Raw genomic sequence first — 57,292 nt, forward strand, 5'->3', positions numbered from 1 at the left:
CCAGCTCCCTCCTGCGGTTGACAACCTAGGCGTCAAAGACCGGGTCTGCTCTAGTCAGTCTCGCTAAGCGCCCCCGTTGCATGCTCTGAACTGGTTTGGCCGAACCGGTTCAGAGGCCACCCAGCCGCCGGAGTGATCTTCGAATAGGCCGTTCTGGTCTGGCTGCTGGTCGGCTAAACGCGCCGAGGGGTTGGTCACGGCCCGTCGACTTCCTTGAAACAGAGGGCGTTTAGGGGTTTTTCAGGGGTCTGCAGCAGGGTGCAGTTTTGGGTACGGATTCAGCCCCAAAACGGGCCAAATCGGCCACTCGAGGGGTAGACGCAGCTCAAACGCTCCGAGGCACCTGGCCCCATACGACAACAGGCCTCACCGTTGAGTATCCGGGACGGATGACCCCGGATACCTCGACTCTTATCGGTCATGGTGGAGGTGATGAGAATCGAACTCACGACCTCTACGTTGCGAACGTAGCGCTCTAGCCAACTGAGCTACACCCCCGCGACCGGGGGCGATGGTATCGGGATCAGTTGGCCCGGCGGCTCAGCACGGCCTCGTCGCGCATGGCCGACGTGCCGGTCAGCCCACCCATGAGCGGGCCGTCCATCCGGAAGGGGATGACCGTCTCGCGTCGCTCGGCTTCCAACTGGTGGCGTTGGGTGACCAGCATGGCGTAGCCGACGAGCAGCAGGTCGACGAGGAAGTGGACCATCCAGACCGCTCCGCCTACGGCCACGCCACCCAGGAACGTAAAGACGGCGACACCTCCGAGGGTCAGGAGCAGGTCGCGGCGGCGGCGGCGGGCCGAACCGACGTCATCGGGAACCGAGGTGGCGGCCGAACGGAATGCCCGCAGACGGCGCGACCTGACGCCGGACAGCGAGGCGCTTACCCTCGGCCGACCCGTTGATCGGGCGGCTGATCCGACAGTTACCCGGCTGGCTGATCGACCGACCGAGGCCACGGCCGCCAACGGGCGGGTCAGGACGTCACGATTGCGGATGACGGGCGGCAACAGGACCGCAGCCCAGAGAACCCCGAGTCCCAGAAGGATCAGCATTGACGATGCCTCATTTGGATCCACCCTTCGGTCCGCTCGTACCCCTGTGGATAACGAGGGAAGGTAGTAGGGCTTCCCTACTAAATGGTGGATGTCTACGCGCTCAGCGCGCGAATGTTCGCGCGCAGGGCGCGATAAAGCCCCCGGCGGAGTCACGCAGGGTGGTCGTCCCGTCGCCAGTCGCCAGAGCGGCCTCCCGATTTCTCGTGCAGGCCGAGCGACTCCACGCTCATCGAGCGGTCCACGGCCTTGCACATGTCATAGATGGCCAGGGCAGCCACCGAACAGGCGGTCAACGCCTCCATCTCAACGCCGGTCCGGTCCACGGTCTCAGTCGTCGCTTCGACGTCCACCCAAGCATGCCCGACCACCAGGTCCACGACCACTGAACTCAACATCAACGGATGGCACAGTGGGATGAGTTCCGACGTTCGCTTGGCGGCCTGAATCCCGGCCACCCGGGCCACGGCGAGCACATCGCCCTTGGACACCCTGCCGAGCCTCAGGGCCTCGGCGGTCTCGGCCTGCATGGTGATCCTGGCCCGGGCCACAGCCCGTCGCCGGGTCGCGTCCTTGCCTCCCACGTCGACCATGCGGGCCCGACCCTCGTCGTCGAGGTGGGTGAAGCCGTCTGTCCCCGCTGGTTCAGGCACCGGATCAGCCGCCGATCTGGGACATGGAACGGGCCGGACGGATGAACTCCACCCGACCGATCCCGTGACCGGCCCACTTGGCGGCCACTGCACGCTCCAGCAGGGCACTGACCTCGTCGTCGGTGGCCTCCGACCGCAGCAGCGACCGGACGTCGAACTCGTTCACGGCGAACAGACAGTTGCGGAACTGACCATCCGCGGTGAGGCGGATCCGGTCGCACGAATCGCAGAAGCTCCGGGTGACGCTGGCCACCACCCCGATCTCACCGCCACCGTCGAGGTAGCGGAACCGGCTGGCTGGGGCCGAGGTCCGGTCGATGGGCTCCAGCGGAAACACCTCTCCCACCCGGGCCACGATCTCGTCGATGCCCACCACCGATTCGTGGGTCCAGGCCTCGTCAGCGTCCAACGGCATGAACTCGATGAACCGGACCATCACACCCCGGTCCCGACCGAAACGGGCAAAGTCAACCAGTTCGTCGTCGTTGACGCCTCGCATAACCACCACGTTGACCTTCACCGGGTCCAGACCGGCGGCCAACGCCGCGTCGATTCCGTTCAGCACCCGACCAAGTTCGTCGCGCAGGGTCAACTCGGCGAACCGATCGGCCCGCAACGAGTCCAACGAGACGTTGATTCGCTTTAATCCTGCATCGGCCAGTCCGGACGCAGCCAGCTCCAGGGTGGAGCCGTTGGTAGTCAGGGCCAGGTCCGCCCCGAGGGCGGACAGCATCGCCACCAGACGGCGCAGGTCGGCCCGCACCGTCGGTTCTCCACCGGTGAGACGGATGCTGTCGATCCCATGGCGTTCGACCAGCAGCCGGGCTACCCGCTCAATCTCCTCGAAGGTGAGTAGTTCAGCTCGGGGCAACCACTGGAGGCCTTCGGCGGGCATGCAGTAGCCACACCGGAAGTTGCACCGGTCGGTCACCGAGATGCGGAGGTCACGGTGCACCCGGCCGAAGCCGTCGATCAGGGGGAGGACCACTGGGCCAGCGTACGGCTCGCCGTCACCCACCGCGTCCGGCGGACACCGATTCGACAACCCTTAACCCAGCAACAAGACGTCGACCTCGCCACCGTCGGGTATCCCGTCACCGTCGGGCAACACGGCCAGGCCGTCTGCGGCCGCCATGGCCGTCAGTTGGTGGGAACCCTGGCCGCCCGCCGACCGGACCCGGAACCGACCGTCAACCACCTCGACGCCCACCCGGGCGAAGTGGACCTTGCCGTCGGCATGACGAGGCAAGCCCCCGACGACGTCCGCCCGAATGCAGGTCCGGTCGGTCCCTGTATGGCCGGACATGGCCCGCAGGGCCGGGCGGGCGAACAACTCGAAGGAAACCATCGACGACACCGGATTGCCGGGAAGCCCGAACACCGGCACGCCACCGATCCGACCGAAGGCCAAGGGCTTGGCCGGCTTGATGGCCACCTGCATCCAACGCATGTCGCCAATCCGGTCCAGAACGACCTTGACGTAGTCGAAGTCGCCCATCGACACGCCGCCTGAGGTCAGCACGGCATCGCACCGGGAGGCCCCGTCGAGCAATGCCGCCTCGATGGCTCCCTCGTCATCGACCACCCGGCCCAGATCGACCGCATCGACGCCCAGTTCATCGAGCAGGCCAAGGAGAGACGGTCGATTTGCGTCCCGGATCTGGCCGGGAGCCAGCGCCCCGGGCCCGTCTCGCAACTCGTCCCCGGTGGACAGCACCCCAACCCGAAGTTGACGGTGAACGACCACCGAGAGGACACCGATGCTGGCCAGCACTCCGAGGTGCCCCGGGCTCAGGACCGCTCCGGCCTCAAACACCCGGTCGCCGGCCACCAAGTCCTCGCCGGCAGACCGTACGTGATTACCCACCGGCACCTCGATGGCCACCGAGACGGTCGCCCCGTCCGCCCCCATCTCGGTGCGTTCGACCATCACCACGGCATCGGCGCCCGGCGGCATCGGCGCCCCGGTCATGATCCGCGCTGCGGTGCCCGATCCGACCTCAATGCCTGCGACCACCGGATCCACGCCCGCGGCCACCGTGCCCACCACTTCGAGGACCACCGGCGCCCCCACGGTGTCGGCCGCCCGCACGGCAAAGCCGTCCATCGCCGTGTTGGCAAACGGGGGAACGCACTCGGGCGAGTCGACGGGCTCGGCGAGCACCAGGCCCCGAGCGTCGGACAACGCCACCTCAACAGGGTCCGGCCTCTCGCAGCGACCAAGCACGTGTTCACGGGCCTCGGCTAGGGAGATCATCGACCCCAACCCTGCTCCTCGCCTGACATGAGGCGACGGATGTTGGCCCGGTGTCGGACCAGCACTACCAGACAGATGCCGGTTGCCACCAGAAAGTCTGGCCAACCACGACTGGTCGCAGCGACGCCGACGGGTAAGGCGATGCAGATGGTGACCGAACCCAGCGATGACTTACCCGAGAATCGGGCCACCAGGGCGAACAGTGCCATGACCGCCAAGCCGACAACCGGGAACAGCACGATGGCACCACCGCCACCGGTGGCCACGCCCTTCCCACCGCGGAATCTGCGGGTCACCGGGAGGACATGCCCAAGCGTGGCCGCCGCCCAGCAGGCCAAGCCGAGCGGTCGCCCGCCCAAGGCCAGGCCCAGTCCTGCGGCGATCGCACCCTTGCCGGTATCAGCCACGAACACGGCCACCCCTGCCCGCCGACCGGCCGTGCGATAGACGTTGGTGGCACCGGGATTACCGGACCCCTCGGTCGTCGGATCCACGCCACGCCGACCGGCCACCAATTGGGCCGACGGCACCGTGCCAAGCAGGTACGCCACCACTACAAGGGCCCAGGCTCCGAGCCCGGCAGGAATGTCCACCCCGCCAGTGTGCCCGACAGGCACGGGTAGGCTGCACCGTTCGCCCGTCGACCACCTGCCGACATCCCCTCCTACTGCCACGACCCGACGAGCCGAGGCCTCTCCGCCATGCCGACCTACCAGTACCGCTGCCAGACCTGCGAGGGCGAGTTCGAACTACGCCAGTCGTTCACCGACGACGCTCTAACCACTTGCATCGACGTCGAGTGCCACGGTCCGGTCAACAAGGTGTTCAGCGGAGTGGGCATCTCATTCAAGGGCGACGGCTTCTACAAGAACGACCACGGGTCCTCGGCCGGCGGGCATTCTTCGGAGAAGGCCTTGTCGACCAGCAACTCGTCGGATTCCGCGTCGGAGGGTTCGGGGTCCTCGAACGGAACCTCCTCGGACGCCTCGTCGTCCGGTGGCGACTCGTCCGGAACGAAGGACACCTCCTCGGTCAGCTCGACCAGCGATGCCGCCTCGACTCCCTCAGCGAATAAGGCATCGTCGGGCAGTGCCTCAGGCAGCAAAACCCCCAGCGCTACCTGACCAGGAACGCTCTCTGACGTACCTAGTCCCCCCGGGGGCCGTGTCCTACCCCACCGCTCGACTTCGGGCATGGCCCGCCCGCCACCGCATGGCCTGGTCTCCCTGTGGGCCGTCGACTCGACCCTGGTGGAGCATCAGGAGAATCGCCGGGTATGCCCACGGCACGACGAATGGTCGAGTCGGACCGGTGCTGGACCTCGACGAGCACACCCTGATCGTTGTCGCACCCGCCGACCGGATGCCCTAGGTCGCCGGCGCCCTCAATCGGAGTGATCTGATACCAGCGTTGATGCCCGCGCTGGTCGCCGAACCGTCGCCAGTCGACTAGCGGACGCCGGTAGCCAACAGGGCCAGGACCCCGAGGCCCACTACCACGCGATAGGCGGCGAACCCTCCGAGTCCGATCCGGGCCAGCAGGCGCAGTAGGCCATGGACGGCAAACCAGCCACTTACCGCGGCGGCCGCCATCCCAGCGAGAAACGGGGGCCACCAACCGGCGGGCACCGTCACGTCAACGGCCGACAGCAGGCCCGCCCCGGCTATGACCGGCAGGCTCATCAGGAAGACCAGTCGGGCGGCCTCGGTGCGTTCCACCCGCAGCGACCGAGCAACGCTCAGGGTCACCCCCGAACGAGACACTCCAGGTTGGAAAGCTAAACCCTGAGCCACTCCCAGAACGATGGCGTTGCGGAAGGAGAGGTCAGCCATGCCCCGGCTCGTCGCCTCACCGGCGGTCGCCCCACGGCGGTCGGTGGCCCACAACACAAGTCCGAACACGATCAGGCAGGTGGCCACCAACCACATCCGGTCCCCGAGGTCGTCGATCATGAACGCCACCAGCACACCAAGGATCCCCGTGGGCACCGCAGTCACAGCCAGCAGGCAGGCCGTCCGGGCATCCCCGACGGGAACGGTGCCGACACCGGACCGAATCCAGGTCAGAGCGGCCCGCAGGTACCGGACCACGTCAGCCCGCAGGTAAAACACCGCTCCGGCAAGGGTGCCCACGTGGAGGGCAACCTCGAAGGCATCCTCCAAGCGACCATCGCCACCGAAGTCCTCCCAACCCAATAGCCATGGCACGAGTTCTAGGTGGCCGCTGGACGAGACGGGCAGGAACTCGGTCAGGCCCTGCACCAGGCCCAACAGGATGGCGTGCAGGATCGGCATGGTCTGCGGGCTGGGCCCTACACCCCCGAGACTGTCAGCTCGCCGAAAACCAGTGTGACTCCGGCCGCCCGCATGGGCAGCCACTGAACGTCGTCACCAATGGCCACCAGGTCGGTGAGCATCTTCTGGATGGTCGAGGCAATGGTGAACTCACGGATCGGTTCGGCCAGTTCGCCACCCCGGATCCGAAGGCCCTCGGCGCCCGTTGAGAAGTCGCCACTGACCGGGTTTACCCCTGAGTGCAGCCCGCTGACGCCCTGGACTAACACACCGTCATCGATCCCGGCCACCAACTCAGCCGGCGTTCGGTCCCCGCCCCGAATGGACACGGCCCGAACCCCGACGCCCGGCGTTGACGAGTAGCCCCGGACCGCCGAACCGGTGGACGTCGTACCAGCCCGACGGGCCGTCTCGCTGTTGTGCACGAATCGTTCGAGACGACCACCGGAAACCAGCACGTTTCGGCGCGTAGCCAAGCCTTCTCCGTCGGTCGCCGTAGCTGAGGTGGCCGCCGGGTCCGTGGGATCGTCGACCAGGGTGAGCAGCGGCGAGGCCACCTCATCCCCTAGGCGGTCAGCAAACAGGGACCGTCCCTTCTGAACCGACTCGCCGTTGAGGGTGCCGGCCACGATCCCCAGAAACTGGGCGCTCACCCATGGGTCGAGTACCACGGCGATCCGCCCTGATGCAGGCTTGACGGACCCCAACATGCGGGTCGAACGTTCGGCGGCCTCGGCCGCTGCGGTAGCGACATCCAGGTCCCCCGGTTCACGTCCCAGCGAAAAGCCAAAGCCGGTCTGGGTCTCGCCATCTTGCTCGGCCAGCGCATAGGCCGAAAGGAAACAGCCGGTCTCCTGGCTGGTGGCCCGGATACCGGTCGTAGTGGCCACCGCACTGACCGACGCCGAGTCGCCGTACTCAGCCGACTCCACACCACTGATGCGAGGGTCAGCGGACCGGGTGAGACGCTCCAACTCGAGGGCCATGGCCACCTTGGCCTCCGTCGGGTGGGCGACCAACGCCGGCCTGTACAGGTCGAGGTCGGCGACCGGGACACCATCAGGCTCGGCCACCGCACAGTGCTCGTCGGGGGTGGCGAACTCCACGTTGTCCCGGGCCTCGCCCAGCACCTCGATCAGGGCATCGGCATCCAACGTGCCCGCGTAGGCGAAGCCCTGACGTCCGTCGCGCACCACACGCACGCCGATGCCCCGGGACTCGGCCGAGGTAAGCGACTCGATCTCCCCCTCGTAGGCCCGAACCTCCGTTTCACGTTCATGGACCACGACGGCCTCGATGGCCTCGCCAGGGGCAGCCATGGCTACCACCCGTTCGGCAATGGCCAACAGACCCGCCTCGTCATCTCGTGTGCCCGTCACGTCAGGCCGCCGTTCCACCGACGGTGAGCCGAGAAACCCGCAGCGTCGGCGTGCCGTCACCCACCGGGACACCCTGACCGTCCTTTCCGCACGTCCCCGGTGACCCCATGGCGAAGTCACCGGCAATGGCGTCGATGGCCAACAAGGCCTCCGGGCCGTTGCCGATCAGGTTTCCCTCGCGGATCGGAGCGGTGAGGCGACCATCCTCGATCAGGTAAGCCTCGGTCATACCGAACACGAAGTCCCCGGTGGCCGTGTTGACCTGACCGCCGCCCAACTGGGCCACGTACACGCCATGGTCAGTTCCGGCCACGATCTGCTCGGGATCGTCGAGACCGCCCTCTAGATAGGTGTTGGTCATCCGCACCATGGGCAGGTGCCGGTAGCTCTGGCGACGACCGTTGCCCGATCCCTCGCGCCCCTCTTTGCGGGCCCGGAGGCGGTCCCACATGTAGTCGGTCAGCACCCCGTCCTCGATCAGCACGTTGCGCTGCGCCGGGCGGCCCTCGTCGTCAACGGCAAAGCAGCCCCACTCTCCGGCCATCGTGCCGTCGTCAATCAGACTGACCGTCGGTGTGGCCACCATCTCGCCGCGTCGACCAGCGAAGACCGACGCCGACTTGGCCACCAGGTCGGCTTCCAAGCCGTGGCCGCATGCCTCATGGAAGAGCACCCCGCCGCCGCCCGGGCCGACCACAACTGGCATCTCGCCGCTGGGTGCCGGCACCGCCTCGAGCTTGGTGATCGCCCGGCCGGCGGCCCGACGAGCCAGATCATCGACGTCCACAGAATCGAAGAGTTCAAACCCCACGGTGTGGCCGACTGATTCACGGCCGGTCTGCAGGCCGGTGTCGCCTGACGCCACGCACGAGACAGAAAAGAAGGTGCGGATCTGGCGATCACCGGTCAACAGCCCCTCACTGTTGGCCACCTGGATTCGCCGCTGTGAGTCCCCGTAGCGGGCCGAGACCTGACTTATGGCGCCATCGGCCGAACGGGCCGCAGCATCGGCCCGTTCCAGAAGCGCCACCTTGCGGGCCTTGGGTACATCGGCGGGCAGCATCCCGATCGCCGCCGAGGAGGGGCCCGAGGGGCCATCAAGGACCACCTCGCGCACACCACCGCCACCCGAACGGGCCGCTGCCGATGCTGCCTCCGCCGCGTTTCGCAGACCGACCGACGACAGGTCGGCCGTATGGGCAAACCCAGTGGTCTCCCCCACCACAACACGAATCCCCGCGCCACGATCCCGGCCACTGGACAGTTCCTCAATCCGACCGTCGTCGAGCACCGCCGAGGTGGACCGCCGATCCTCCACGAACACCTCGGCAAACTCGCCACCTGTTGCCATGGCGACCGAGAGCGTGTCGGCCAGCAGACCCGAATCCAGAAGGCCCGTTTCCAATCTCCCGGTATCCGGTATGCCGGAAGAACCGTTGCCGTCAGCCATCATCATGCTCCTGATCCTGTGCGCCCGGTCCGGGCCGGTGTCCCGGTCGGGCCCGGGCGGATGCGTAGGGTACCGCTGTGCCCCCGATGCCAGGGTTGCGCGGTCGCGCCTCCCACACCGTCACCGATGCCGACACGGCGATCGCCCTCCGCTCCGGCGAAGTGCCGGTCCTCGGCACCCCACGACTGGTGGCCCTAATGGAGGAAGCCTCGGTCGAGGCACTCGACGGCTCGCTGGCCGATGGCGAGACCAGCGTGGGTATGCGCATCCACGTCGACCACATGGCCCCCACCGCACCTGGCGTCGGCGTCACCGCCGAGGCGGTCCTCGAAGGCGTCGAAGGGCGCCGTCTTACCTTCGGGGCGACGGCCACGGTGGGCGACGCCGTGGTGGCCACAGCAAGCATCATCCGAGTGGTCGTCGAGACCCACCGGTTCCTCGACAGGGTCAACGGAGACCTCACCTGAACCGTGCAAATCGTTCCCGCGAGGGCCCAGCCCGCATCACAACATGACGAAACGGTGCCCGGCGCGGGTCTAGTTCGGTTTCCCCGGCGTGCAGCCGGGCCGGGCAGCGGACTCCACTGGTGGGTTGAGATCCTCCTCGTCTTCGGCTTCTACGCCGTCTACTCCACCATCCGGAACCTCTTCGGATCCGAGTCCGTGTCGGTGGCCGACGCGCTGGCCAATGCCGAACGGATTATCGACCTGGAACGATCGATCGGCCTCTACCGGGAACTGGAAATCCAACAGGCTTTCCTCGACCACCGGTGGTTCATCCAGTTCTGGAACCTCTTCTACGGGACGTTTCACTTCGCGGTGACGGTGTTCGCTCTGGTCTGGGTGTACCGGCGCTTCCCGCACCTGTATGCGCGGCACCGCTCGACCTTCCTGTGTACGACAGGGCTGGCCCTGATCGGTTTTGCCCTATTTCCGCTCATGCCACCACGGCTGCTTTCAGACTGCGGGACGTTTGGGGCCTGTCTGGCCCACATGCATCCCTACGTCGACACGGTGACCGACGTCGGCGGGCTCTGGTCGTTCGACTCGGGGACAATGCAACGCGTTAGCAACCAGTACGCGGCGATGCCCAGCCTTCACTTCGCCTGGGCCACGTGGTGTGCGCTGGTCATCTGGCCAACGGTCCGGACACGCGCCGTCAGGGCGCTGGCCGTCGCCTACCCGGTGGCCACACTGTTCGCCGTGATCGTCACCGGCAACCACTTCTGGTTGGACGCCGCTGGAGGGCTGGTGGCCCTGGGTGCCGGCACGCTGCTGGCCGGCGTGCTGGTCCGGGCCTGGATCCGACTCCACCACCGGTTGCGCGCTAACTGAACCGGCCCCGCTGAACCGGTTCGGCTGGGCCGCGATAGCGTTTTCCGTCGTGCGCCTCGATGCCCTTCGGTCCCCCGCCGACCTCCGCGACCTTGGCCCAGAGGAACTCGCCGCGCTGGCCACGGAATTGCGCCAACGCATCATCGACACCGTGGACCGCACCGGCGGCCACCTTGGTTCGAATCTGGGCGCGGTGGAGCTCACCTTGGCTCTCCACCGGGTTTTCGATAGTCCAAGGGACGCCATCCTCTTCGACACCGGCCACCAGACCTACGTCCACAAACTCCTGACCGGACGGGTCTCCGAGTTCGACGGACTACGCCAGGCCGGGCAGATGTCGGGCTATGCGTCCCGAGATGAATCGGCCCACGACTGGATCGAGAACTCCCACGCGTCGACCGTGCTGTCATACGCCCACGGCCTGGCCACGGCACGGGCCACCAACAGCGACCGCCGACGGGTCGTGGCGGTGATCGGCGATGGTTCGATGACCGGCGGCATGGCCTTCGAGGGTCTCAACAATCTCGGCCACAGCGGCCTGCCAGTAACCGTGGTGCTCAACGACAACGGGCGGTCCTACGCCCCCACGGTCGGTCGCCTGTCGGAGAGCCTCATCCGAATCCGTTCCAACCCGACCTACATGCGCCGACAGCGCCACCTTGAGGACCTGGCCGAACGCCTGCCGTGGGTGGGCGATCTAATCGAGCGGGGCATCAATGCCACCAAGGCCGCGCTGCGCGAGATGTTCGAGCCGACGGCGTTCTTCGAGGCGCTTGGCGTCCACTATCTGGGCCCGTTCGACGGCCACAACATCGCCGAGGTCGAAGACGCCCTGACCAACGCTGCCGAGTTCGACGGACCGGTCGTGGTCCACGTGCTGACCCAGAAGGGTCGAGGCCACGCCCCAGCCGAACAGGATCCGATCAAACACATGCACGACACGGGTGGCGTGAAGCCCGGCAGCTACACCGAAGCGTTTACCGAATCGCTCCTCAAGGCCGCCGAGTCCCACCCGGAGTTGGTCGCCATCACCGCGGCGATGCCTGATTCCACAGGCCTCCTTCCGTTCCGCGACCGTTTCCCCGACCGCTGTTTCGACGTGGGCATCGCAGAACAGCACGCGGTGACCGCGGCAGCCGGCATGGCCATGGGCGGCCTTCGCCCAGTGATCGCCCTGTACGCCACGTTCCTGAGCCGGGCCTTCGATCAGACCAACCTTGACGTCGGCCTCCACGGCCTCCCGGTCGTGTTCTGTCTGGACCGGGCGGGCATCACAGGCGACGACGGCCCCTCGCACCACGGGGTGCTGGACATGGTCTTGTTGTCCCGGGTGCCGGGGATGACGGTGCTGGCCCCGTCCTCCTATCAGGAGCTGCAGCAGATGTTCGAGGACACGATGGCCATCACCGACGGCCCGGTGGCCATCCGCTGGTCCAAGACGCCGGCCCCCCACGTAGGCTGGGACGAGGTGGGACGGGGTCTGGCCGCCCGCCAAGTTCGAGCCGGGGACGGTCAGGTGTGCCTGCTGGGTGCCGGGAAGATGCTGGCCGCCGCCCTGGCCGCGGCCGACGAACTGGCCACCGACGGCATCGACGCCACCGTGTGGGATCCGCGGTGCATCCGGCCACTCGACGACAAAATGCTGGACAACGCTGCCGAACACCGGCTCGTGGTCACCATCGAGGACGGATTCCGTGAGGGCGGATTCGGCACCGGGGTGCTGGATGCCCTGGCGGCGCGGCCGCCACGGGCCGAAACGCCGATGCCGCGTGTCGCTGTACTAGGCGTACCGGTGGCCCACCACGCCCACGGTCCGGCCGACGCGCTGCTGGCGTCGTTTGGCCTCGACGGTCCCGGCGTAGCCGCTTCCGTCCGTTTCCGCCTCGGCTAAGCCCAGCGGAACCTCTCAGGACCGGCCATTCCGACGCCGGTACGGAGCAGCGATTCAGGAATAGAAGGGGTTGTCGCCCGCCGAGTGATCGGTGGCGTCCACCACATCGGTGATCTCCGGCACGGCCTCGACAATGGCCCGCTGGATCCCCTCGGTGAGGGTGGCCTGGCTCATCGAACAACCCTGGCAGCCGCCACCCATTGTCACGTACGCCGTATGGGTATCGACCCCGATGAGGGTCGCAAAACCACCATGGGAGGCCAGCATCGGATTAACCGTCTTCTCGAGGAGTTGCTCGATGCGCTCGGGCACCTCACCGGTCAACTCCAACTCACCCACGTCCCCCAACGGGTTGGGACGGTTGGGGTTACGGATCACCAGCCCGCCCTGCACCGGGTTACTGGGCAGGTCGAGGGTGGCGCCAGCCAACTTGGAGCGACTCTCATCACCCACCGCCATGTCGAGGGTCGCGCCGGTCTTTCCATCAGCGTCTGCACTGACCGTCCAGCGGTGACAATCGTCGGGCAACTCGACGATTGGGACGAAGGCCAGGTCATAGACGTAGTCCACGCCTGACACGCCGGTCACGTCGATCAGGAGGGACAGCGTGGTGGGGTCTTCGCCGTCGTCCTGCGAGTCGCGGACCTCCAGCACCTTGTTCAGCGCACCGTCGCTGACCTCCATGACCCGTTCCGTGGTGAGAATGTCGCCCATGGGGCAATGGTACCGGTGGCTTTTCTCTGGCGGGCCGTCATCTGGCTGGCCGGTTGGGACGACCATCAGCCTCCACCAGTAGGTTCGCCGCCATGAGCGACGAGACGACCCCGACTCCAGTGACCATCCAGTACACGGACGGCCCGACCGACGCAGGCGTAGCGGTCATCACCATGGACGACGGCAAGGCCAACGCACTGGGCCACGACCTTCTAGGCGCGCTTCTGGCTGCGCTGGACGAGGTGGATGCCTCCGGTGCCGACGCGGTGGTCATCGTCGGTCGACCTGGCCGGTTCTCGGCCGGCTTCGATCTATCGGTCATGAAGGCCGGTGGCAACGGACCTAAGGAGATGCTGGCCGCCGGCGTCGATGTGTTCCTCCGGATCTACCAGTTCCCCCGACCGGTCGTCGTGGCCTGCACCGGACATGCCATCGCGGCGGGTGCCATCATCCTGATGTCGTCGGACCTCCGGGTCGGTACGGCCGGCGAGTTCAAGATCGGCATGCCCGAATTGACCATCGGTATGCCGCTCCCCTTCTTCGCCACCGAGTTGATGCGGGATCGCCTGTCCAAGCGCCATGTGGCAAGGGCGACTCTGGGTCAGATGTACGACCCCGAGACGGCAATCGACGCGGGCTACCTGGATGAGGTGGTCAATGCCGAGGATCTCCTCGACACTGCGGTGGCCCACGCCCGGGTCGCCGGCGGAGTCGGCCGCGGTGCGATGAAGCGCACCCGCATTACCACCCGCGGCGTGATTGCCGATGCTGTCCGCTCCGGGTTGGCCGAGGACCTGTCGCACTTCGTAGTCGAGGGCTGAGGCCTCGAACCCGAACCCAGGGGTTACCCGATGATCGACGATTCCGGAGAGTACGAAGCACTGCTGCTCGTGGCCTTCGGGGGACCGGAGTCGATCGACGACGTGGATCCATTCCTGGCCCGGGTCACGGCTGGACGACCCATTCCCCCGGAACGACTGGCCCAGGTTGCCGACCGCTACCGCTCCGTCGGTGGCCGTTCGCCGCTAAACGCAAGGTTGCGAACCCTGCAGGCGAGGGTGGCGGAGCGACTGGTCGACCGTGGTGTCAACACGCCGGTCTTCTGGGGGAACCGCAACGCCGCTCCCCTGCTGGTCGACACCATCGCCGAGATGCGCGACGCCGGCGTGCGCCGGGCGGTGGCCTGGGTGGCGTCGCCCTACGCCTCCTACAGCACTTGCCGCCAGTACATCGAGAACATCGAGACGGCCCAGACCGCCGTGGGGGCCGACGCCCCGGTTGTCGACCGTATTGGTAGCCACCACGATCACCCGGGTCTGATCGAACCGGCAGCGGATCGACTCGCCGAGGCGCTCGACCGACTGCCTGCCGACCGTCGCGACCGGGCGCACCTCCTCTTTTCAGCCCACAGCATCCCGAGCACCATGGCCGCCAACTGCGACTACGTAGCCCAACTTCACGAGGTAGCCCGGCTGGTTGCCCAGCGGGTGGATCCAGCCGGTCGCTACAACCGCGAACTGGTTTGGCAGTCCCGAAGCGGTTCACCCCAGACCTCATGGCTGGAACCCGACGTGGGCGACCGGATCGATGCTCTGGCAGTGGCCGGTGTGGATGCCGTGGTGGTCTCGCCCATCGGTTTCCCAGTAGAGAACTTCGAGATCGTCTGGGACCTCGACGTGGAGGCCGCCGCCCGAGCTGAACGGGCCGGCGTGGCCTTCCAGCGGGCCGGCGCGATTGATGACGACCCGCGCTTCATAGACATGGTCGTCGACCTGTTTCTGGGACACGACCCGGCGTCGGTCCGGACCTGCCGAACCGACTGCTGTCTGCCGCCCCCTCACTGACCCTGCGCCGCTCCTCGACCGGAGACATCCCCGAACAGCCCGCCCGGAACGGGTATTTTCAGAGGTGATGAACCACGCCCGCATCGCCACGGAAGCCCTCCGTTTTCGTCTGGGAACGTTCTCCGCCCGGGTCGATTCACCACCCGGCCTCAACGCCGACGAAGCCGGTGCTCTGCTCGTGGCCTGCGGTGACCCCGGGGTGGACCATGCCCTCCGGATGGTTGGTGAAACCTGGTGTCAGGCCGGCCTCACACCGGATCACATCGACCACCCGTGGACGGCCGGTGAAGCCGCCCGGCTCCGCTCGGTCGGCGGGTCTGCACTCTTGGATGCCCTCGACGAGCTTGTCACCGGCGTCACCCGCTGCCGCGTCCGCGGCTGAACTGACCTCAGCCTCCTTCTGCCGCGGCCCACCGGGCCCGCGCCTGTACGGTCGCCAGCGGGCCACCAATCGCTGTCACACCCCTACGACAGACTGCCCGTCGACCAAACAGACCAGGATCACCGACCGCACCCATGGGCAAGCAGCAGAAGCTCATACCCGACGAGATGGACTACGCCCGCGAGATCGTCGATGTCTCCGTCGCGCAGGAGATGAAGGAGTCCTTCCTCGCCTACTCCTTGTCGGTTATCACGTCGCGGGCCATCCCCGACATTCGTGACGGGCTCAAGCCGGTGCAACGCCGAATCCTCTACTCCATGCTCCGCATGGGCATCCGGCCCGATACCCCGCACCGCAAAAGTGCCCGGGTGGTCGGCGACACCATGGGTCGATACCACCCGCACGGCGACTCGGCGATCTACGACGCCCTGGTTCGCATGGGCCAGTCATTCTCCCGGGGCATGACTCTGATCGACCCCCAGGGCAACTTCGGTTCGCTGGACGACCCGCCGGCCGCACCCCGCTACACCGAGTGCCGGCTCAGCGAAGCCGCCATGGCCATGGTCCGCGAGCTCGATGAGGACACGGTGGGCTTCCGACCGACCTACGACGGCGAGTCCACCGAACCCACCCACCTCCCCGCGCTGCTCCCCAACCTGTTGTTGAACGGCACCACCGGGATCGCCGTGGGAATGGCCACCAACATGCCCACCCACAACCTGGCCGAGATCCATGCCGCGGTCACTCTCGTCATGAAGCAGCGACGACCCAAGCCGACGGTCGACGAGTTGCTGGCCGTCCTCCCCGGTCCGGACTTCCCCAGTGGGGGCATCGTGGTCGACGACGGCATCCGCGACGCCTACGCCTCCGGCCGGGGTTCGATCCGGATCCGCGCCCGGGCCCACGTCGAGGAAGCCGGGAAGGGCCGCCAGGCCATCGTGGTCACCGAGTTGCCCTACTTGGTGGGCCCCGAGCGGGTAATCAGCAAGCTCAAGGAGTTAAACGAAGCCGGGAAGGTGGCGGGGATCGCCGATTTCAAGAACCTCTCGGACCGTCACACCGGGCTCCGACTCCAGGTCACGGTCAAGCCGGGGCACAACCCCCAAGCGGTGCTTGGCGAGCTGTACCGCCTGACTCCCATGGAAGAGTCCTTCGGCATCAACAACGTGGTGCTGGTCGATGGCGAACCCCGCACCGTCGGCCTGTACGACCTGTGCCGCCACTACATCGACCACCGGCTCGAGGTCGTCGTCCGCCGGACGGCCTACCGTCGGGATCGTGCCGAGGAGCGGCTTCACATCGTGGCCGGCCTGCTGGTGGCCCTCCAAGCCATCGACGAGGTGGTCACCATCATCCGTGGTTCGGAGGACACGGCGACAGCCCGCGACGCCCTCATGGAACGGTTCTCGCTCAGCCGCGTCCAGACCGACCACATCCTGGACATGCCGCTCAAACGGCTCACCGCCCTAGAGGTCCGTCGCCTGGAGGACGAACGGGCGGAGCTCGAGGCGGCCATTGCCGGGCACACCAAGCTCCTCGAGTCCGAAGCTCGCCAACGCACGCTGGTGCTTAACGAGTTGGGTGAGGCCGTCAAGCAGTTCGGTCGGGATCGCAGTACCGAGATCGTGAACCCTGATGACCTCCCGGTGTTCGATTCCATCGAGGTGGCCGATGATGTGGTCGACGAGCCCTGCGTGGTCACGCTCTCCACCTCCGGACAAATCGGGCGGCTGCCGGCGGAGGGGGCCAAGCGGGCCACGCCGGGCCGCCACGACGTGCTGGTCGCCCAGCTGCTGACCCGAACCACGTCCACGGTTACCGCGGTCACGTCCGAGGGTCGGGCCCTGCAGGTCCTGCCCGCCGAACTGGCCGACGGCGAGGGCCGGGCCCGGGGAGCCGGCGCCGCCCAAGCCTTCGGTACAAACCGAGGCGAGATCATCCACACCGTGGTGGCCGACGGTGACGAACACCTCGTGGTGGTCTCCGCCCAAGGCGCAGCCAAGCGCCTCACCATGGCCGAGGTTCGTGAAACCCGAGGCGGGAAGACGATCATGAAGCTCAAGGCCGGCGATCGAGTGGCCGCCGCGTTCACCGCTCCCGACGGTATCGACGTGGTCTTCGTGGCTTCCGACGGCCAGGTACTACGAACCGCAGTCGACGGCATCAGCGTCCAGGGGCGGGGTGCGAGCGGCGTCGCCGGGATGAAACTCCGCGATGGGGCCACCGTGGTCGCCGCGGCCGCCGCCCTCGGTGACGACACTCTGGTGACCGTCACCGACGACTCCTCAGTGAAGGCCACGCCGCTGTCCGAACTAGAGGCCAAGGGTCGTGGCGGTATTGGTGTCCGGGTCTCACGCCTAGCCGACGGCGCCTCACTCAGCACGGCCCACGTGGGGCCCACCATCGGCCTGCTGGCCATCATGACCAGCGACGACGACGCGAAGAAGCCCGACCCCACACCGGTACCGCTCATGTTGGAGGCCACGAAGCGTGACCTGGTGAGCGCTGCGTCGGAACGACAGATCCTGGCCATCGGGCCGCCGAGGTGGTGACAGTGGCCGCCGCGCAATCCAAGAGCAGGTCAAAGGGATCGGGCTACGACGCCGATGCCATCCAGACCCTCGAGGGGTTGGATGCCGTGCGAAAACGGCCCGGCATGTACATCGGCGGCACCGGCGGACCGGGACTCATGCACCTGGTCTGGGAGCTGCTCGACAACGCGGTCGACGAAGCTGCCGCCGGATTCGCCCGCAAGATCGATATCACCCTGCACCGCGACCACTCCGTGGAGGTAGCCGACGACGGCCGGGGCATCCCAATTGACCGCCACGCCAAGCGGAAGATCTCGGCGCTGGAGGTCGTCCTGACCGAGCTGCACGCCGGAGGCAAGTTCGGTGGTGGCGCCTACGGCGCATCGGGTGGCCTCCACGGTGTAGGCGCCTCGGTGGTCAACGCCCTGTCCACCAAACTGGTGGCTCAGGTCGACCGTGACGGCCACACCCACGAACTCTCGTTCAAGGAACGAGTGGCCGGCCACTTCTCCGGCTCGGCCTTCAAGGCCAGCCACGATCTGGCCAAGGTCAAGCGCCTCTCCAAGAACAAGACGGGCACCCGCATACGCTTCTGGCCCGACCGGGAGATCTTTGACGAGGACGCCCACGTCGATGCCAAGGAAATCCGCGAACGGATCGTGCAGTCGTGCTTCCTCGTGCCGGGCGTGAAGGTCGTCCTAGTCGACAAACGAGCAGGCGGCGCCGAGCCGTTCGAGTTCGTGTCCCGAGGCGGCCTGGCAGACCTCGTTGACCACCTATCGGTCGGCGACAACGCCTGCGAGATCATCACCCTGTCGGGCATCTCGGAGTTCACCGAACGGGTTCCGGTCAACGGGAAGATGAGCGATGTCGACCGGGAATGCACCGTCGAGGTCGCCCTTCGGTGGGTCAAGGGCTACGACCCCCGGGTCGAGTCGTTCGTGAACACCATTCCAACCAGCCACGGTGGTACGCACTCGGCGGGCTTCGATCGGGCACTCACCCGGGCCGTCAACGACGTTCTCCTCAAGGACACCCGAAAGCTGGCCAAGCTGGCCAAGGAGAACAAGCACCGGGCTACCAAGGATGACGTTCAGGAGGGTCTGGTTGCTGCGCTCAAGGTGGTGTTCCCCGAACCACAGTTCCGGGGCCAGACCAAGCAGGAGCTAGGAACCCCGGCCGTTGAGAAAATCGTCTACGAGGTGGTCAAGGGCGGCCTCACCGACTGGTTCAGCGGTGGCGGGCCCAAGACCCACATCAACGCGGTGCGCGACAAGTTGACCAACGCGGTGATCAACCGGGTGACGTCCAAGCAGATGCTGGAGACCCGCCGCAAGGCTGCCAGCATGGGTTCGACCGGGATGCCCGACAAGTTGGCCGACTGCCGGACTCACGGCCCGGACTCCGAACTCATCATCGTGGAGGGCGACTCGGCCGCCGGACCAGCGAAGGCAGGTCGAAACTCGGCGAACACAGCCATTCTTCCCCTGCGAGGCAAGGTGGTGAACGCCGGGAAGGCCACCCTCAAGCAGGTCCTCGACAACGCTGAGGCCCAGGCCCTCTTCACAGCCATCGGGGCGGGATCGGGTAACGACTTTGATATTGACGCGGCGCGCTACGGACGCATCGTCATCCTCTGCGACGCCGACGTGGACGGCAGCCACATCCGATGCCTGCTCCTCACCCTCATCCACAAGTACATGTGTCCTCTCCTCACCGAAGGTCGGGTCTTTGCCGCCCAGCCACCGCTGTACTCACTCCGGGTCGGCGACACCGTCCACCGGGCGTTCACCGATGAGGAGCGCGACGAGATCACGGCATCGCTGGCAAAGGGTGGACGCAACGTCGAGAACCTCCGGTGGAACCGCTTCAAAGGTCTGGGTGAGATGAACGTCGAGGAGCTTGCCGAGTGTGCGCTCGATCCGGAAACCCGGGTCCTCAAGCGGCTCACCATGGAGGACGGCAAGGCGGCGGCCGACGCGGCAAACCTTTTCGAGATTCTCATGGGTGCCGATGTCACTCAGCGCCGTGACTACCTCATTGCCAACAGCACCCTGCTGGACCCCGCCGCACTCGACGTCTAGGAACCCTCAACCCATGCCCTCCCCTCCCCGCTCCTTTTCGGTCTCGTCAGCCGGCCTCTTCAACCAGTGCCAGCGACGATGGCGGTTCCGCTACGTCGAGAAGCGGTCCGACCCGCCGGGAGAGGCCGCCCTGCTGGGGACCTTCGTCCACCGGGTGCTAGAGCTCCTCTGCGCCGAACCAGCCGGAGGTCGGACCACCGATCGTGCGCGAGAGTTGGCTGCCACGGCCTGGCCCGAAACTCGGGACGACGGCAACTTCATCGCTCTGGCCCTGGATGATGACGCGCAACGGCAGTTCCGGTGGAGGGGTTGGACGGCCATCGAAAATCTCTGGGAGTTCGAAGACCCGGCCCAAGTCGAAGTGGAGGCCACCGAGGCCAAGGTGTCGGCCACCGTCGGCGGCGTGCCCTTCTTCGGGATCATCGACCGCCTCGACAACACGGCCGACGGACTAGTGGTCACCGACTACAAGACAGGCAAGGCCCCCCGCCCGGGAGACGTCCCCGAGAAGCTCGACCAGGTCCTGCTCTACGCCGCCGCCGTGGAGGACCACCGGGGCGAACGTCCCAGCCGCGGACGCCTCTACTTCCTCGGCAACAGCGTCGTGGAGACTCCGGTGACCGAGGACGGCCTCGAGGCAGCGGTTGGTCGCTTCGTCGAGACGTGGGACGGCGTCGGGAAGGCCTGCTCATCCGATCAGTTCGAAGCGCGGGTCGGACCTCTCTGCGGCTGGTGCGCCCACGTGGCCGACTGCGAAGAAGGCACCACCGAGGTCCAGGTCCGGGTCGCTCGGGGCCGTATGCGCGCCGACGCCCCGGCCCGCACATTGCTGGGTCTCTAAATGGCGGGGCCCTGAGAAACCGTTACCTAAAAGTAGGCCTCTAGGCGGTCAGCCGTTCCGCCGACGGCGGCGTACCGCCACCAGCACCAGAACCAGAGCGGCCACAGCGGCCAGTACCCAGATCCGGTTTAACAGGTCGGTCCGCTCGTCGGTCATCTCAACCGGAGGAGTCTCGAACGGCAGCAGTCCCTCCTCGGTACCTTGATCGATCGTCTCCCCGGCCATCCAGTCCTCGACCGCACCGGAGTTCGACTCCACGAGGAGATCCACGACAGGAGCCTCGTCTGTTCCGTCGCCCAATGCCTCCGGCTCGGCTCCGCCCGGCAGCATGTCCAACAGGCCGTCCACCGGGCTGTCGACCGGCGGCGTCGGACGCGACCGTCGGGCCTGCGGGTCGTAGCCCGCCATCAGGCGGAACGCTCCATAAACGGGGGCGCCTCCGAGGCGTCAACCGCTCCGGGGTCGTCCGCCCCCATTTCCGCTAGGTCGGACAGCGGTGCCACTCGAGCCAGCAGTTCGTCGAACTCGGCGGCCGCCTCGGTGGCGCCAGGGCGACGCAATGCATGGATGGGCATCGACTGTGCAGCGGCTTCGGACACCGCGGCACGCAGGTGCACCGGCGGCAGACACCTTTCCGGGTAGGCCTCCTGAAGCTGTTCGTTCCAGTAACGCCCGTCACGGGTCCGTCCCAACCGGTTCACGGCGATACCGGCGATCGCGGGTCGTCCATCAGATCGACGCATCCGGACGCGATCAATGGTCTGGAGCATGCGCCCCACGCCGTCGACGGCCCACGCTCCGGGCTCGGTCACCACCAGCACCGCGTCGGCGGCGAACAGAGCATTGACTGTCAACAGGCCCAGGGAAGGCGGGCAGTCGATCAACACCAGTCGATCGTCGGACACCGCCGTCGAACCTGCGTCGGGGGCGGCCCGCAGAGCCGGTCGAAGGGCCATGGCCAGCCGGTCCTGGGCACCCAGCGGGTCCGTGGCCAACAGGGGCTCACGAATCGAGAGCTCGGGCGAGGATGCGGCGAGGCTAGGAACCGGCCCCACCTCGGCAGGCCAGCCTCCTGGCTCGATCACGCCAGCGAGGCCGCCAGGGCGCTCGTCGGCCAACACCGCGTCGACCCCCGGACCGGGCTCAAAGACGCCCAGACCGGTGGTGGCGTTGCCCTGCGGGTCGAGATCGACGACCAACGTGTCGATCCCCCGAGCCGAGGCTGCCGATGCCAGCCCGAGGACGACCGTGGTCTTGCCCACGCCACCCTTCTGGTTCACCACGGCCACTGTGAACATGCACGCAACCTAATCCACCCAACCGTCTGGACCGGGGTGTCTCAAGTTTCACCGGGCTGCCCGCTGCCCTCCCACCACTTCGGCGGTCGGCGATACCTTCGGGTCATGCCCGAACTCCCAGAGGTCGAGACGGTTCGAGCCCAACTCGAACCGTTGGTCCGTGGCGCCGTGGTGACCGATGCCCGGGCCCACCGCTCCCCCAAGTTCGCCTCAGCCCCCGAGGCCATCGGCTCGACCATCACCGGGATCGACCGTCGCGGCAAGTACCTCCTGTTCGGGCTAGCCGACGCCGCAGCCGAACAATCCGACCCGGGCCTGAGACAGGTTCACGCCGACCGCGAGCTCATCGTGCATCTGGGCATGACCGGCGCACTCCACATCGACGACGCCCCGCCCCATGACCCCTACGAACGCGCCTCTTGGCACCTAGCCGACGGCCGGACCCTGTGGTTCCGAGACATCCGACGCTTCGGTCGCATCGCCGTCGTCCGAGCCGGCGACCACCAGTCGTTGCCCACCTTGCACCACCTCGGACCAGAGCCGTTCGACCCGTTGCTGGACGGCATCCGCTTCCACCGGTCGTTGTCCGCCAGCCGCCAACGGATCAAGACCCAACTGTTGTCTCAACGCCCTATCGCCGGTGTGGGCAACATCTACGCTGACGAGGCCCTGTGGCGGGCCGCGATCCACCCCGCGGTCCGCCGGGTAGGCCCCGGCCGGGCCGACCTCCTCCTGGGCCATATCCGTGACGTGCTGGCCGAAGCCCTGGACCATGGCGGCACCACCTTGCGCGACTACCGCACCCCCGACCGTTCCACGGGCCGCAACCAGTTCCGCCTCGACTGCTACGGGCGCTCGGGCCAACCCTGTCGGCGCTGCGCCACACCGTTGACCTCGCGGGAGCTGGACCAACGCACCGCCACGTGGTGCCCCACCTGCCAAGCCCACTGAAATGAGGGTCCCTCAAGGACAGACCGACTCTCCGGGGGTGGGTGCCCCGACCCAAACGACAACGAGCCCTACGATCAGCGCCGTGCCCCGCATTCGTCGTCGCCGGTCCACCCTCGCGACGATCCTGTTCGGCGCCATCGTGGTGATCGAGGCTGCGGGCACTCTGGTCGCTGTGGCCGGCCCCTACGACTCCGAGATCGCCGCGCTCCGCGACGGCATCGATGATCAGGAATCCACCATTGCCGGTCGTCAAAGCCACATCGCCGAGCTGGAAAGCCGCCTGTCCACCCTCGACGAAGAAGTCGCCGATACCGACGGACTCATCGGCGACGACGATCGAGAGCTCCGCCTCCTCTCCATTCGCATCGAGCTGACCGCCGATCGGTTCGTCCAGGTCCTGGCCTCCCGAGAGGCTCCGTCCTCGCTGCACCGAACCATGGCCGTGGACGCCTACGTCATTAACGACGAGCGCCTGAATGACGTCCTCACTCAGTCGGCCCAGCTCACGTCCACCGCGCTAGAGGGTGTCCGCCACCGGATGCTCTACGACTCGGTGATCCGTGAGGCACAGCGACGCATTGACCTCGTCGATGCCGCTATGCGGTTGACGGCCAGGGAGGTAGCCACGCTCCGTTCCCTGGTCGCCGAGGCCGAAGACCGCCAGGACGGTGCCCGGGAGGCCCGGGACCAGCTAATTGGCTCGCAGCCGGCCATCCACGCCGAGATCGCGGTGACCCGCACAGTCATCGCCGAGGCAGAAGCCACCATCACGGAACTGGAGGCCGAGATACTGGCCTTCGAGCGCATGGCCGTGACCCGTCGATGGACCGGTACCCAGGGGACCGACGTTGGCCGTCCGGCGCTGGCCGTCAAAATCGACAACGTCACCCGGGCCCATCCTCAGGCCGGCCTCAACCAGGCCGACGTGGTCTATGAGGAGATCGTGGAGGGCGGCGTCACCCGACTGGTGGCCGTGTTCCAGTCCACCTCGGCGAACGTCGTCGGTCCGGTTCGTTCGGCACGGACATCGGACCCGCCGCTGCTGGAAGGCTTCGACCGGCCGCTGTTCGCCTACTCGGGCGCCAACCGCGGCACTCGCGACCAGTTGCGGGCCTCGACGCTGGTTGACGCCGGCTACGACGCCCACGACCAGGACTACTGGCGTGACCGGAAGCGTCGGGCGCCCCACAACCTGTACACCGATACCGACCGTCTGTGGGTCCACCACACCGACCGGACCGATGTCCCACCGGCGCCCTTCGTGTACCGCTATCCCGGCCAGGAGCTCCACCGATCGGCCGAGAAGGCCACCGGCGTGTCGGTCGACTTCGGCCTCACCGAGGTCGACTACGCATGGAACGGATCCGGCTGGGCGCGTACCCACGGTGACCGGGCCCACAACGACGCAGACGGTGTCCGGGTGGCGCCGGCCAACGTGGTTGTCCAGTTCATCCGCTACGGACGGTCCCTGGCCGACCTCCGGTCACCGGAAGCCATCTCCATCGGTACCGGCGATGCCTGGGTCTTCACCGACGGACACGTGATTAGAGGTCAGTGGCACCGGCCCGATGCGTCGATGCCGGCCACCTTCACCGCCGACGGCGAGGTGATCCGCCTCACGCCCGGCAAGACCTGGGTGGCATTAGCCAAGAAGGACACTGCAAACTGGCGGGACTGAGCCCTCGCCCGCCCTAGTTCAGGCGGACGCGATCGATGACTCGACGGCGAAAACATCAGCGGGGACCGTGCCCTCGGCGGTCACCGTCAACAACTCGATCCCATCGTCGGTAACCAGCAACGTGTGCTCGAACTGCGCGGTGCGTCGTCCGTCGAGGGTCACGGCCGTCCAGTCGTCATCCCACATACCGCATGCCGGATCACCCAAGGTGAGCATCGGCTCGATGGTGAAGGTCATGCCTGGCACGAGGACCGTCGTGGCCCGACCGTCGTGATAGTGCGGAATCTGCAGTCCACTGTGGAACTCGGTCCCGATTCCGTGTCCGATGAACTCACGGACCACTCCAAGGCCGTGGCGACGGGCATGGCGTTCGATAGCCCGGCCAATGGCGTGCACCGGCTGGCCAGGTCCCGCTGCGGCAATCCCCTCATCCATGGCCACCCGGGTCTCAGCGATCAAGCGACGGTCAGCATCTGACACCTCGCCCACGGCGAACGTGATGGAGGTGTCGCCGTGCACCCCGTCCAAGAAGATCGTGACGTCCACGTTGACGATGTCGCCATCGGCCAGAGGTCGGCTGTCGGGGATGCCATGGCAGATCACCTCGTTGACCGAAGTGCACACCGACTTGGGGTAGCCCCGGTAGTTCAGCGGACTGGGATAGCCGCCGCGGTCGATGGTGGCCTGATGGACGACCTCGTCAATCCGGTCGGTGGTGATCCCCGGAACCACATGGGGGCCGACCTCTAAGAGAATCTCGGCCGCCGCACTGCCGGCCCGCCGCATGCGTTCGACCTCGTCAGGGGTCCGAACGTTGGACGATGACGACGGTCCCGGATCTCCGGTCTCGGCGTACGGCGGACAACCGATGGCAGCCGGGACGGACCGCCGGGGGCTCAACAGGCCGGGACGGACGGGCGGCTCGGACCGCGGCGCGAGGGGTGCCTGACGGCGCTTGCGTTTAACCACGGACCGAATGCTATCGGTGGCGCTTCCAGCGGTTGCCGTGCCCGTTTCGGAACGGTCAGCGAAGGAAGCGGCTCACGCTGTCGACCACGCAGGCCGGACGGTCCGACCCCTCGATCTCGACGGTGATCCGGATAACGGCCTGTGCCCCACCAGACACCTCGTCGACCTGTACCAGCTCGGCTCCTCCTCGAACCCATGAGCCGACCAGCACCGGCGCCGGGAAGCGCACCCGATCGACGCCGTAGTTGATCCCCATGGAGATCCCCTCGACCCGCACGATCTCGGGCAGGAACTGATTGGTCATGGCCAGCGTTAGATACCCGTGGGCAATGGTGGCCCCGAACGGCCCGGCGGCCGCCCGTTCGGGGTCGACGTGGATCCACTGGTTGTCGCCCGTCGACTCGGCAAACTGGTCGATGCGAGACTGGTCGATCTCCACCCAGTCGCTGTGACCCAGATGGGTTCCCACGGCCGGAGCAAGGTCATCGGGGCTGGCGAAGACAGTGGTCATGGGGGTCGACACTACGCTCGGCCTCTTCGGTAGGCCGATTCGGGCCCGCCGACGGCATGGCGCTGAGAGGACGAAGAACAGGAGGTCCGATGTCGGCATCTGGAGGGACCCGTGCAGTGCTCGCCGCCTTGGTGGCCAACGCCGGGATCGCGGTGGCCAAGTTCGTTGGCTTCGCCCTGACCCGGTCATCGGCCATGTTGGCCGAGGCCATCCATTCGGTGGCCGACATGTCCAACCAGGCCCTGTTGCTGCTCGGCGGTCGCCGGTCGCGTCGGGCCCCCACCGAGACCCATCAGTTCGGCCACGGCCGCGAGCGCTACTTCTGGTCCTTCGTGGTCGCCCTGGTCCTGTTCACCGTCGGTGCGGCCTTCGCCATCCACGAAGGGATCGACAAGGTCCGTCACCCCCACGAAATGAGCGCCCCCGCATTGGCAGTGGCCATCCTGATGGCCGGCATCGTGCTTGAGACCTGGTCGCTGCGAACCGCGGTGGTCGAAGCTTCCCCGCTGAAGGGTGGCAGAACCTGGTGGACCTTCGTGGTCCGGTCTCGGAACCCCGAGCTGCCCGTCGTGCTCCTCGAAGACGTCGGCGCCCTCCTCGGACTGGTCATCGCCCTGGCGGCCGTCGGCCTCTCGAGCATCACCGGTGAACCCCGCTGGGACGGGGTGGGCACCATCGCCATCGGCCTGCTGCTGGGCGTCATCGCTGTGGTGCTGGCCCGCGAGATGCAGAGCCTGCTCATCGGCGAATCGGCCGACGATGACGACCGGTCCGCCATCACGGCCGCTATCGGGGCCGCGCCAGGTGTGGTGAGCCTGATCCACCTCCGCACCCAACATCTGGGGCCCGACGAGATCCTGGTCGGTGCCCAAGTGAGCTTCGATCCGACGTTGGACAGCGCCGGCGTGGCGGCGGCCGTCGACGCTGTGGAACGGCTGGTGCGCGACGCCGTCCCGACCGCCCATCCCATCTACGTGGAGGCTGCGCTCCCTGACCAGCCCACCGGACCCGGGAACCCATCGTGACCTCGACAGGAACGGTCCGCCTCGAGGTCAACCAGGACTCCGGCGGGAAGGTGGCCTCGCTGGTGCTGGACAACCCGACCAGACGCAACGCCATGGGTCGGGCCATGTACGCCACCATCCCCGACCTGGTAGCCGAGGTGGATCAAAGCCCGGACATCCGGGTACTGCTCCTACGCGGCGAGGGCCGCGAGGCATTCTGCGCCGGCTCGAACATCGCCGAATTTCGGGATCACCGGCTGGGTGACGCCCACCTCGAGTACGACGAGTTGGAACACCAGGCCATCGACGCGCTTGCGGCCTGTCGGGTCCCCGTCGTGGCATGCATTCGGGGGGCGTGCATGGGTGGCGGCGTCGGTCTGGCCCTGGCGGCCGACCTGCGTTACGCAGCCGACGACGCCCTGTTCTCCGTGCCACCCGGCTTCCTAGGCATCGGATACTCGCTGGACTCAGTCGAACGCCTCCTGGCGACGGTGGGCCGATCTTCAGCGACCGAGCTCCTGCTTACTGCCCGCCGCCTAGATGCCGACGAGGCCCGACGCATCGGCCTGATCCACGAGGTGGTTACCGTCGACCGGCTCGACGAGGTCGTAGCCGAACGCTGTGCCACCATTGCCGCACTCGCCCCGATGACCCTCCGGGCCGCCCGGGCCGCGTTGGCCGGTCGACCCGATGCCGTCGCCCTGACTGACGCCTGCTTCCACAGCGCCGATCTCGTCGAGGGGATCAGCGCGTTCGAACAGTCCCGCCGACCTCAGTTTGGGAACCGATGAGGGAACAACCGGCGTCACCATCTCACGACGGTCGACTGGCCCGTCGGATCCTGACCATCGGCGCCGTCGTCGCGGCGTGGCTGGCTTTTGACGCCCACCTCGGCTCGCGCCGGGTCAGCCGGGCTCGAGCCGCCAACCTCCGCGGTCGAGTCCGATCGGTCCATCGTGCCAACCCGATCCGGGCCGGCGAGACGGTGTTTCTCGGTGACAGCATCACCTTCGATGGGAACTGGGAGGTCGCCTTCTCCGACCTCGGAGCCCGCAACCGAGGCATCGGATGGGACACCACTGACGACCTGCTGGAACGACTTGACGAGTCCCTCGACGGCCCACCAGCCACCGTGGTTTTCATGATCGGAACCAACGACCTGAACATCGGTGTACCCCACGCCCAGACGGTCCGAAACGTGACCCACGTATTGGACCGGACGGCCACCGCGGCTCCCAACGCCCGGATAATCGTCCAGTCGGTGCTCCCCCGGACCGACCGCTACCAACCGCTGGTCGCCCCGCTGAACGCCGCACTTTCCCGGGTAGCCGTCGAACGCGACGTCGAGTTCGTCGACCACACGGAACGGTTCGCCGGGCCGGACGGCCGACTGGACCCCGCGCTACACGACGACGGCATCCATCCAAACGGAAACGGGCACCTCCTCCTCGTCGAGGCCCTTCGCGCCCTGCTGGACCCTCCCTGACGCAGGGACCCCTCCCTTCCTGCCCGACAATGGGACGATCGGACTGGGGGGAGACGGACGAAGCTCAGGCCACCGACGCTCCGAGCAAACCACCAATGAGGTAGGTGGCCAGGCAGGCCCCGGAGGCCACCACCAGTTGGCGAACCACCGTTCGCACGACAGACCGCTCAGTCAGCCGGGCCAACAGCCCGCCCACCGCCGCGGAGGCACTCACACCCAGACCGGCCGACGCCCAGACCGCCCCGGTGCCAGATCCGACGAGCCACGGCACCAATGGGACGAACGCTCCGATGGAGAACGCCCAGAAACTGGCCGCAGCGGCCGTCAGAGGATTTCCCAACTGGTTCGGATCCACGCCCAGTTCCTCGCGAGCGTGGACGTCGAGGGCTACCTCCGGATCGGACATGAGTTCAGTGGCCACCAGCCGGGCCTGCTCGGGATTCAGCCCCCTTTCGATGTAGATGGCGGCCAGCTCGGCCGTCTCGGCCTCCGGATTCTCGGCAATGGAGATCCGTTCGATCTCCAACTCACGTTCCACCAACTCGGCCTGTGCCCTAAGCGATACGTACTCGCCAGCTGCCATCGAGACTGCTCCGGCCAACAGGCCCGACACGCCGGCCACCCGCACGAACGCCGCATCGGTGCTGGCCCCGGCGATGCCCAGGATCAGGGCCACATTGGACACCAGGCCATCGCTCACGCCGAACACCGCTGCCCTCGCCGCCCCGCCCTGTACATCACGATGCCGGTGGACTCGGCCACGCGACGTCAGGAATCCATGTTCTCCGCTCACCAGACCGACCGTAGTTCCCGCCGACGGAACGTCTCGTAGTATCCGGGGCCATGCCCCCGTCGACCGATCGATCCACCGCGCTCGTCATCGGTGGTACCGGACCGACGGGGCCGGCCATCGTGCAGGGCCTCGAGGCCCGTGACCACCGCGTGACCATCTTCCATACCGGACACCACGAACTCGACTTGGTGTCCCACGTCGAACACATCCACGGCGACCCGTTCTCCGCCGACGGCGTGGTGGCCGCCTTGGGCGACCGGACATTCGACGTGGTGGTGGCCTGCTACGGACGCCTCCGGGTCATCGCCGAGGTCCTGGCCGGTCGATGCGGCCGGTTCGTCTCGGTGGGAGGCACCCCGGCCTACCGGGGCTACTTCGACCCCACCCGTTTTGATCCGATTGGCCTGCCCGTACCGACCGGCGAGGACGCACCACGCTCCGGCGAGGACGACGACGGCAAGAGTTACCGGGTGGCACGTACCGAAGACCGACTGTTCGAGCACCAGCCGGACGCCATCCACCTCCGCTACCCGTTCGTGTACGGCCCACGCCAGATCGCTCCGCTGGACTGGTGCATCGTGCGACGGGTCTTGGACGGACGGTCAGCCATCATCGTCCCGGACGCCGGACTGATGGCCGAGACCCGCGCCTACAGCGAGAACGCCGCACACGTGGTGCTGTGCGCGGTGGATACGCCAGCGGCCGGCGGACGGTGCTTCAACGTGGGTGACGAGGAGTCACTCACCACCGCCCAACGAATCGCCCTCATCTCTGCCGAACTGGGTCATGACATGGAGGTCGTCGGGATGCCCACCCACCTCGCCCTGCCTGCCCGACCGCTGATGATGCAGGTCGAGCCAGGACACCGGATCCTGGATCTCTCGGCCACCCGAGATGTGTTGGGCTACCGGGACCTCGTTTCGGCCCGTGAAGCCGTCGGGATCTCCGCTCGTTGGCTGGCCGACAATCCGTTGGAGTCCGGCGGCACCCAGGAGGCCGTCCTGGAGGATCCGTTCGACTACGCCCGCGAGGACCGGCTTCTGGACTGGTGGCGCTCGGTAACCGCCGATCCACCCGACCTGGACTATCCCAACGAGCCGGGCTATGGCCTCTACTACAGCGGCCCCGGCACCAGTCGCCGTCGAGCCGACACCCGTATCTGATCAGCCTGCGGGCGGTCAGTCCATGGCAGCGGGTGTGACGGCGCGCGTCGTCATCCACGCCCCAACCATGAGGGTGGCCAGCCCGGCTACCTCCCAGATGCCCAGGATCTCATCGAGCACCACGACCCCGAGGACGGCGGCCACTATGGGCACTAGGTAGGTCACCGATGCCATGCGGACGGGCCCCACCCGGCCAATCAGCGTCGCCGCGGCGACATAGGCCACCCCGGTCCCGCCGATCCCGACGGCCAGGTTCGATCCGGCGGCCGACCAGGCGAAATCTGAGTCGGCAAGCCCGACGATGCCCCACGGCAGGGTGGCCGCGGTGGCGACCATCAACACCCTGACCAGCACGGCCGGCGATCCGTATCGGCGCTGCAGGGGCCCGGCGATGTTGGCGGCGATTCCGTAACAGGAGATGGCCACCACCACGAGGAGCACGCCCAGTACTCCGGTGCCGGAACCACCACTCCCGTCCCCGATCGCCGTGGGGAGTCCGACCATGAGGATGCCCACCATGCCGGCCATCACCCCGGCCACCTGGAGTCGGTGGGTTCGGACCCCGAAGAACGCCGCCCCGGCCAACAACGTCATGATCGGCATGCCGCTGTTCATCATCCCTGCGATCGAGGAGTCGATCCATGTCTGAGCCAGCGGAAACATCGTGAGCGGGATGGCCATCCACAGGAACCCCAGAAGGCCGATCGTCGGGAGGTCGCTCCGATCCACCGGGCGCCACGCGCCGGGGACAACCGCCAGAAAGCAAAGACCCAGCGCAGGCCGCAACCAGGCCACCAGGCCGGGATGCTCGACACGCAGGGCTACATCCATGAAGAGGAACGACGAACCCCAGATTCCGGCCGCTGTCAAAAGGAGGAGCCAGTCAATGGCCCCCAGTTGGGCGCCCTCAGCCGCCGCCTCTCCGTCGGTCTGTTCCCGCCTGATCATCGCCGCACGCTACCGGCGGCCCGCATTGTGGACGGTTCCGATTCCGCTTCCGGCCCAGACGGTTCCTAGGATCCCGCGATGCCTGCCATGCCCGCCGCCGAGATCGAGATCCGCTCCCGCATCGACCAGTTACTAGAGATCGATCCCTGCGACCGCCTGGGGTTCCTGGGTGCCCAGTACGACCTAGGCCTGGCCTGGGTTCACTTCCCGGAGGGCAGTGGTGGCCTCGATGCCGATCGGAATCTGCAGGGACTCGTCCATGATTCCGTGGTGGCCGCTGCTGGACCGCAACCCCGGTACGACATCGGTTACGGCATGGCCGCGCCGACCATCGTGACCTGTGGAACTCCCGAGCAGCACCGGCGCTGGCTGCGACCGTTGTTCACCGGTGAGGAGATCTGGTGCCAGTTGTTCTCTGAGCCGGGCGCCGGATCCGACGTGGCCGGCCTGTCGACCCGAGCGGTGGCCGACGGCGACGAATGGGTGGTCAACGGTCAGAAGGTGTGGACCAGCAACGCCCATCTGGCTCGGTGGGGCCTTCTGGTTACTCGCACCGATCCCGACGCGCCCAAACATCGGGGACTCACCTACTTCGCCATCGACCTGAACCAGTCCGGTGTGGAGATCCGACCGCTCCGCCAGTTAACGGGGCAGGCCGAGTTCAACGAGATCTACCTGACCGACGCCCGGGTTGCTGAGGCCGACCGGTTGGGTGACGTGGGCGACGGGTGGCGGGTCACCCTGACCACGCTCATGAACGAGCGGGTGGCCATCGGCGGCGAGACCCGTTCGTCGGACAAGGGCACCATCGACTGGGTATTCGAGGCCTGGCGGGACTATGGGCACGACGATCCCGCACGCCGGGACGACCTGATGCGCCTCTGGGTGCGAAGCGAAACGCTGCGCCTCAACAACATGCGGGCCGAACAGTCCCGGGAAACCGGTACGCCGGGCCCCGAGGGATCGATCGGCAAGGTCTTGTCCGCCGAACTCAATAAGGACGCCTTCGCCTTCGCCCTGGGCCTCTCAGGAATGGCCGGCACCCTGTTTGATGCGGGCTACGAGCAGGACCAGACCCGCCCGGCGCTGGACTACGACTCGCTGGGCGAGTACTTCCTCCGGGTGCGAGCCAACTCCATCGAGGGTGGCACCACCGAGGTCATGAGAAACATCCTAGGGGAGCGGGTCCTCGGACTCCCCGGTGACGTCCGCGTCGACAAGGACGTTCCGTGGATCGAGGTGCCCCGTAGCTGAGAAGAGCGGGCACCTGACGCTCAGTCGACCGGGAAGAGCGCCCGTAAGAGAACGACGGCTACGCCCACACCGACCAGTTGCATCAGCACAAACATCGGCGCGCACGAAGGGTCGATCCCGGTGAACGTATCGCTCAGGGTGCGTCCCACAGTGACCGCCGGGTTTGCGAAACTGGTCGACGAGGTGAAGTAGTAGGCCCCGCCGATGTAGGCACCTACCACGTATGGCAGGTGAGCGGTCCGGCCCGCGCGGACGAGAGCGAACACCGCCAGTAGCAGGCCCACAGTGGCTACCACCTCGGACAGCCATAGGTGGCCACCCGAACGTGACGTGGTCGACCACGTGGCAGCTTCAAGGTCGAACATGAGGTTGGCCAGCACCGTGCCGGCCACCGCACCGATGACCTGCACCACGATCAGCGGGGCGACGTCCCGCCCCGCCCGGTGGCCCAGCAGCCAGGCGCCGATGGTTACCGCAGGATTGAAGTCCGCCGAGATCGTGCCGAAGGTGGCGATGATGGCCACCAGCACTGCTGCTGTGGCGACTGCGTTCTGGAACAACTGGAGGCCCACGTCGTCCGGGCTGAGGCGGGCGGCCATGATCCCCGAGCCGACCACCCCGATGAGCAGCAACGTGGTTCCCAGGCATTCGGCCAGCAGGACCCTCGAACGCGATGTCACCACGTCAGCCTCAGCCCGGTCTCAGGCTGACGTGTGAAACAGGCCGTAGACCAACGAGTCGACGAGGGCCTGCCAGGACGCCTCGATGATGTTCTCCGACACCCCGATGGTCGTCCAGGTGCGTTCACCGTTGGTGGTGTCGATGAGCACCCGGGTGACTGCAGCGGTGCCCTCACGGGTCTCCAGTACCCGGACCTTGAAATCGGTCAGGTGCAGGCGGTCCAACTGCGGATGGCGATCGGCTAGCGCTGATCGGAGTGCGGCATCTAGGGCGTTGACCGGACCGTTGCCCTCTCCGGTGGCCACCATGCGTTCGCCTTCGACATGGACCTTGACGGTGGCCTCGGTCTCGACCTCGACAGCCACCTCGTTCCATGCCCGGCTTCCACTCCCCGACCGATGTCCGACGTCGACCGAGAACGACTCCAACTCGAAGAAGCCGTGGGACCAACCGGCTGCAGCCCGCATGAGCAATTCGAGGGAGGCGTCGGCGGCCTCAAAGTGGTAGCCGGCGTACTCCAACTCCTTGAGGGTCTCGACGATCTCGCCCAGCGTGTCACCGTCGAGCTCGATGCCCAGCTGGGTCGCCTTCAGTTCAATGGTGGACCTCCCAGACATCTCCGAGACGAGAAACCGGGTGCCGTTGCCGACCAGTTCGGGATCCACATGCTCGTAGGCGTCGCGGCGCCGGGCAATGGCGCTGGTGTGGAGTCCCGCCTTGTGGGCGAACGCGGTGGCACCCACGTAGGGCTGCTGGGGGTCGGCGGCGAAGTTCACCAGTTCAGCCACGTGGTGGGCCACCGGGGTGAGTTCGGCGAGCCGGTCGGCGCTGACGGTCTCGACGCCCATCTTGAGTGTCAGGTTGGCAATGATCGGAACCAGGTCGCAGTTGCCGACCCGTTCGCCATAGCCGTTGATGGTGCCCTGGACGTGGGTGGCACCGCCCGCCACACCAGCCAGGGCGTTGGCCACGCCACACCCGGTGTCGTTGTGGAGGTGCACGCCAACCGCGCAGTCAACGGCGGCCACCACGTCGCGAACCATGGACTCGATCCGTCCGGGTAACGAACCGCCGTTGGTGTCACACAGCACGAGGCAGTCGGCACCGGCCTCAGCGGCCCCAAGCAGGACCCGCATCGAGAACTCCGGGTCGTCGGCGTAGCCGTCGAAGAAGTGCTCGGCATCGAAAAACACCGTCCGCCCGTGGGACTTCAGGTGGCGGACCGAGTCAGCGACCATGGCCACGCCCTCGTCCAGATCGGTTCGCAGGGCCTCAGTCACGTGGTACGCCGATGCCTTGCCGACAATGCACACGACCTCAGTGCCGGCTTCGAGCAGGTTGATCAACGTGGCGTCACCGTCGGTCTTACCCCCGACCCGACGCGTGGAACCGAAGGCCACCAGCGTCGAGCGCTGGAGGTCCAGTTCGGTGCGGGCGCGCTCGAAGAACTCGACGTCCGTGGGGTTCGCCCGGCCAGCCGCCCTCGATGTAGTGCACGCCGAGCCGGTCCAACTGCTCGGCGATGCGAAGCTTGTCGTCGACGGTCAGCGATATGCCCTCGAGTTGAGCGCCGTCTCGCAGCGTGGTGTCATATATCTCGACTGCTTTGGGCAGCGTGGGCATGTCAGGCGCCGACATGCTCGTTCCATTCCGAGTATTCGGGACGCTCCCCGCGGACTGCCTGGAAGAAGACTTCCTGAATGCGGCTGGTCATCGGACCCGGCGCTCCGATGACCCGATCGTCGACCGAACGGATAGGCACAACCTCGGCAGCCGTGCCCGACAGGAACGCCTCATCCGCGGTGTAGAGGTCGCTGCGCAGAATGTTCCCCGTGGTGTACGGGATCCCCAGATCCTCGGCAATACGACGCACCGCGCTCTGGGTGATGCCCTCGAGTGCCCCGGCACTTGACGGGGGCGTCACGATTCCCCCGTCGCGAACAACGAACAGGTTCTCACCGGTGCATTCGGACACGTATCCCTGCGGGGATAACAGGATGGCCTCGTCGTAGCCGGCCTTGACCGCCTGAATCTTGGCCATCTGGGAGTTGATGTAGTGGCCGACGCCCTTGGCTGCCGGCGGCATTGCGTTCGGGTCGTGGCGCTGCCACGACGAGATCATCATGTCTACGCCGTTGGCCAGGCCGTCGTCGCCCAGGTAGGTGCCCCACGGCCAGGTGGCGATCGAGACGTCGACCGTGCATGGCAGCGGGTTGAGGCCCATCTCGCCATAGCCGAGGTACACGAGCGGCCGGATGTAGCACGACTGATGGCCATTGACCCGGACAGTCTCCAGCGTTGCCTCGACCAGTTCGTCGACGGTGTACGGGATCTCCAGGAAGAGGATCTTGGCGGACCGGAAAAGTCGCTCGATGTGCTCGCGGAGGCGGAACACCGCTGGACCCCTGTCGGTCTCATACGCCCGGATGCCCTCGAACACACCGTTGCCGTAGTGCAGGGTGTGGGTGAGTACGTGGACCGTGGCATCGTCCCAGTCGACGAGCTCACCGTTCATCCAGATCTTGGACGACTTCTCGATCGGCATGTCGGTTCCTCTTCTCGGTTCGGTAAGTGGCGGTCAGGCCAGCTAATTCAAGCCAGCAGTCCGGCGATGGCGTCACCGATGGCCACGGTGCCCTCGACGTCGGTGGACGGATCGGCACACGCCGCCTCGACACGGGCCGCCGCGTCGGACTCGCCAAGAAAGTCCAGCATCATGGCCCCCGACAGGATGGCCGCCTTCGGGTTGGCGATGCCCTTTCCGGCAATGTCAGGGGCCGAACCGTGGACCGGTTCAAACATTGACGGGGATGTGCGATCGGGATTCAGATTGGCCGACGAAGCCAGCCCGATGCCGCCCGAGACGGCACCGCCAAGGTCCGTGAGAATGTCGCCGAACAGGTTGTCAGTGACGATCACGTCGTACTGCTGGGGCGACTGCACGAAGTAGATGCAGGCCGCGTCGACGTGGTTGTAGGCCGTCTCGACGTCGGGGTATTCCTCGGCCACCTCGTTGAAGGTTCGCTCCCACAGGTCGCCGGAGAACGTGAGGACGTTGGTCTTGTGGACCAGCGTGAGGTGTCGGCGCCGGGTCATGGCCAGGTCGAACGCGAAGCGGACCGCCCGCTCGACGCCGTGTCGGGTGTTGACCGAGCCCTGGGTGGCGATCTCGTATGGTGTGCCCTGACGAAGGAAGCCCCCCTCACCGGCGTAGGTCCCTTCGGTGTTCTCACGCACCACGCGGAAGTCGATCCCCTTGGCTGAGAGCACGAACGGACGGAGGTTGACGTACAGGTCGAGGGAGAACCGCATCTTGAGCAGAAGGCCCCGCTCGATGAGGCCCGGCGGCACCTCGGGAGTACCCACCGCTCCGAGGTACAGGGCGTCGAGCTGACGCCACTCGTCGAGGATCTCGTCAGGAAGCACGGTGCCGTCACGGCCGTAGCGGGCACCACCGAGGTCGTAGTCAACGGTGTCGAGGGCCACGCCGGCGGCCTCGATCACCTTCAGGCCCTCGGCGATGACCTCGGGGCCGATGCCGTCGCCACCGATGATGCCGATGCGGTGCGCCATGGTCTCCAACTCCTACGGAATTCTTGGGATGTATCGGGAAGCGGGCAGGGAACTAAAAAACCGCCCACCAAGGTGGACGGTCAGGGCGCACACCAGAGCGGTGTGCGCTAACGAATGATGATTACCCGGGGTCGATCGTTCACGGCCACAAGTGTACCGCTCCGGTGTCGCAGCAGGTCAAACGGGTATCGCCGGAGAAAGCCGTCCTAGAGATCGCCACTAGTGTTCGCGTCCCCGTGGCTACCCTCGTGGGATGGCCGATGCGCACCAGCTTTCCCAGGAGACCTACGACCGGCTCGCCGCCGAGTTCGAGGACCTCACCACACGCGGGCGGATTGACATCGCCCGCAAGATCGAAACGGCCCGCGAGCTCGGCGACCTCTCTGAGAACGGCGACTACCACGCCGCCAAGGAGGAGCAGGGAAAGATGGAGGGCCGGATTCTCCATCTCGAGAGCATCCTCGAGAAGGCCGAGATCGTCGAACTTTCGACTGGCAGCGTCGACGTGGTGGCCCCGGGCACCATCGTGGCCGTCGTCTACGAGGGTGACGACGAGCCCGAGCGAATGCTCGTCGGATCGATCGAGGAGCAGCGCGACGACGTGCTCGTTGTCTCACCGGGGTCTCCGCTGGGTGCTGCCCTGCTGGGCTCAGCGGTGGGCGACACCGTCTCGTTCGAGGCACCGGGCGGCATGTTGGCCGTCAAGGTCGTCGCCATCGAGCGATGACCAGCGTATTCGCTGGTGATCCGACGGTCGCCGCACCACCGTGGCGGCGTATCGAACTTCCCGAACTCGGCCCCATCGAGGTACGCGACTCGGGACCCCTCCGCGGCTCCGGCAATGGTTCTGCCGACGGGCCGACCATCCTGTTGCTCCACGGCTGGACGGCCAGCACCGACCTCAACTGGTGTCGCACCTACGAGCCTCTTGTCCGATGGCGGAACGGGCAGATCCGGATCGTCACGTGGGACCACCGGGCCCACGGAGCCCGGGGACTTCGCACCGGCACCACTACACGGATCGATGACATGGCTGACGACACGGCCGCCATCGCTGGTGCGTTGGGGATCGAGCGAGCGATAGTCGTCGGCTACTCGATGGGCGGAGCCGTTGCCCAGGCCACCTGGCGACGCCACCCCGACCTGGTGGCTGGTCTCGTCCTGGGCGCCACCGCGGCGAGATTCGGCGTCGGCGACCGACAGCGACAGGACTTCGCCCTGATGGACCGGGGCATCGGTCCGGCGCGACTGTTGGAGTCCGTGGGCTGTGGTGCTCTGGCGTGGCGGGTCGCCCGCTGGTTCAGCGAACGTCATGTCGGTCGCACTGCGACCGAAGACGCCTCATTTGATGACTGGGCATGGAGAGAGACCCGGGCCGGCGTGTTGTCCCGGGTGCTGACCGCCGGAAACGACCTCGGCGGGTTCGACGCCACCGAGTGGCTCTGCAAGGTTGACGTGCCCCACGCCGTTCTGGTCTGCAACGACGATGACATCGTGCCGACGGTTCGCCAGCGTGAGTTGGTCGACGCTCTCCCGGCACCCTTCGTCCACGAGATGGCCACCGGTCACACGGCCTGCGTGTTGCGACCCGACCTATTCGTCCCTGCTCTGACCGCCGCCCTCGACGAGGTCACGGCAGTCCGCTAAGTCAGGAGAACCGGCGTTGGCAGCCGTCTCCCGCCCACATCAGCAGCACCCGTCCCGAGTCGGTGGTGTTGCCCACCGCACCGAGAACTCCGTCGCCCAGGTTGGGTTCGGTGTTGAACCAGCCAGCCGGATCACGCTCAGATGGTTGTTCGAGGGACATGCCGGCTCCGTGGGCGGCCCGCAGATCCGCCACCGTGGAGCCGATGCCGATGCGCTCCAGGGTCCACCACGACGTCTGGGTGGAGTCGGGACCGTTGAGGTACCACTGGACCAACCTTCCCGGGTCGTCGACCGAGCCGCGGGCCAGGACAATCTCAAGGCCGCCCCAACCCAGTCGACGGACTTCGGCCGCGGCGCAAGTTTCGTCGGCACCCCAGCCACTGTCCCCGATCGCTTCACCCAGTGCGCCCGACACCAGGGTGAGCGCCGTCCCGGCGTCGTCTCCAAAGCCGACCAGCACTTCGTAATCGGTCGTGGCGTCCACTGTCAGTCCGACGCCGGACAACGTCACCGTGCCAAGACGGGGGGCCTCGGTCGTCGTCGGCGATTCGGAACTGCCGGTCTCGTCGTCAGCTTCGATTCCGGCTCCCTGATCGGCTTCTGGGCGACCGTCAGAGTCGGGGTCCGCGTCCGTCTCAGCCGGCAAGGTCGTCGCCGAGGCGGATGTGTCTCCATCGGAGGCATCCCCGAGGGTGGTCGGGGGAACCGTCGCCAACGGTTCGACGGTGGACGCAACGGTCGGAGGAACCGTTTCCGACGGCACGGTTGTGGGTGCGACAGTCGACTGTGGAGTAGCCGAAGCAGGGACCGTGGTGGTCGCCGTCGCGAGCGGCGGGGCAATGGGCTGCTCGTCTGGCTGCAGCACGAGAATCACTCCGAGCACCACAAGAGCCACCACAACGACAGCCGAGACCAGCGGGAGCGAGACCCCACGACGACGCCCGGCCGGTCCACCGTCTTCCTCAAAAACGGTGCGCGGGCCGACGGCCACCACCGACGGCGCCGAGGGGGGCCGGTCCGGCCTGGAATCGCCCCCAAGGTCAGCGCGGGTCACGATCGGCTTGGGCCCGGTCGGAGCATCACCGCTCCGCTTCCAAAAAACTCCACCAAGCACCGGTGCCAGGTCACTACTCACACCCCGTGGCCCATGGGCGGCCAACGCCGCTACGGCTCGCATCTCGTCGAGCACGGTCGGCTCGGGAACCCGGGCCCGTCGAGCCGCCTCGGTCAGGACCGGATCAATGGCACCGGCGCTGTCTGCCCGCACCAGCACCAGTTCGTCGGGCACGGCATCGACAATGCGAACGCACCGGGCGTGGGCATCGACCAACAGCGCTACTAGGCCCCGCCCGTCAGTGGGGTCGGGAGCCTGGACCGATGCCCGATCGTCTGCGAGAGCCAGTACGTCGATCCGGCCGTCGACAGAGACCGCGGCGTGCACTGCCGTGGCACCGAGGTGAAGTGAGAGGACGGTCGGCATCAGTGGAAACGAGTCGGGGAACCGGTCGACGACGAAGGGCTAGGGATCCGGTCCGACCCTACGACGCCCGACACGGCCACCGGGGCCACCGGGGCTGATCGGACCCGTTCCCCATCTGCTCATTCCTCATGAATCAGATCACTCATCGATGGCGCGGATGCATCTCGACCGTGGCATCCTCATTAGTGATGGACCTTCGCCAACTCGGCCACCTGCTGGCCGTCGTCGAGCACCGCAGCTTCTCGGCGGCCGCCCGCGCCCTCCACACCGTCCAGTCCAACGTCTCGACCCACGTGGCCAAACTCGAGAAGGAACTGGGCACCGTCCTCATCGACCGGCACTCCATGCAACCCACCGCCGAAGGCCTGGCAGTCGTCGAACGAGCCCGACGGATACGGACTGAACTACAGGCCATTCAGGACGACATCATTTCGATGCGCCACGAGGTTGCAGGCGAGGTTCGCATCGGTTGCATCGGCACCACCGGCCGCTGGATGGCCACTCCCCTGCTAGGCGAACTCTCCGACCGCCACCCGGCGTTGCGACCGGTACTGGTCGACGCCACGACCACCTCCCTTGCCCCTCGTGTACTCAATGGCGATCTGGACATGGCCGTGGTCAACACACCGGTCGTGGAGGCCGGTCTGGAGACCGAGCCGTTGTTCGACGAGGAACGAATCGTTGTGGCCCCCGGCGATCACCCCTTGGCCGGAGCGGGCACCATCGACGTGGCCACGCTGGCCGAGCACCGGGTCATGCTCACCCCACAGGGCACCACCTTCCGTGATGCCATCGACCGGGAACTCGAAGCCGTGGGCCTACGTCTCCAGGCGGCTGCCGAGGTCGACGGGCTCCGACTGCTGGCCTCGCTGGCCTACCAGGGCTATGCCCCAGCCCTCCTCCCGGCTAGCGCCGTGTCGGGCTACCCGGAGGGCGGCTGGTCGCTGGTACACGTCGAGGGACTGGCCCGTCGGTCCGTGGGGCTGGTCCGCAACCGACGCACCACGCCGTCCATGCCGGTGCTAGCTACCCGGGATGTCCTGCGTGACGTGATCCGCGAGATCGCCCCCCACCAGCCCGGAATCCATGTCACGCTGGAGCCATGAGCAACACCGCTGCGACGTCGACCGACGGCGGACCCTCAGAGTCATCGCATCCCGCGGGGCCCGGTGGCCTGGCGCTACGGAGTCGCACCGGCGGTTCGGTGGCGTTCGGGGTCCGGGATCTGGGCGGGCGTCGGGTGCTGGCCGTGGAGATCGCCGGCGAGAACCGGGGCGCCCTACGACCGGCTGACGGCGAGAACCTGGCCATCGCGGCTCGAACGGCACGCGAAAAGCGGATACCGCTGGTCTGCTTCGTGGCCTCCAGCGGCGCGGCCATCGGGGAAGGCGTTGGGGCGGTCCACGGTTGGGGTACCGCGGCCCGAGAGTTCGTGGCCAACTCCGGAATCGTGCCCACTATCTTCTGCGTGACCGGACCGACGGTGTCCGGTCCGGCCCTCCTGCTGGGCCTGGCCGACCTTGTAGTCATGGTCGACGACTCCTACGCGTTCGTCAGTGGCCCGTCCATGGTCCGACAATTCACCGGCGAGGACCTCTCCAACGAGGGCCTCGGCGGTTCCTCCATGCACGCCGGCACCTCGGGCGTAGCCCATTTCACGGTGACCGACCGAGCCGAGGCCGACGACCTGATCGCCGAGTTGCTGGGCTACCTGCCCGACCACGCCGACGTCACCCCCACTGGCTGGCCCTGTTCCGACCCGACCGATCGATCCACGCCGGAGGCCGGTGAACTCATCCCGGACACGCCCACCGGCAGCTACGACGTCCGCGACGTCCTGGCTGCCGTGGTCGACGACGGCCACATTCTCGAACCGCGGTCCGGTTGGGCCACCAATCTGGTAACGGCGTTCGCCACTATTGGCGGTCGTCCCATTGGGCTGGTGGCCAACCAACCCCAGTCGATGGCCGGCACCCTGGATATTCCGGCGTCCCAGAAAGGCGGCCGGTTCGTGGCCTTCTGCGACGCGTTCAACCTGCCGTTGGTGACCTTCGTCGACACATCGGGCTTCTACCCCGGCAAGGACCTGGAGTGGCGGGGCATGATCCGCTACGGCGCCCAAATGGCGTTCGCCTACGCCCGGGCCACCGTGCCCAGGGTGTGCGTGACGCTCCGCAAGTCCTACGGCGGCGCCTACATCGTCATGGACTCCCGTTACATGGGCAACGACCTGATGCTGGCCTGGCCATCGGCCGAGATCGCCGTCATGGGTGCCAAGGGCGCCGTGGAGATCCTCCACCGCAAGGCCACCGAGGACGAGCGGTCCGACCTTGTAGCGGCCTACGAGGACCGACTTCTCAACCCGTACATCGCTGCCGAACGAGGCTCAGTGGACCGCGTCATCGAACCAGCGGACACCCGTGCCGAACTGGCTGCCGCCCTCGAGGTCCTCTCGGGCAAGCGGGAGCGGCTTCCCCGACGCCGCCACGACAACACGCCCCTCTGACCCGAGATGTGGTGCTGAGGCCTCCTGAAACAGTGACAGGTACGCGTATTAGAGAGAACTTCTTGGCTTCTTCGGGCTGATCGCCCACGACCAGACCCCTCCCCTCCCGGTACCTTAGAAACAGTACGAGGATTCGGGCGGATAATTCAGAAGCGCCCAGAAAGGACCGGACCGTGGCTGAGACCATCACCATCACTGACAACCGCACCGGCGAATCGATTGAGGTCCCCCTCGTCGACGGCACCGTGGACGCCAAGGCCTGGAGAGGCCTGCTTCCGGGCATCTGGTTCGATGATCCTTCATTCAGCGCCACCTCGGGGGCGGACAGCGCCATCACCTTCCTGGATGGCGATGCGGGCCTCCTGCGCTACCGCGGTTACCCCATCGAGCAGCTGGCCGGGTCCACCTCATTCCTAGAGGTCGCCCACCTGCTGGTACGCGGCGAGCTCCCCAACGGTCCGCAGCTCAAGGCCTGGAAATCGGAGATCTCCGAAGCGGCACCGATCCACGAGAACTTCCACAAGCGAATCCTTGAAGGCTTCCGCGACGACGCCCACGCCATGGGCGTTCTGGTGTCGAGCATTGCCGCGATGTCGACCTTTTGGCCGGACTCGAAGAACATCGAAGATCCCGACCAGCGTCGTTACGAGATCGTCCGGCTGATTGCCAAGATGCCTACCGTGGCGGCCAGCGCCTACCGCCGCAGCGAGGGCCTGCCCTACGTCCTCCCCGATCCGGACCTTGACTACACGTCGAACTTCCTGGCCATGATGTTCAAAACCGGCGATGCGCCCTACGTGGTGGATCCGATCCTGCGTGATGCCATGGACATGTTGTTCGTGCTGCACGCCGACCACGAGCAAAACTGCTCGACCACGACAGCCCGGGTAGTGGGCAGCGCCCACGCCGACCCCTACGTGACGGTGTCCGCCGCCGCCTCAGCGCTCTACGGCCCCCGTCACGGTGGCGCCAACGAAGCCGTACTTCGCATGCTGACCCAGATCGGCAAGTACGAGAACGTGGATGCCTTCATGGACGGCGTCAAGGCCGGCGATCAAAAGCTCATGGGCTTCGGCCACCGGGTCTACAAGAACTACGACCCCAGGGCCAGGATCGTGAAGGACACCGCCCACCGGGTGTTCGACGTGACGGGCACCAACCCGCTCCTAGACATCGCCCTGAAACTCGAGGAGGTCGCCCTCGCTGATCCCTACTTCATCGATCGCAAGCTGTACCCGAACGTCGACTTCTACTCGGGGTTGATCTACCAGTCGATGGGCTTCCCGGTGGAGATGTTCACCGTGCTGTTCACCATCGGACGAACCCCGGGCTGGCTGGCCCACTGGGACGAGATGCTCACGCAGAACTCCCGGATCGCCCGACCCCGGCAGCGCTATACCGGTCCGGCCGACCGCGACGTCCCGACCATCGACGAGCGCTGAAGCCAGCTCCCCCGGCGATGGTTCCCCTCGTTCAGGCAGGACGTACTCCGAGCAAGATCTTTCCCACGCTGGCGTTGGTCTCCATATAGGCGTGCGCCGTGGCGATCTCGTCCAGGGCGAACCGTCGATCCACCACCACAGCCAGGCGACCGTCCTCGAAACCCGGAACGACCTGTTCCTCGAAAGCCCGGCTGACGGCCACCTTCTCGGCCAACGATCGGGCACGCAACGTGGTGCCGACCACCGTGGCCCGCTTCACCAGGAGCTTGGCTAGACCAAAGGTGGCCGATCCGCCGCCCATCACCCCCACCTGGACAATGGTGCCGGCGGTAGCCAAACAGTTCACGTTGCGATCCAGGTAATCGCCGCCCACCACGTCGAGCACCACGTCCACGCCGCGGCCACCGGTATACCCCGACACCGCGGCGACCCAGTCCTCGGACCGGTAGTCCACGGCAAGGCTGGCCCCGAGGTCCATACACCGATCGAGCTTTCCGGCCGACGCGGTGACAATCACTTCGGCACCCACCATCCGGCACAGCTGGATAGCCGCGGTACCGACCCCGGACGCCCCGGCGTGCACCAGTGCGGTTCCTCCCGCTGCGAGCTCTCCCCGGAGTACGAGCGCGTCCCATGCCGTGATGAAAACCTCGGCCAGTCCGCCGGCCACGTCGAGTGCCATCCCGGCGGGCACTCGAACCGCCTGGTCCTCGTGCACCACGGCCCGCTCCGCATACCCCCCACCACCAGTGATGGCCATGACGGCGTCACCCACCAACCAACGCGAGACGCCGTCGCCGAGAGCGGCAACACGGCCGGCGAACTCCAAGCCGGGGATCTCAGGGTCCATGGGCGGCCCCGGGTACAGGCCCATGCGCTGGAGGAGGTCGGCCCGGTTGCAGGCCGTGCCGACCACATCGACCAGCACCTCGCCCGGCGCGGGTTCCGGATCTGGCACGTCATGGACGGTCAGGACCTCCGGGCCACCGTGGCCGTCCAATACGACAGCTCGCATCAGCGACTCTTCTTCAGGTCGGCGTAGGCCGCATCCTTGTCGACCCGAGGCTCACCGGGCAGGCCGAGGATCCGTTCGCCCACAATGTTGCGTTGCACCTCATCGGTACCGCCGCGGATCGACATCGACGGTGCGGTCAGGAACTCGAGGTGGCCGTCGGCGTCCGACAGCATTCCGGCGGGCCCGCTCAGGTCCTTGCCCAGATAGGCCCGGGACTTGAATGCCGCCACGCTCCGTAACTTGGCCCCCGAGCCCGACGGCCCCGGCGCCTCGCCCTCAACCAGTGCGGCTGCCGCCCGAGCCACCGTGAGCTGGTTTACCCGATGAAGGATGAACGCCCGCATGGCACGCTGTCGGGCCACCGGGTCGGCCAGATGGCCAGCGGCCCGCCAGTCCTCCATCCAGGACGGCAGGCCGTGTTCCTCGTCGTCACCGCCGCCGAAGGCCCGGCCTCCGATGGTGGCCCGCTCGTGGGCCAGCGTCTCGACGGTCAGGCCCCAGCCGGCACCCAGGTCACCAATCCGGTCGGCGTCGGCCACCCGGACGTCGGACACGAACACCTCGGTGAAGTGCCGATCGCCGTTGATCTGTTCGAGCGGTCGGATTTCCACGCCGGGCGCCGTCATGTCAACAGCGAACATGGTGAGTCCACGATGCTTGGCCAGCGAGACGTCGGTGCGCGCCAGGCACATCCCCCACCTGGCATAGGTCCCCCGCGACGTCCAGACTTTGGAGCCGTTCAAGATCCACTCGTCGCCGTCGCGCTCAGCGCGCATGCCGGCATTTGCCAGGTCCGACCCGGCATCGGGTTCGGAAAACATCTGACACCAGATCTCCGACCCGTCAGCGATCGGTCGTAACCACCGCTCCTGTTGGTCAGACGAGCCTCGCTCCAACAGCACCGGCCCGACCAGGTTCAGGCCCACCCCGTAGGGGTAGAGGTCGGCTACGTCGTAGGCCCCCATGGCAGCGCCGATACGGGCTGCCTCGGTGGCATCAGCACCCCGGCCCCCGTGACGAATCGGCCAGGACGGAACCATCCAACCACCGTCGACTAACACATCAAGGAACCGTCGCCCGCCCTCGAGGTCGTCGCTGCCAGCACCCAGCACCGTGCCCGACACGTCGGGATCCCGGCGGTCCAAGAGTGCGTCGAGCGCGGCGTGGATGGCCTCAGAGGTCAGTGCTCCGGAGATCTCGGTCGATTCACTCATCGACGTATTCTGCCCGTCCGGCCCCATGGCGTGCAGCCCGGACGGCCATGATGGGTCCATGCACCAACTCCTCGATGCGGCTTCAGCCGTCACCAACGACGTCATCGCCCTGCGACGCGACCTTCACCGTCACCCCGAACTGGGGTTAGACAACCCGTCCACCCAAGTCCGGATCCTGACCGCGCTGGGTGGACTCGGTCTCAATGTCCAGACCGGAACCGACTGCACCTCGGTGGTGGCCGACCTGATCGGCAAACATGACGGTCCAACGGTCCTGCTGCGAGCCGATACCGATGCGCTCCCCATGACCGAGGACTCCGGCCTGGACTTCCAATCGGCGGTCGAGGGTCGGGCCCATGCCTGTGGCCATGATGCACACACGGCGATGCTGGTTGGCGCCGCCCGGGTCCTGTCGACCCGGCGGGACGAGATCCAGGGGCGGGTTCGCTTCATGTTCCAGCCCGGCGAGGAGGGCTTCGCTGGCGCCCGGATCATGATCGACGAGGGCGTGCTGGACGGCGTAGACCGGGCATTTGCCCTCCATGTCAGCCCCAATCAGCGGATCGGTATCGCCAGCAGCAAGGCCGGAGCAGCGCTGGCTGGCGACACCTCGATCACCGTCACCATCACCGGCCGAGGCGGCCATGCATCGGCTCCCCATCACGCCACCGACCCCATCCCGGCCACTGCTGCGATCATTACCGCTCTGCAGACCGCTGTGACCCGCGAGATCGACGTGTTCGATCCGGCAGTGCTGACCATTGCGCATCTGGTGGCCGGGACCACGACCAACGTGATTCCTGAGACCGCGTTCTTCGAAGGAACCATCCGATGCGTATCGGAACATACCCGCTCGCGCATCCGCGAAGCGGTGGCCCGGACTGTGCACGGGGTAGCCGAGGCCCACGGCTGTACGGCGTCCCTCGAGATGGTCGACGGCTACCCGGTCACCATGAACGACCCCTCCGAAGCCGCCCGGTTTGCTGAGGTCTGCACGACGACCCTCGGCAACGAGAGCCATCGGGTCATGCCGGCACCGTTCATGGGCGGCGAGGACTTCTCCTACGTGCTCCAGAAGGTTCCCGGTGTGATGGCATTCCTCGGCGTCTGCCCGGACGACGAACCCGACCCCCGCAAGGCTCCGCCGCTGCACTCCAACCGCATGCGCCTCAACGAGGACGGGCTGGTTCACGGCATTGCCCTCCACGTCGGCATGGCTCTCCACGGTGGCTCCGCTCTCGACAAGAACGCCTAACATGGCTTGGGACATCACCGACTTCGCCACCCTGCTGGCGCTGGAATCCCACGGTCCCGATGTGTTCGTCGGGATCAGCCCCGAATACCCATGGGGCCGCGTCTACGGCGGTCAGGTGGTGGCTCAGGGACTGCGGGCCGCCCAGGCCACGGTCGACTCCGACCATCACGTGCACTCGCTGCACGCCTACTTCATTAGGGGCGGCACGAGCGACGAGCCGATTCGTTACGAGGTGGACCGGATCCGCAACGGCCGATCGTTCGTGACCCGACGGGTGGTGGCCCGCCAGTCCGACGGAGCGATCCTGAACCTGGCGTGTTCATTCCAGGTCCACGAGGAGCAGGCCGACATTCAGGAGTCGAAACTTCCCGACGACGTCGGCGAACCCGGTTCGGGCACCGTAGAGGACTGGGAGCTCCTCGGTCGCCGTGTGGCCCACCAGTCCGTCGGCCGATCCGCCATCTGGCTAAAAGTGTTCGGCGACTTGGGCGACGACCCCCGGCTTCAGGCGTGTGCGTTGGCGTACACGTCCGACGACATCCCCACCAATGCGGTGGGGAGCACCCACCCCCGAATCGACCAGGTCCGTGACGACTCGGTGACCACCTACGGCGAAATCTTCATCGGGGCAAGCCTCGACCACTCCATCTGGTTTCACCGGCCACCGCCGCCCGACCAGTGGCTCCTCCACGACCTACGGTCCCATGGCCTGGCCAGCGCCCGGGGGTTGGCCGTGGGTGAGGTGTTCGCCCCGTCAGGTGTGCACGTGGCCACCGTGGCCCAGGAGGTCCTGATCCGCGAGCGAACCCGCTGAGCTGGATCTGCGCTATGAGTTACCGGTACGTCAACCGAGTGCCCCGGCCGTGGGCCTTGCTCTACCCGGCAGTGCTGCTGCCTTGGCTAATTTCCCTGGTGGTGGTCGGTGTGACTGCAGAGGTGCTCCTCTGGAGCGTCCCTTCGCTGCTCGTTCTACACGTGGCGATCCGGGCCTTCATGACGCTCACCATTTGCGTCGCCGACGGCGAGGTCGTGGCGGTATTCCACTGGGGCTGGCCCCGCAGACGAATCGCGCTCGCTGACGTCACCTCCCAGCGGGTCACCACTCACGGCGCCCGCTACGGCTGGGGCATCCGCCTCGTCCCCGGCGGCACGCTGTGGCGGGTCTGGGGCCGGGACTCCGTCGAACTCACCCTGGCCGACAAGCGGCGCACGTTCTCGATCGGCACGGCCGACCCCGAGGGGCTCCTGGCTGCCATCGCCACCGCCCCCCGGTCGAGCTCATCGACGAACAGGTCGACGAGATCGCGGATTGGAAGGAAGGGCAGGGTAGTTCTGTAGCAGTTCGACAGTGAAGGCGTCGTAGCACAGCGTCCCTCGAGATGGTCGACCGTCCTTCACGGCGAGGATTAGGAGGTTCTTGCCGGTGAACTAGTTGTAGAGCGGGGCCAACGCCACCTCTGCCTCTTCGGCCAGGCGGGTCGCCATCTCCAGTACCTACTGGCGTCGCCTTTCCTACGCTGGCCCTGCAGCCATGGCGAGAGTCTGGCCGGTCGGAAGGCGCTCGCGACACCGTGCCAGACTCCCGGCCATGGACTCCCCTGGCCGGACCCCGGTCCTCGTCCACCTGTGGGGCGAGCACTTTCCCTCCGACGCGATCCGGGCGCGGTTCCCAACCGTGGACTTCATCCCGATCCCCACCGACGGTGCGGTGCCCGACGGGGTGTCGGGCGGGGCCTGCATCACCCAGGCGGCCCGCACCGGCAACCTTAAAGAGGTACTGGAACGAGGAGTCACCTGGGTCCATGCGCTTGGCCAGGGTGTCGACCACTTCCCCTTCGACCAGTTGGGCGATCGCACGCTGACCTGTGCCCGAGGGGTCAACGCCGTCCCCATCGCCGAATGGGTGGTGGCCATGCTGTTGACGGCGGTCAAGCAGCTCCCCGACCGATGGGTCTCCGAGCCGCCCCGCCACTGGGTGCTGGCCGACCTAGGCACACTGGACGGCGCAACGGTGGCCTTCATCGGCTTTGGATCCATAAACCGGGCCGTCGCCCGGCGACTCACTCCCTTCGGATGCCAGATGATGGCCGTGACCCGATCCGGTGACCCCGGCCCCGTGCCAGGCGTGCCTGACGGAATGGTGTTCTCGACCGACGTGCGGGCCGCGGTGGCCGACGCCGACCACGTGGTGGTGGGCGCTCCGCTCACGCCGGCCACCGAGGGAATGGTCGATGCCGACCTGCTGGCCGCCATGAAACCGGGGGCTCACCTGGTCAACATCGCCCGGGGCCGCATCGTCGACCAGGATGCGCTTAGACGGTCGCTGGACGCCGGCCACCTCGGGCTGGCCTCGCTCGACGTCTGTGACCCCGAGCCACTACCCGCGGGCCACTGGCTCTACGACCACCCTCAGGTGCGGCTCAGCCCTCACGTGTCGTGGGCGGACCCTGGAGCCATTGAGCGGCTCCACGCCGCCTTCGCCGACAATCTCGAACGCTGGTTGGCCGGACAACCTCTCGTCGACGTGGTCGACGTCGAAGCCGGCTACTGAAAACACCAGATACTGAGGAAAGCAGGAGCCCCATATGCCAATGTCCGACGAGTTTCAGGCGCTATCCACCCGTGTCCGCAATTGGGGGCGCTGGGGTGACGACGACCAGATCGGCACCCTGAACCTGATAACAGCCGAGGTGGTGGCTGCGGCGGCGGACGGTGTCCGACACGGACGCACCATTCCCTTGGCTGTCCCCCTCGAACACGAGGGCATTCAGGCCGGGTTCGTCCCGGGTCGCGACAACCCAACCCGCACCATGCATGCCGTGAACGAGGCCCTGGATCCAGAGGCCGGCCCCGACGCGTTCCACACCAGCGACGACCACGTCACGATGGGCCTGCAGGCCGGAACCCACTGGGACGGTCTCGGCCACGTGTCCTACTCGGGCCTGATGTACAACGGCTTTGATGCGGCAACCATCACCGGGACTGGAGCCTCGCGTTGCGGGATCCACCACCTCCGGAGTGTCGTCTCCCGTGGCGTGTTGCTGGACGTGGCCCGGTCCAAGGGCGTCGACGTCCTGGATTGTCCGTACGCCATTACCGCCGACGACCTGGACGAAGCGGCAGCGCTAGGTGGCGTGGAGGTGCGGTCGGGCGACATCGTCCTAGTCCGGACAGGAAGGATGGCCATCTACCACGAGTCCGGTGGGATGGCCTACTGCCTCGGCCCCAGCCAGGACGGCTCCAATGCGGGGATGGGGCTGTCCAGCGTGGCGTGGATGCATGATCACGACGTCGCTGCGGTTGCCAATGACACCCTGGCCTTCGAGGTGTACCCGTCAGAGGCCGACTCGTTGGCCGTGCACCTGCTTCAACTGGTCGATATGGGGTTGACCCAGGGTCAGAACTGGGACCTTGAGACCCTCTCGGCCGATTGTGCCGCCGACGGTGTGTACGAGTTCCTCCTCAGCGCCACTCCGGAGCCCTTCGTGGACGCCGTGGGGAGCCCAGTCGCACCGGTCGCCGTCAAGTAGGTCTCACCTGGAATCGCTGTTCGACGAGTCCGACGACAAAGGTGATCGCCGAGACCGACATGGTCGTTGAGATCCTGAACCGCCGCGAGTTCTCCAGCCTGCCTGACCAGAGCCCAACCGTGGCCCACAAGGTCTTGGCCGGCGCGTTCAAGCGCCTCCATGAAGTGGCCAACGGACCCGTCTCCTAGGCCGGTCTCTACATCCCGGTGAAGTCCGGCGGCCGCTTTTCGGCAAACGCCCGGAGCGCCTCGGCATTGGCCGGGCCACCCATCAGTTCAGCAAACTGCTGGTCCTCGCGTATGCGGGCTTCGGCAATGGCCTCGGCCAGCGGTGCGGTCAATAGTTGCTTGGACGCGACCAGTGACGCCACCGGCTTGGCCGCCAGACGCCGGGCGTAGCTCATCGCCTCGTCCATGAGAGCCTCGGGGGCACACAGCCGCCACGCCAGCCCCATCCGTAGGCATTCCTGCGCGTCGATCCACTCCGAGCTCATGAGCACCCACGTGGCGTCCTGACGATTCAGGAGCCGGGGAAACAGGTAGCTGGACGCGGCTTCGGGCACCACCCCCAGAGCGGTGAACGGACACTGCAATCGGGCCTCGCTGGACATGAAGACGAGGTCGGCGTGGCCGATCACTGTGGCACCGATCCCGATGCCCAACCCGTTGACGGCCACCACGACTGGCTTAGGGAAGGTGGACAGTCGATCCATGAATCCGGCGAAGCCATGTCGACCCGGCACGAATCCCGAGTCCGGGTCCTTGCGGCGCTCCATATCACCGAGGTCGGTCCCGGCGCAAAAGGCTCGGCCGGTGCCGGTGAGGACCACCACCGCCACCTCGGCCGACGTCCGGGCATCATCGAGGGCGTCGGCCAGTGCGTCGTAGTGGACCTCGTCGAGAGCGTTGAGGGCTTCGGGTCGGTCAATCCGGAGGAGACGGACTCGGTCGGCATCGTCGATATGGAGCATGACCTGAGTGTGGCAGCCGTTGACCCACAAGGGGATGCTGGGCCGATGGACAATGTGCGTTGCCTGATGACGGATGATCCGGCGCCCGATGCTGAGGCGCTGGCGTCCCGACCCGGCGTCCTCGCGGTGGACCTGGTTGATCAGGGTCGGCTCCACCTACTGGGAGCTCGGTCCATGCCGGTGACCGAGCCGATCTGGACGGCGCTGATCTGGATCACCGGCGAGGCTCACTTCCTGGCCCCCGAGCATCTCCTGGGCGTGCTCGAGGTGGATCGCCATCACGTGTGGGGTGCCAGTCTCGGAGAGCGCGGCGACGCCGCGCTCTCGCCGGACGCCCTTCTGATGGTGTCCCTGGTGGCCCGACGGAGCGACCTGAGCGCTGACTCGTTCGTAGAGCATTACCGCTCCCATGCCGAGGTGGCCCGCACCCACCATGGGTTTGGCGCCTATCGCCAGAACGTGGTTCGCAAGCACGTCGCTCTTCAGGACGCAGCCGGCTGCGACGCGATCTCGGAGATCTCGGTGGCCACCGAGGAGGACTGGCGGAACAACTTCTACACCACGCCCTCGTCGGCTGAGATCGTGGGACGTGACGTGGCCCAGTTCCTCGACCGGGCGGGCACCTCGTCGACACTGGTTCGCCGCTTCCCCGGCACGGCCTGACCCAGCGTTCCGTCAGGCAGGGTTCGACCCGGTGGGGATGCCATGCTCTCAGACATGTCTTCCCCCCGTGTCGTCGTGGTCGGTTCAGTCAACCTCGACATCGTCGTACCGGTCCCCCACCACCCGATGACCGGCGAGACGGTGATGGGCGGCGACCACGCCCTCGTTCCGGGAGGCAAGGGAGCCAATCAGGCGGTGGCCGCCTCACGACAGGGAGCGGCGGTGACCTTTTTGGGTCGCGTGGGATCCGATGACACCGGCGCCACTCTGAAGGCATCGCTCGAGGCGTCAGGCGTGGACACCAGCCATCTGACGGTCGATGCCGGAGCCCCCAGCGGGATCGCCCTGATCGGGGTGGACGCCGACGGGGACAACGCCATCGTGGTGAGCCCGGGCGCTAATGCCCACGTGAGCTCATCGGACCTCGACGGTGCGTCGGCCGTGCTGGCCGACGCTGAGGTGGTTCTGCTCCAGCTGGAGATTCCGGCGGAAACCGTGACCGATGCTGCATTAGCCGCTGGCGGGACCGTGGTGCTGAACCCGGCGCCGGCCCCGTCGACCCCCGGGGCGCTCCCCGTCGCACTCGTGGATCGGGTGAACGTGCTGGTCCCCAACTTCATCGAGCTGGCCCAGCTGACGGGATCCGAACCGTCCGATGACGTCGACGACCTCACGGTGGCGGCCCGTGGCCTGGGCATCGAAACCGTTGTGGTAACCCGCGGGGCTGACGGCGCCCTGATCGTCACCATCGACGAGGCGATAGAAGTGCCCGCTCCAACCATCACCCCGGTGGACACCACCGGGGCCGGTGACTCGTTCTGCGGAACGCTCGCCGCGGCGCTGGCCCGCGGAGTGACCGTCGTCGAGGCCGTCCACGAAGCGGTTCATGCCGGATCCATCGCGGCGACGCGCCCGGGCGCCCAGCCGTCGATGCCCACGGCCGCCGAGGTGGCCCGCTCGATGGGCGCCTAATCCAACAAACCCACCTCCTGACGGGGCACACTCCGGCCATGCCGAAACAGTTCCCAGACAACGCAACCTCGACGAATCCGGCTTCTGAGGCGTTCTCACCGGGTAAACGGCCTCGCATCATCTTGGACTGTGACCCCGGAGTGGACGACGCCATGGCCATCATCGCCGCGGCCCGCTGGGCCGACCTGGTGGGCATCACCACGGTGGCCGGCAACGTCGAGTTGGAATACACCACAGCTAACGCCTGTCGGATGCGTGAACTGCTGGGCCTCGACGTTGAAGTCCATACAGGCGCTGGAGGACCGCTGGTCGGTGCCCAGGAGTTCGCCCACGAGGTCCACGGGGCGACGGGCCTCGGGAGCCTCGTGCTCCCCGAGCCGACCAGGGGTGCCGACTCCGATGACGCTGTCGGTTGGCTGGTCGAGACGACCCGTGCCGAAGAAGGTCTACATCTGGTGCCCATCGGCCCTCTGACCAACGTGGCTCTGGCCCTCCGGGCCGATCCAGGCATGGTTGAGCGGGTGGCTTCCATCACCTTGATGGGAGGGGCCGCCCTAAGCGTCGGCAATGTGACGGCGGCCGCCGAGTTCAACGTATACGCCGACCCTGAGGCGGCCGATGAAGTCTTCCGGTCCGGTGCTCCGCTGACCATGGTGGGCCTCAACCTCACCCATCAGGTCCGTATGGGCAGTGCCCACGGTCGGATGTGCGCGACCTTCGGAACACCGGTAGGTGACGCCATGGCCGAACTACTCGAGTTCTACACGACGTTCCACGTGGCCGAGGAGGAAACCGAGGATGGGCCGGTCCACGACCCGTGCGCCATCCTGGCCGTCACCCACCCCCACCTGTTCGAGATGGCATCCCGCCCGGTGAGCGTGGAAGTCAACGGCACCCACACCCGGGGCATGACTGTGGTCGACGAGCGCGGTCCCCGCGCCGAGATGCCGTTCAACTGCGATGTGGCCTACGACGCCGATACCGAGGCACTCATCGGCCTGATGATGCAGGCGGTTCGGGACGCCTGATCCGGGCGGTTTTTTCGGGCCTCAGTTCTTGGGCTTCAGTTCAGTGGCGTGTGCACCAGAACCCGGAATCGGCCCTCGGTGGGTAACGGGCAGAAGAGCGCCGTGGCCTCCATCAGGAACACGGCCAACGACGGGCCTGTGGGCGCGTCTGATGAACCGGACTCCCAGATGAGGCCCCGCTTGGGGTTGTCCTGGCGGAGCAACCAGCCTTCAGGAGCGATAACGCCGGCGTCTCGTAGACGGTCACCGGCGCCCCGACCGGTGCTGTGGTCGAGCCCGACGGACGGAACGTTCCGACCGGAACCGGCTACGAACGTCGCCACCGGAACCTGAGAGCCTCGGGCCGAGAACCATGCGAAGAGGCCCGGCACGTCGGCTCGGAGCGAGTCGTCCACGTCAGGTTCCACGTTGATCCACGAACCGGGCGAGCCAGCCACCTCATCTAGCACGTCGACCAGATCGGTCGGGTCGGTGGAATCGACAAGGAACGTTTCGGTGTCGAAGCTGGCCACGTCCCGACGCTAGTGGTGTCACCGGTACGGTGGCGCGGTGACCGACCGGCCGCCTCGTCCGTTGCGGATAGCCGCCCTAGTCAAACAGATTCCGAAATTCCAGGAGATGCGCCTGGGCGACGACGGCCGTCTGGTGCGCGACGGTCTCGAACTCCACATGAACGACTACTGCCGACGTGGGGTTCGGGCGGGTTGTGATCTGGCCGAGGCCACCGGCGGCACGTGCACGGCGATCACTCTCGGTCCCGACGCCGCCGAGACCGTGCTACGGGAAGCCATCCTGTGTGGCTGCATCGAGGGGATCCACGTGACCGGCTCGGCGTTCGCCGGGAGCGACACCCTGGCCACCTCCAGAGCCGTGGTCGCCGCCCTGGAGGCCACCGGACCGTGGGACCTCGTCCTGTGCGGTCGTAACTCGGTCGACGCCGACACCGGCCAGGTGCCCGCCCAGGTGGCGGAACTTCTGGGTTTTCCCCTGTTGGTGGGTGCCCGGGAACTGGACTTGACATCCGGCCCGGGGAAGTCCGTCCGGGGGCTGGCAGCCTTACTGGAACACGATGACGAGTGGCTACGTGCCGAGGTCGACCTGCCGGCCGTGGTCTCGTGCGCCGAGCGTTTGTGCGACCCGTGCAAGGTGAAGGAGCCTGAGGCGTGGGCCACCGTGGACGGTGCTCTCATCCGCCGCCTCGGACCCGCCGATCTGGGCCCCGGACCTTGGGGTGCGGCAGCCAGTCCGACGGTGGTCGGTGAGGTGCGGTTACTCGACGTTGAACGGGCTGGTGAGACGCTCATTGGCGCCGACAAGACCCATCTGGACCGGGTGCTCGAAGTGGTCCGGTCCGGTGGCGCCATCTGGGGGTCTAAAGACGCTGGCGGAGAGGTGGCACGACCGTCTGGTCCAGGCGACGGTGGCGAGATCGTGGTGGTCGGCGAACCCGGACGAGAGCGTTCGACCTCCGAACTTCTGGGAGCGGCCGCCAGCCTGGCCGACACCATCGGCGGCAGGACGGTGCTGACCATCGACGTGGTCCACGACTGGGAGGCCCTCAGCGGCCAGGGCGCAGATCGGGTGCTTCGCCATGCTGGGGTGACCGGCGCCGACGAGGTGGCCCGGATGCTGACCAGATCACTGGTGGAGGACCCGCCGTGGGCCGTACTGGCACCGTCGACGGCCTGGGGTCGCGAGGTGGCGGCGCGTCTGGCCATCTGCCTGAATGCCGGCCTAACCGGCGATGCCGTGGGGCTCGAGGTACGTGACAGACGTCTGATCGCGCTGAAGCCCGCCTTCGGTGGCCGTCTGGTAGCCGAGATCACCTGCACCTCGACCGTCCAGATGGCGACCGTCCGCTCCGGCATCTTGCCCACGCTGCGGCCTCGGCCCGGGGCCCCATTCGCCGCGGACCATCTCGGGTCACCGGCACGGGAGCCGGCACGAAAGTCAGGGCACGGAGGGCCAGCCGATCGACTGGTACGGATCTTGGAGCGTCGCCGCGACGATGACAGCGGCCTGTTGGCCAACGCCGACGTGGTGATCAGTGTGGGACAGGGCGTCGAGCCCTCGGAGTTGTCCCACGTGGAGAGACTGGCAGGGCGGCTGGGTGCCGAACTGTGCGCCACACGAAAGGTCACCGATGCCGGATGGATGCCTCGGGCCCGTCAGGTGGGCATCACCGGGCATGCCATTGCCCCCCGACTGTGTATCGCCATCGGGACATCCGGGAAGTTCAATCACACGGTCGGGCTCCGGGGGGCCACCACGGTGGTGGGCATTAACCCTGACCCGGAATGCGAGCTATGGAACTGGTGCGACGTGGGCCTGATCGCCGATTGGCGTGACGCCCTCGAACCACTAATCGACCGACTGGTCGCCGACTAGACGGTCAGCTCCTCGGCGTGAACCAGTGAGGCCGGGCACACCAATCAATCAGGTCGATCGACTCCGGCGGCTCGCAGGGCCTCGGCATCGACCCACTCCAGACTGAGGATGTGGGTGGCGGCCAACAGGACCTGGGGCGCCGCTCCGGCCTCGTGAGCCTCC

The 57,292-nt window shown here is 66.9% G+C and carries 58 protein-coding genes and 1 tRNA gene (1 of these 59 cut by a window edge); 31 read left to right on the forward strand and 28 right to left on the reverse strand.

Annotated features, from left to right (window positions below; translation table 11 throughout):
• Positions 1–421: 421 nt before the first annotated feature.
• The 10 genes from QF777_06830 to QF777_06875 form a co-directional block, all read right to left on the reverse strand.
• Positions 422–498: transfer RNA gene (locus QF777_06830), tRNA-Ala, on the reverse strand.
• Between the two features lie 25 nt (positions 499–523).
• Positions 524–1,057, reverse strand: coding sequence for a hypothetical protein (locus QF777_06835; GenBank protein MDP6911267.1), 534 nt, complete (start codon positions 1,055–1,057; stop codon positions 524–526).
• A gap of 152 nt (positions 1,058–1,209) precedes the next feature.
• Positions 1,210–1,710: a cyclic pyranopterin monophosphate synthase MoaC gene (moaC, locus tag QF777_06840; protein ID MDP6911268.1), complete on the reverse strand. Its 501-nt coding sequence runs from the start codon at positions 1,708–1,710 to the stop codon at positions 1,210–1,212.
• A 4-nt stretch (positions 1,711–1,714) separates the two neighbouring features.
• A complete protein-coding gene (gene moaA, locus QF777_06845; GenBank protein MDP6911269.1) occupies positions 1,715–2,698 on the reverse strand; it encodes a GTP 3',8-cyclase MoaA in 984 nt (327 codons plus the stop codon).
• A 60-nt stretch (positions 2,699–2,758) separates the two neighbouring features.
• Positions 2,759–3,967, reverse strand: coding sequence for a molybdopterin molybdotransferase MoeA (locus QF777_06850; GenBank protein ID MDP6911270.1), 1,209 nt, complete (start codon positions 3,965–3,967; stop codon positions 2,759–2,761).
• Positions 3,964–4,560 (reverse strand): glycerol-3-phosphate acyltransferase, encoded by a 597-nt coding sequence (locus QF777_06855; protein MDP6911271.1) that lies wholly within the window; start codon positions 4,558–4,560, stop codon positions 3,964–3,966. Before QF777_06855 ends, QF777_06850 begins: the two co-directional genes overlap by 4 nt.
• 269 nt (positions 4,561–4,829) lie before the next feature.
• Entirely contained in the window at positions 4,830–5,072 is a 243-nt protein-coding gene (locus tag QF777_06860; GenBank protein ID MDP6911272.1) for a hypothetical protein, read from the reverse strand.
• 343 nt (positions 5,073–5,415) lie between these two features.
• Positions 5,416–6,261, reverse strand: coding sequence for an undecaprenyl-diphosphate phosphatase (locus tag QF777_06865; protein MDP6911273.1), 846 nt, complete (start codon positions 6,259–6,261; stop codon positions 5,416–5,418).
• A 17-nt stretch (positions 6,262–6,278) separates the two neighbouring features.
• Complete coding sequence (locus tag QF777_06870) at positions 6,279–7,658, reverse strand: TldD/PmbA family protein (protein MDP6911274.1); 1,380 nt, start codon at positions 7,656–7,658, stop codon at positions 6,279–6,281.
• Positions 7,642–9,096 carry a TldD/PmbA family protein gene (locus QF777_06875; GenBank protein ID MDP6911275.1) on the reverse strand — a complete coding sequence of 485 codons (1,455 nt, stop codon included), beginning with the start codon at positions 9,094–9,096 and terminating at the stop codon, positions 7,642–7,644. Before QF777_06875 ends, QF777_06870 begins: the two co-directional genes overlap by 17 nt.
• A gap of 80 nt (positions 9,097–9,176) precedes the next feature.
• Here QF777_06875 and QF777_06880 point away from each other — a divergent pair, with 80 nt between their 5' ends.
• From QF777_06880 to dxs, 3 genes are read left to right on the forward strand one after another with little or no spacing between them, the layout of a single operon-like run.
• Entirely contained in the window at positions 9,177–9,557 is a 381-nt protein-coding gene (locus QF777_06880) for a hotdog domain-containing protein (protein MDP6911276.1), read from the forward strand.
• Between the two features lie 54 nt (positions 9,558–9,611).
• Positions 9,612–10,424 carry a phosphatase PAP2 family protein gene (locus QF777_06885; GenBank protein ID MDP6911277.1) on the forward strand — a complete coding sequence of 271 codons (813 nt, stop codon included), beginning with the start codon at positions 9,612–9,614 and terminating at the stop codon, positions 10,422–10,424.
• Positions 10,425–10,473: 49 nt separating this feature from the next.
• Positions 10,474–12,315 (forward strand): 1-deoxy-D-xylulose-5-phosphate synthase, encoded by a 1,842-nt coding sequence (dxs, locus tag QF777_06890; GenBank protein MDP6911278.1) that lies wholly within the window; start codon positions 10,474–10,476, stop codon positions 12,313–12,315.
• A gap of 54 nt (positions 12,316–12,369) precedes the next feature.
• Here dxs and QF777_06895 read toward each other — a convergent pair whose 3' ends face one another.
• Positions 12,370–13,029, reverse strand: a complete 660-nt coding sequence (locus QF777_06895) for a NifU family protein (GenBank protein MDP6911279.1) — start codon at positions 13,027–13,029, stop codon at positions 12,370–12,372.
• Between the two features lie 92 nt (positions 13,030–13,121).
• Between QF777_06895 and QF777_06900 the strand changes: the two genes are divergently transcribed.
• The 6 genes from QF777_06900 (at position 13,122) to QF777_06925 (ending at position 20,711) form a co-directional block, all read left to right on the forward strand.
• Positions 13,122–13,850, forward strand: coding sequence for a crotonase/enoyl-CoA hydratase family protein (locus QF777_06900; GenBank protein MDP6911280.1), 729 nt, complete (start codon positions 13,122–13,124; stop codon positions 13,848–13,850).
• Positions 13,851–13,880: 30 nt separating this feature from the next.
• The gene (gene hemH / locus QF777_06905) at positions 13,881–14,873 is read left to right on the forward strand and encodes a ferrochelatase (GenBank protein ID MDP6911281.1); all 993 of its coding nucleotides are present in this window, start codon (positions 13,881–13,883) and stop codon (positions 14,871–14,873) included.
• 67 nt (positions 14,874–14,940) lie between these two features.
• Positions 14,941–15,255: a hypothetical protein gene (locus QF777_06910; protein MDP6911282.1), complete on the forward strand. Its 315-nt coding sequence runs from the start codon at positions 14,941–14,943 to the stop codon at positions 15,253–15,255.
• A 134-nt stretch (positions 15,256–15,389) separates the two neighbouring features.
• Positions 15,390–17,807, forward strand: coding sequence for a DNA topoisomerase 4 subunit A (locus tag QF777_06915; GenBank protein ID MDP6911283.1), 2,418 nt, complete (start codon positions 15,390–15,392; stop codon positions 17,805–17,807).
• A gap of 2 nt (positions 17,808–17,809) precedes the next feature.
• Positions 17,810–19,870, forward strand: coding sequence for an ATP-binding protein (locus QF777_06920; protein MDP6911284.1), 2,061 nt, complete (start codon positions 17,810–17,812; stop codon positions 19,868–19,870).
• 13 nt (positions 19,871–19,883) lie between these two features.
• Positions 19,884–20,711: a PD-(D/E)XK nuclease family protein gene (locus QF777_06925; GenBank protein MDP6911285.1), complete on the forward strand. Its 828-nt coding sequence runs from the start codon at positions 19,884–19,886 to the stop codon at positions 20,709–20,711.
• A 48-nt stretch (positions 20,712–20,759) separates the two neighbouring features.
• Here the strand turns inward: QF777_06925 and QF777_06930 are convergent, their stop codons facing one another.
• Together QF777_06930 and QF777_06935 are read right to left on the reverse strand one after the other, a co-directional pair.
• Positions 20,760–21,119, reverse strand: coding sequence for a hypothetical protein (locus QF777_06930; GenBank protein ID MDP6911286.1), 360 nt, complete (start codon positions 21,117–21,119; stop codon positions 20,760–20,762).
• The gene (locus tag QF777_06935; GenBank protein MDP6911287.1) at positions 21,119–22,009 is read right to left on the reverse strand and encodes a ParA family protein; all 891 of its coding nucleotides are present in this window, start codon (positions 22,007–22,009) and stop codon (positions 21,119–21,121) included. The genes QF777_06930 and QF777_06935 overlap by 1 nt, the downstream gene beginning before the upstream one ends.
• Before the next feature lie 105 nt (positions 22,010–22,114).
• Between QF777_06935 and mutM the strand changes: the two genes are divergently transcribed.
• The gene (mutM, locus tag QF777_06940) at positions 22,115–22,960 is read left to right on the forward strand and encodes a bifunctional DNA-formamidopyrimidine glycosylase/DNA-(apurinic or apyrimidinic site) lyase (protein ID MDP6911288.1); all 846 of its coding nucleotides are present in this window, start codon (positions 22,115–22,117) and stop codon (positions 22,958–22,960) included.
• 82 nt (positions 22,961–23,042) lie between these two features.
• Positions 23,043–24,638, forward strand: coding sequence for a DUF3048 domain-containing protein (locus tag QF777_06945; protein MDP6911289.1), 1,596 nt, complete (start codon positions 23,043–23,045; stop codon positions 24,636–24,638).
• 18 nt (positions 24,639–24,656) lie between these two features.
• On the opposite strand, the gene map is transcribed toward QF777_06945, so the two are convergent.
• Both map and QF777_06955 read right to left on the reverse strand, forming a co-directional pair.
• On the reverse strand, positions 24,657–25,607 hold the full coding sequence (gene map, locus QF777_06950) for a type I methionyl aminopeptidase (GenBank protein ID MDP6911290.1): 951 nt from the start codon (positions 25,605–25,607) through the stop codon (positions 24,657–24,659).
• Between the two features lie 55 nt (positions 25,608–25,662).
• Positions 25,663–26,118, reverse strand: a complete 456-nt coding sequence (locus QF777_06955; GenBank protein ID MDP6911291.1) for a MaoC family dehydratase — start codon at positions 26,116–26,118, stop codon at positions 25,663–25,665.
• Between the two features lie 89 nt (positions 26,119–26,207).
• Between QF777_06955 and QF777_06960 the strand changes: the two genes are divergently transcribed.
• From QF777_06960 to QF777_06970, 3 genes are read left to right on the forward strand one after another with little or no spacing between them, the layout of a single operon-like run.
• A complete protein-coding gene (locus QF777_06960) occupies positions 26,208–27,143 on the forward strand; it encodes a cation diffusion facilitator family transporter (protein ID MDP6911292.1) in 936 nt (311 codons plus the stop codon).
• Positions 27,140–27,913, forward strand: coding sequence for an enoyl-CoA hydratase-related protein (locus QF777_06965; GenBank protein ID MDP6911293.1), 774 nt, complete (start codon positions 27,140–27,142; stop codon positions 27,911–27,913). Before QF777_06960 ends, QF777_06965 begins: the two co-directional genes overlap by 4 nt.
• Complete coding sequence (locus QF777_06970; protein ID MDP6911294.1) at positions 27,910–28,608, forward strand: GDSL-type esterase/lipase family protein; 699 nt, start codon at positions 27,910–27,912, stop codon at positions 28,606–28,608. Before QF777_06965 ends, QF777_06970 begins: the two co-directional genes overlap by 4 nt.
• A gap of 64 nt (positions 28,609–28,672) precedes the next feature.
• Here the strand turns inward: QF777_06970 and QF777_06975 are convergent, their stop codons facing one another.
• Positions 28,673–29,401 (reverse strand): VIT1/CCC1 transporter family protein, encoded by a 729-nt coding sequence (locus QF777_06975; protein MDP6911295.1) that lies wholly within the window; start codon positions 29,399–29,401, stop codon positions 28,673–28,675.
• Between the two features lie 50 nt (positions 29,402–29,451).
• On the opposite strand from QF777_06975, the gene QF777_06980 reads away from it, so the two are divergent.
• The gene (locus QF777_06980) at positions 29,452–30,564 is read left to right on the forward strand and encodes a hypothetical protein (GenBank protein MDP6911296.1); all 1,113 of its coding nucleotides are present in this window, start codon (positions 29,452–29,454) and stop codon (positions 30,562–30,564) included.
• Between the two features lie 15 nt (positions 30,565–30,579).
• On the opposite strand, the gene QF777_06985 is transcribed toward QF777_06980, so the two are convergent.
• Entirely contained in the window at positions 30,580–31,512 is a 933-nt protein-coding gene (locus QF777_06985; GenBank protein MDP6911297.1) for a DMT family transporter, read from the reverse strand.
• A 78-nt stretch (positions 31,513–31,590) separates the two neighbouring features.
• Here QF777_06985 and QF777_06990 point away from each other — a divergent pair, with 78 nt between their 5' ends.
• The gene (locus QF777_06990) at positions 31,591–32,766 is read left to right on the forward strand and encodes an acyl-CoA dehydrogenase family protein (GenBank protein ID MDP6911298.1); all 1,176 of its coding nucleotides are present in this window, start codon (positions 31,591–31,593) and stop codon (positions 32,764–32,766) included.
• 20 nt (positions 32,767–32,786) lie between these two features.
• On the opposite strand, the gene QF777_06995 is transcribed toward QF777_06990, so the two are convergent.
• Genes QF777_06995 through QF777_07015 form a run of 5 tightly spaced genes read right to left on the reverse strand, consistent with a single transcriptional unit; the run spans position 32,787 to position 37,020 of the window.
• Complete coding sequence (locus QF777_06995) at positions 32,787–33,446, reverse strand: aquaporin (protein ID MDP6911299.1); 660 nt, start codon at positions 33,444–33,446, stop codon at positions 32,787–32,789.
• 21 nt (positions 33,447–33,467) lie between these two features.
• Positions 33,468–34,871 carry a citramalate synthase gene (gene cimA, locus QF777_07000; protein ID MDP6911300.1) on the reverse strand — a complete coding sequence of 468 codons (1,404 nt, stop codon included), beginning with the start codon at positions 34,869–34,871 and terminating at the stop codon, positions 33,468–33,470.
• Entirely contained in the window at positions 34,813–35,085 is a 273-nt protein-coding gene (locus tag QF777_07005) for a hypothetical protein (GenBank protein ID MDP6911301.1), read from the reverse strand. The genes cimA and QF777_07005 overlap by 59 nt, the downstream gene beginning before the upstream one ends.
• Positions 35,072–35,992, reverse strand: coding sequence for a branched-chain amino acid transaminase (locus tag QF777_07010; protein ID MDP6911302.1), 921 nt, complete (start codon positions 35,990–35,992; stop codon positions 35,072–35,074). The genes QF777_07005 and QF777_07010 overlap by 14 nt, the downstream gene beginning before the upstream one ends.
• 47 nt (positions 35,993–36,039) lie before the next feature.
• Positions 36,040–37,020 (reverse strand): 3-isopropylmalate dehydrogenase, encoded by a 981-nt coding sequence (locus tag QF777_07015; GenBank protein MDP6911303.1) that lies wholly within the window; start codon positions 37,018–37,020, stop codon positions 36,040–36,042.
• A gap of 253 nt (positions 37,021–37,273) precedes the next feature.
• Between QF777_07015 and greA the strand changes: the two genes are divergently transcribed.
• Complete coding sequence (gene greA, locus QF777_07020) at positions 37,274–37,747, forward strand: transcription elongation factor GreA (protein ID MDP6911304.1); 474 nt, start codon at positions 37,274–37,276, stop codon at positions 37,745–37,747.
• Entirely contained in the window at positions 37,744–38,667 is a 924-nt protein-coding gene (locus QF777_07025; protein ID MDP6911305.1) for an alpha/beta hydrolase, read from the forward strand. The genes greA and QF777_07025 overlap by 4 nt, the downstream gene beginning before the upstream one ends.
• A gap of 1 nt (position 38,668) precedes the next feature.
• Here QF777_07025 and QF777_07030 read toward each other — a convergent pair whose 3' ends face one another.
• Positions 38,669–40,147 carry a hypothetical protein gene (locus tag QF777_07030; GenBank protein ID MDP6911306.1) on the reverse strand — a complete coding sequence of 493 codons (1,479 nt, stop codon included), beginning with the start codon at positions 40,145–40,147 and terminating at the stop codon, positions 38,669–38,671.
• A 188-nt stretch (positions 40,148–40,335) separates the two neighbouring features.
• Between QF777_07030 and QF777_07035 the strand changes: the two genes are divergently transcribed.
• From QF777_07035 to QF777_07045, 3 genes are all read left to right on the forward strand, one after another.
• Complete coding sequence (locus QF777_07035) at positions 40,336–41,253, forward strand: LysR family transcriptional regulator (protein ID MDP6911307.1); 918 nt, start codon at positions 40,336–40,338, stop codon at positions 41,251–41,253.
• Positions 41,250–42,653: a carboxyl transferase domain-containing protein gene (locus QF777_07040; GenBank protein MDP6911308.1), complete on the forward strand. Its 1,404-nt coding sequence runs from the start codon at positions 41,250–41,252 to the stop codon at positions 42,651–42,653. The genes QF777_07035 and QF777_07040 overlap by 4 nt, the downstream gene beginning before the upstream one ends.
• A 173-nt stretch (positions 42,654–42,826) precedes the next feature.
• Entirely contained in the window at positions 42,827–44,095 is a 1,269-nt protein-coding gene (locus QF777_07045) for a citrate synthase (GenBank protein MDP6911309.1), read from the forward strand.
• 31 nt (positions 44,096–44,126) lie between these two features.
• Here the strand turns inward: QF777_07045 and QF777_07050 are convergent, their stop codons facing one another.
• Together QF777_07050 and QF777_07055 are read right to left on the reverse strand one after the other, a co-directional pair.
• On the reverse strand, positions 44,127–45,110 hold the full coding sequence (locus QF777_07050; protein ID MDP6911310.1) for an NAD(P)H-quinone oxidoreductase: 984 nt from the start codon (positions 45,108–45,110) through the stop codon (positions 44,127–44,129).
• The gene (locus QF777_07055; GenBank protein MDP6911311.1) at positions 45,110–46,324 is read right to left on the reverse strand and encodes an acyl-CoA dehydrogenase family protein; all 1,215 of its coding nucleotides are present in this window, start codon (positions 46,322–46,324) and stop codon (positions 45,110–45,112) included. The genes QF777_07050 and QF777_07055 overlap by 1 nt, the downstream gene beginning before the upstream one ends.
• A gap of 58 nt (positions 46,325–46,382) precedes the next feature.
• On the opposite strand from QF777_07055, the gene QF777_07060 reads away from it, so the two are divergent.
• The 6 genes from QF777_07060 to QF777_07085 all read left to right on the forward strand — a co-directional run bounded on the left by QF777_07060 (position 46,383) and on the right by QF777_07085 (position 51,297).
• Positions 46,383–47,579 carry a M20 family metallopeptidase gene (locus QF777_07060; protein ID MDP6911312.1) on the forward strand — a complete coding sequence of 399 codons (1,197 nt, stop codon included), beginning with the start codon at positions 46,383–46,385 and terminating at the stop codon, positions 47,577–47,579.
• Position 47,580: 1 nt separating this feature from the next.
• Positions 47,581–48,393 (forward strand): thioesterase family protein, encoded by an 813-nt coding sequence (locus QF777_07065; GenBank protein ID MDP6911313.1) that lies wholly within the window; start codon positions 47,581–47,583, stop codon positions 48,391–48,393.
• A gap of 14 nt (positions 48,394–48,407) precedes the next feature.
• Positions 48,408–48,917 (forward strand): hypothetical protein, encoded by a 510-nt coding sequence (locus tag QF777_07070; GenBank protein ID MDP6911314.1) that lies wholly within the window; start codon positions 48,408–48,410, stop codon positions 48,915–48,917.
• A gap of 250 nt (positions 48,918–49,167) precedes the next feature.
• Positions 49,168–50,130, forward strand: a complete 963-nt coding sequence (locus QF777_07075; protein ID MDP6911315.1) for an NAD(P)-dependent oxidoreductase — start codon at positions 49,168–49,170, stop codon at positions 50,128–50,130.
• 34 nt (positions 50,131–50,164) lie between these two features.
• Positions 50,165–51,109 carry a cyclase family protein gene (locus QF777_07080; GenBank protein ID MDP6911316.1) on the forward strand — a complete coding sequence of 315 codons (945 nt, stop codon included), beginning with the start codon at positions 50,165–50,167 and terminating at the stop codon, positions 51,107–51,109.
• 41 nt (positions 51,110–51,150) lie between these two features.
• Positions 51,151–51,297: a hypothetical protein gene (locus QF777_07085; protein ID MDP6911317.1), complete on the forward strand. Its 147-nt coding sequence runs from the start codon at positions 51,151–51,153 to the stop codon at positions 51,295–51,297.
• 8 nt (positions 51,298–51,305) lie between these two features.
• Here the strand turns inward: QF777_07085 and QF777_07090 are convergent, their stop codons facing one another.
• Positions 51,306–52,079, reverse strand: coding sequence for an enoyl-CoA hydratase-related protein (locus QF777_07090; protein MDP6911318.1), 774 nt, complete (start codon positions 52,077–52,079; stop codon positions 51,306–51,308).
• A gap of 66 nt (positions 52,080–52,145) precedes the next feature.
• Between QF777_07090 and QF777_07095 the strand changes: the two genes are divergently transcribed.
• From QF777_07095 to QF777_07105, 3 genes are read left to right on the forward strand one after another with little or no spacing between them, the layout of a single operon-like run.
• Positions 52,146–52,742, forward strand: a complete 597-nt coding sequence (locus tag QF777_07095) for an EthD domain-containing protein (GenBank protein MDP6911319.1) — start codon at positions 52,146–52,148, stop codon at positions 52,740–52,742.
• Between the two features lie 54 nt (positions 52,743–52,796).
• Positions 52,797–53,714: a ribokinase gene (locus QF777_07100; protein ID MDP6911320.1), complete on the forward strand. Its 918-nt coding sequence runs from the start codon at positions 52,797–52,799 to the stop codon at positions 53,712–53,714.
• A gap of 38 nt (positions 53,715–53,752) precedes the next feature.
• Positions 53,753–54,742 carry a nucleoside hydrolase gene (locus QF777_07105; GenBank protein MDP6911321.1) on the forward strand — a complete coding sequence of 330 codons (990 nt, stop codon included), beginning with the start codon at positions 53,753–53,755 and terminating at the stop codon, positions 54,740–54,742.
• 35 nt (positions 54,743–54,777) lie between these two features.
• Here the strand turns inward: QF777_07105 and QF777_07110 are convergent, their stop codons facing one another.
• On the reverse strand, positions 54,778–55,254 hold the full coding sequence (locus QF777_07110; protein ID MDP6911322.1) for a hypothetical protein: 477 nt from the start codon (positions 55,252–55,254) through the stop codon (positions 54,778–54,780).
• 37 nt (positions 55,255–55,291) lie between these two features.
• On the opposite strand from QF777_07110, the gene QF777_07115 reads away from it, so the two are divergent.
• Positions 55,292–57,130 (forward strand): FAD-binding protein, encoded by a 1,839-nt coding sequence (locus tag QF777_07115; GenBank protein MDP6911323.1) that lies wholly within the window; start codon positions 55,292–55,294, stop codon positions 57,128–57,130.
• Between the two features lie 44 nt (positions 57,131–57,174).
• Here the strand turns inward: QF777_07115 and QF777_07120 are convergent, their stop codons facing one another.
• On the reverse strand, positions 57,175–57,292 hold the end of the coding sequence (locus QF777_07120) for a DUF2237 domain-containing protein (GenBank protein ID MDP6911324.1). The gene runs 245 nt beyond the window's last position; the window shows 118 of its 363 coding nt (coding positions 246–363); the start codon falls outside the window, past its right edge — the gene reads right to left on this strand; its stop codon occupies positions 57,175–57,177.

This window comes from Acidimicrobiales bacterium (assembly GCA_030747595.1).
GTDB lineage: Bacteria > Actinomycetota > Acidimicrobiia > Acidimicrobiales > MedAcidi-G1 > UBA9410.

Bases quoted from the DNA above. Each gene is read 5' to 3' on its own strand.
- QF777_07005 (MDP6911301.1), bottom strand. From the start codon at position 35,085: ATGTCGGCGCCTGACATGCCCACGCTGCCCAAAGCAGTCGAGATATAT.
- QF777_07055 (MDP6911311.1), bottom strand. From the start codon at position 46,324: ATGAGTGAATCGACCGAGATCTCCGGAGCACTGACCTCTGAGGCCATC.
- QF777_07105 (MDP6911321.1), top strand. From the start codon at position 53,753: ATGCCGAAACAGTTCCCAGACAACGCAACCTCGACGAATCCGGCTTCT.
- QF777_06910 (MDP6911282.1), top strand. From the start codon at position 14,941: ATGAACCACGCCCGCATCGCCACGGAAGCCCTCCGTTTTCGTCTGGGA.
- QF777_07035 (MDP6911307.1), top strand. From the start codon at position 40,336: ATGGACCTTCGCCAACTCGGCCACCTGCTGGCCGTCGTCGAGCACCGC.
- QF777_06915 (MDP6911283.1), top strand. From the start codon at position 15,390: ATGGGCAAGCAGCAGAAGCTCATACCCGACGAGATGGACTACGCCCGC.
- hemH (MDP6911281.1), top strand. From the start codon at position 13,881: ATGATCGACGATTCCGGAGAGTACGAAGCACTGCTGCTCGTGGCCTTC.
- QF777_06990 (MDP6911298.1), top strand. From the start codon at position 31,591: ATGCCTGCCATGCCCGCCGCCGAGATCGAGATCCGCTCCCGCATCGAC.
- QF777_06895 (MDP6911279.1), bottom strand. From the start codon at position 13,029: ATGGGCGACATTCTCACCACGGAACGGGTCATGGAGGTCAGCGACGGT.
- QF777_07030 (MDP6911306.1), bottom strand. From the start codon at position 40,147: ATGCCGACCGTCCTCTCACTTCACCTCGGTGCCACGGCAGTGCACGCC.
- QF777_06880 (MDP6911276.1), top strand. From the start codon at position 9,177: ATGCCAGGGTTGCGCGGTCGCGCCTCCCACACCGTCACCGATGCCGAC.
- QF777_06955 (MDP6911291.1), bottom strand. From the start codon at position 26,118: ATGACCACTGTCTTCGCCAGCCCCGATGACCTTGCTCCGGCCGTGGGA.
- QF777_06980 (MDP6911296.1), top strand. From the start codon at position 29,452: ATGCCCCCGTCGACCGATCGATCCACCGCGCTCGTCATCGGTGGTACC.
- QF777_07050 (MDP6911310.1), bottom strand. From the start codon at position 45,110: ATGCGAGCTGTCGTATTGGACGGCCACGGTGGCCCGGAGGTCCTGACC.
- QF777_07065 (MDP6911313.1), top strand. From the start codon at position 47,581: ATGGCTTGGGACATCACCGACTTCGCCACCCTGCTGGCGCTGGAATCC.
- QF777_06900 (MDP6911280.1), top strand. From the start codon at position 13,122: ATGAGCGACGAGACGACCCCGACTCCAGTGACCATCCAGTACACGGAC.
- mutM (MDP6911288.1), top strand. From the start codon at position 22,115: ATGCCCGAACTCCCAGAGGTCGAGACGGTTCGAGCCCAACTCGAACCG.
- QF777_06865 (MDP6911273.1), bottom strand. From the start codon at position 6,261: ATGCCGATCCTGCACGCCATCCTGTTGGGCCTGGTGCAGGGCCTGACC.
- QF777_07095 (MDP6911319.1), top strand. From the start codon at position 52,146: ATGACGGATGATCCGGCGCCCGATGCTGAGGCGCTGGCGTCCCGACCC.
- QF777_07070 (MDP6911314.1), top strand. From the start codon at position 48,408: ATGAGTTACCGGTACGTCAACCGAGTGCCCCGGCCGTGGGCCTTGCTC.
- QF777_06970 (MDP6911294.1), top strand. From the start codon at position 27,910: ATGAGGGAACAACCGGCGTCACCATCTCACGACGGTCGACTGGCCCGT.
- QF777_07025 (MDP6911305.1), top strand. From the start codon at position 37,744: ATGACCAGCGTATTCGCTGGTGATCCGACGGTCGCCGCACCACCGTGG.
- QF777_07060 (MDP6911312.1), top strand. From the start codon at position 46,383: ATGCACCAACTCCTCGATGCGGCTTCAGCCGTCACCAACGACGTCATC.
- QF777_07100 (MDP6911320.1), top strand. From the start codon at position 52,797: ATGTCTTCCCCCCGTGTCGTCGTGGTCGGTTCAGTCAACCTCGACATC.
- QF777_07040 (MDP6911308.1), top strand. From the start codon at position 41,250: ATGAGCAACACCGCTGCGACGTCGACCGACGGCGGACCCTCAGAGTCA.
- QF777_07090 (MDP6911318.1), bottom strand. From the start codon at position 52,079: ATGCTCCATATCGACGATGCCGACCGAGTCCGTCTCCTCCGGATTGAC.
- QF777_06985 (MDP6911297.1), bottom strand. From the start codon at position 31,512: ATGATCAGGCGGGAACAGACCGACGGAGAGGCGGCGGCTGAGGGCGCC.
- QF777_06850 (MDP6911270.1), bottom strand. From the start codon at position 3,967: ATGATCTCCCTAGCCGAGGCCCGTGAACACGTGCTTGGTCGCTGCGAG.
- QF777_06960 (MDP6911292.1), top strand. From the start codon at position 26,208: ATGTCGGCATCTGGAGGGACCCGTGCAGTGCTCGCCGCCTTGGTGGCC.
- QF777_06930 (MDP6911286.1), bottom strand. From the start codon at position 21,119: ATGGCGGGCTACGACCCGCAGGCCCGACGGTCGCGTCCGACGCCGCCG.
- QF777_06935 (MDP6911287.1), bottom strand. From the start codon at position 22,009: ATGTTCACAGTGGCCGTGGTGAACCAGAAGGGTGGCGTGGGCAAGACC.
- QF777_06925 (MDP6911285.1), top strand. From the start codon at position 19,884: ATGCCCTCCCCTCCCCGCTCCTTTTCGGTCTCGTCAGCCGGCCTCTTC.
- QF777_06835 (MDP6911267.1), bottom strand. From the start codon at position 1,057: ATGCTGATCCTTCTGGGACTCGGGGTTCTCTGGGCTGCGGTCCTGTTG.
- QF777_07015 (MDP6911303.1), bottom strand. From the start codon at position 37,020: ATGGCGCACCGCATCGGCATCATCGGTGGCGACGGCATCGGCCCCGAG.
- QF777_07010 (MDP6911302.1), bottom strand. From the start codon at position 35,992: ATGCCGATCGAGAAGTCGTCCAAGATCTGGATGAACGGTGAGCTCGTC.
- QF777_07080 (MDP6911316.1), top strand. From the start codon at position 50,165: ATGCCAATGTCCGACGAGTTTCAGGCGCTATCCACCCGTGTCCGCAAT.
- greA (MDP6911304.1), top strand. From the start codon at position 37,274: ATGGCCGATGCGCACCAGCTTTCCCAGGAGACCTACGACCGGCTCGCC.
- QF777_07075 (MDP6911315.1), top strand. From the start codon at position 49,168: ATGGACTCCCCTGGCCGGACCCCGGTCCTCGTCCACCTGTGGGGCGAG.
- QF777_06875 (MDP6911275.1), bottom strand. From the start codon at position 9,096: ATGATGATGGCTGACGGCAACGGTTCTTCCGGCATACCGGATACCGGG.